The following is a 55,889-nucleotide window of genomic DNA, read 5'->3' as shown; positions in this document are numbered from 1 at the left end:
TCCGAGCGAAAAGTGGAATCCACTTTTGGGATTCATCCGATGCTCATTTCGAATGGTGCCTCGTTCCGAGGATCCGAGGGGCAGCACCATGCGCTGGAAAAGCGCCGCTCTACCCTGTTGCACGATCTTTCCTGCGTGCCTGTGAGAGCCGATGAAAGAGAAGAGCCCGGCAGGTGGAAATCCTGCCGGGCTCTCTTGCATCACTGTTTCTGAACGAAGGGGCGAGCGGCCTCAGTTCGGTGCCGTGGTCGTGTTGGCCGCGCCCTTGCGCACGCCGCGCAGCAGATCGTAGGCAGCAATCAGCTGCTTGTCCTTGGCCGGATCCGTCGGAATGTAGGCGGAGGAGCCGCCGCGCTCTTCCTTGTCGCCGCCATTGCTCAGGTGGCCGCGCAGGCCGGCCTCGCCCTTGGTCTCGTCCTTGCCCTTGAGTTCATCGGGGATGTCCTGCAGCACCTCGATATCCGGATCGATGCCCTTGGCCTGAATCGAGCGTCCGGACGGGGTGTAGTAGCGCGCCGTGGTCAGGCGTACGGCCCCGTTGCCGCCGAGCGGGATGATGGTCTGCACCGAGCCCTTGCCGAAGGACCGGGTGCCGAGAACCGTGGCGCGCTTGTGGTCCTGCAGGGCGCCGGCCACGATCTCGGAGGCCGAGGCCGAGCCGCCGTTGACGAGCACCACCAGCGGCTTGCCCTTGGTCAGATCGCCTGCCTTGGCGCTGAAGCGCTGGGTGTCCTCGGCATTCCGGCTGCGGGTCGAGACGATCTCGCCGCGGTCGAGGAAGGCGTCGGAGACCATGATTGCCTGATCGAGCAGGCCACCCGGGTTGTTGCGCAGATCGATGACGAAGCCCGCCAGCTTGTCGGCGCCGATGTCTTGGGTGAGCTTCTCGATGCCGCTGCGCAGGCCCTCATAGGTCTGCTCGTTGAACTGAGTCACGCGCAGAACGCCGATGTCGCCCTCGACGCGCGCCCGTACCGGACGCACCTTGATGGTCTCGCGGGTCAGCTTCACCACCACCGGATCCTTGGCTTCCTTGCGTTGGATCTTGAGGGTGACCGAGGAGTTGACCGGGCCGCGCATCTTGTCGACGGCCTGGTTCAGGTTGAGGCCCTGCACCGGCTCGTCGTTGATGTGGGTGATGATGTCGTTTGCCATGATGCCGGCGCGGGAGGCAGGCGTCTCGTCGATGGGAGTCACCACCTTGACGAGACCTTCCTCCATGGTGACCTCGATGCCGAGACCGCCGAACTCGCCGCGGGTCTGCACCTGCATGTCGCGGAAGCTCTTGGGATCCATGTAGCTCGAATGCGGATCGAGGGAGGTCAGCATGCCGTTGATGGCTGCCTCGACCAGCTTCGATTCCTCGGGCTTTTCGACGTAGTCCGTGCGGACCTTTTCGAAGACGTCTCCGAAAAGGCTCAGCTGCCGGTACGTGTCGGCCGAGGCGGCAATCGCGCTCATGCCCGACAGAAGGCTGGTCTGCGACACCATGGTCGCGCTGCCTGCGCCGATGGCCGCACCGAGAATCAAGAGGGATAGTTTGCGCATTATCCGCGAACCTTTTCGCTTTGCGATTTCGCCCACCAGGGACCTGGATCTATCGAACCGCCGTCTTTCCTGAACTCAACATAGAGGACGGGATTGTTCTTTTCTATGGCGGCGCCGATCAAACTCATGAGAGGGGCCTCCCCCATGGTTGCGACGGGCTCGCCTGCGAGCACGAACTGCCCGACATCGACGTTGATTTGGTCCATACCGGCCAGAAGAATATAGTATCCTCCACCGGCGTTGATGATCAAGAGTCGACCGTAGGAGCGGAAGGGGCCTGCGAAGGCCACCCACCCGTCCGCAGGGGATACCACAGGTGCCTTGGGCCGTGTTGTGATCGAAATGCCACGCGTCGTTCCGCCATAGCCGTCAGGAGCTCCGAATTCCAAGGCCACGTCGCCGCTGACAGGACGCGGCAGCAGGCCGCGGGCTTCCGCGAACGGGATCTTGGGCGCAAGCCGGGCCGGGTCACGGAACGCCAGCTGAGCGAACTTCTCCCGCGTTTCGCGTTCCTGCGCCTCCGCCGCCTTGCGAGCCGCGTCGGCCGCCTGCCTTGCGCCCGCGATTTCCGCCTCCATGCGGTCGATCAGCTCCTTCAGGCTTCCCGCCTGACGGGCCAGTTCCTCGGCCTTCTTCTGCTCGGCGCCCACATTGCGCTCGACCTCGGCGATGCGGCCCTGGCGGGCTTCCATGAGGGCGGCCAGGCGCTCCTGCTCCCGGGTAAGGGCCGTCAGCTCCTTGTTCAGGGTCGCCCGATCGGTGGCGATCGCCTCCTTCAGGCGCACGAGTTCGGCCAGGTCGGTGGCGAGGATCTCGGCCTCGGTCCGCAGCTCGGGCAGGACTGCGCCCAGCATGATCGACGCCCGCACCGCCTCCAGCATGTCCTCGGGCCGGACCAGCACGGCGGGCGGCGGACGGCGACCCATACGCTGCAGGGCCGCGAAAACCTCGATGATCACGGCTCGGCGGCTCTGGAGGGAGCGGCGGATGGCCGCCTCGCTGGCGTTCAGCGTCTGAAGCCTCTGCTCCAGCCCGCGAATCCGGTCCTCAGTGCCGCGCATCCGCTCGGCCGTGTCGATGAGGGCCGTGTTGAGCTTGGCCCGGTCTGCCTTGACGGATTCGATCTCGGCCTCCAGGCGCCGGCGCGCCTCGGCATTCGCCGCCAAGGCTTCCTCTAGAACCTTGAGGTCCTGCTCCCGGCGCGCCTTCTCCTCCGCCGTCTCAGCCGGAACGGAGGGCGGCGCAGCGGGTTGCTGCTGGGCCCAGGCGGGGCTCAGGCTGGCAGCAAACATCCAGGCGGCAAGGCCCAGGGCCTTGCGGGAAAAAGGCGAATCGAAGCGGATCATCCGTCAGGAATCATCGTGGCCGGCACGATGATAAGGGTGGCCGGCGATGATTGTCAGGGCCCTATAGATCTGCTCGGCCACGAGTGCACGCACGATCTGGTGCGGCATGGTGAGCGCTCCGAAGGAAACGACGAGGTCGGCGCGCTGGCGCAGGCGCGGATCGAGGCCGTCCGGCCCGCCGATCACGCAGGCGATCCCAGGCCGGCCCTCGTCCCGCCAGTGCCTGATCCGCTCGGCGAAAGCCTCGCTGGAAAGGCTCTTTCCGCGCTCGTCGAAAACGATCAGCACGGAGGAGCCCACCTTCTCCAGAAGGGCGGCGGCCTCTTCCGCGCGCCGGTCATCCTCCCGGCGCGCCCGGCTCTCGGGGATCTCGGCCATGTCGAAGCCGGCCAGGCCCAAGGCCCGACCTATGCCCTCGACCCGCTGCCTGTATCGCTCGACCAGCTCCCGTTCGGGGCCGCTCTTGAGACGGCCCACGGCCAGCAAGCTCAGTCGCACGATGGAAGCCTTGATCCTAGCTGGCGCGGTCCTGCGGGCGGTCGGCGCCCCACATCTTCTCGAGGTTGTAGAAGCCACGAACCTCGGGGCGGAAAACGTGGATCAGCACGTCGCCGGCATCGATGAGCACCCAATCGCAGGCCGGCAGGCCTTCGACGCGCGCGTTCCCGAACCCCTTGTCCTTGAGGTCCTTGATGACGCGCTCGGCGATCGCACCGACATGGCGGTCGGAGCGGCCCGAGGTCACGATCATGGTGTCGGCAAGCGAGGTCTTTCCGGCCAGGTCGATCTCGACCGTGTTTTCGGCCTTCATATCCTCGAGGGAGGCCAGGGCGACGGCCCGGATGTCCTCTGCTGCAGGAGCGTTCGCTCCGGAGAGAGGAGGAAGCGGGTTCATGTCCGCTTCGACAGACGATAGTCGGTTCAGGTTCAGACCCTTTCTCAACAGCGCTCGCGGGCGCCGACCCTTAAGATAATGCGGGAAGGCCCCATTTTTCAACGTCCTCCAGGAGGAGAAGTTCGTCGCAAGCGGCGCAATTGAGTGGATGAGAGATAGGATCGCGGCCCGTGCAGGAACACCCAGGCCGGAGGCTCCAGCCCCGGCAGGGCCGAGGCGTCCGCCTCCCCGATGCGGGCGGCGGAGAGGGCCGTGGCGCTGCGGGAGCGGGTGGCCTTCAGGGTCCAGCCGGGCCGGTCGATGACCGCCATCGGCATCATCCGGGCGATCCGGCGCCAGCCGCGCCAGCGGTGGAAACCGGCCAGGTTGTCCGCCCCCATGATCCAGACGAAGCGCACGCCCGGGTAGCGGCGCTTGAGGTAGGCCAGAGTGTCGACAGTGTAGCGGGCCTCGATCTCCTCCTCGAAGGAGGTCACGTCGATGCGGGGGTCGCGGGCCACAAGCCTGGCCTCCGCCACCCGGGCGGAGGTCGTGGCCAGCTCGCCCGTATCCTTCAGGGGATTGCCCGGCGTGACGATCCACCAGACCCGGTCGAGCCCGAGGCGCCGGAGGGCCATGCGGCTCACGTGGCGATGCCCGGCATGAGCCGGGTTGAAGGACCCGCCATAGAGGCCGATCCGCATGCCGGGAGCCGCCCGCGGCAGACGGGTGAGCCCAGAGGGCATGAGGCGGAAGCGAGACCTGGCAGGCTTCACGGACGCGTCTGGCCGGAGCCGCGGATGCGGTACTTGAAGGAGGTCAGCTGCTCCACGCCCACCGGCCCGCGGGCATGCATGCGGCCGGTGGCGATGCCGATCTCGGCCCCGAAGCCGAACTCGCCGCCGTCGGCGAACTGGGTCGAGGCGTTGTGGATGACGATGGCCGAGTCCACCTCGGCCAGGAAGCGCTCGGCCGCCGCGGCATCCTCCGCGACGATGGAGTCGGTGTGGTGGGAGCCGTAGGCTTCGATATGCCGGATCGCCTCGTCCAGGCCGTCGACGACCCGCACCGAGATGATGGCGTCCAGGTATTCCGTGCGCCAATCCTCCTCCGTTGCCGGGGCAACGCGCGGATCGGCCGCCTGCACGGCCTCGTCGCCGCGAACGGCGCACCCGGCCTCGAGGAGCATCGTTACGAGCGGCCTGAGGTGGGTTGCGGCGCAGGCCCGGTCCACCAGCAGGGTCTCGGCCGAGCCGCAGACGCCCGTGCGGCGCATCTTGGCGTTGAGCACGATTGTCTTTGCCATCTCCAAATCGGCCGATCCATGCACGAAGACGTGGCAGATGCCCTCCAGATGCGCGAAGACCGGCACCCGGGCCTCCTCCTGCACCCGCGCCACCAGGCTCTTGCCCCCGCGGGGAACGATCACGTCGATGTTGCCCTCGAGCCCCGACAGCATGGCGCCCACCGCCGCCCGATCCCGGGTCGGCACGAGGCGGATGGCATCGGCCGGCAGCCCTGCCTGCTCCAGACCCTCCCCCATGGCCTTGGCAAGGGCAAACGACGTGCGGAAACTCTCGGAGCCCGTGCGCAGGATGGCGGCATTGCCCGCCTTGAGGCAGAGCGCCCCCGCATCCGCCGTCACGTTGGGCCGGCTCTCAAAGATCACGCCGATCACGCCGAGCGGAGTCGCCACCCGCTCGATCTGCAGGCCGTTCGGCCGCTCGAACCGGGCGAGCACGCGCCCGACCGGGTCCGGCAGAGCGGCGATGCTCTCGACGGCGGCCGCAATGGCCTCGAGCCGCTCAGGGTTCAGCATGAGCCGGTCGATGAAGGAGGCCGGCTGCCCCTTGACCCGCGCCTCGGCCAGATCCTCCTCGTTGGCGGCAAGGATCACGCCGGCCTGCGCCCGGATGCAGGCCGCCATGGCGAGGAGAGCCGCGTTCTTCGTCTCCGAAGAGGCCAGCGCCACGCTCCTGGCAGCCAACCTGGCCCGACGGCCGAGTTCCTGCATGAGGGCCGGGACATCCGGATGTCCAACCGAAGCCGCACCTGGCGCGTTGAGATGGTCAGCAAGCACTTCTGCAATCAAGGCGCGAATATCGTCCATGTCCCGGTCCCAGCCCCTGACCGCTTCAGGGGAAATGCCTCGTCCCGAACCCATAGCACGGCAGATGGCTCCGAAGCCAAGCCGCTCTGTGGCGGCGCGGCCCGAGATCCGCATCGGCACCTCGGGCTGGCACTACAGGTCGTGGCACGGACCTTTCTATCCGCCGCGCTTAAAGATCAAGGACTTCCTGTCCTATTACGTCCATCGCTTCGACACGGCCGAGATCAACAACTCCTTCTACCGGCTCCCCACCGAGCAAGCGGTGCGGGCCTGGCATGAGGCCGCTCCGCAACGCTTCCTCTTCGCCTGGAAAGCCTCGCGCTTCATCACCCACATGAAGCGGCTGAAGGGGATCGAGGAGAGCATCGACCTCGTTTTCGGCCGCATGGATGGCCTTGGCGACAAGTTCGGCCCGGTGCTGTTCCAGCTTCCGCCCACCTTCAAGGCCGATGCGGAGACGCGGGAACGGGTGGCACGATGCCTGTCCCTGATCCCGCAAGAACGGCGCTGCGCCTTCGAGTTCCGCCACCCGAGCTGGTACGAAGAGACCGCCTTCCGCATCCTGCGCGATCACAACGCCGCGCTCTGCATCTCCGACCACGCCGATGCCCCGGCTCCCTGGGAGGCCACGGCGGATTTCGTCTATGTACGGGCCCACGGCACAAACGGGCGCTATGCCGGGAGCTACTCGGCGGAGACGCTGCAGGGCTGGTCCGGCCGCATCGCGGGATGGCGAGAGAGCGGGCGCAGCGTCTACGTCTATTTCGACAACGACATCAAAAGCGCCGCCCCCGGCGACGCCCAGACCCTGCTGCGGCTCCTGAACGAGGATCAGTCGCTGAGCGCCATGTCGTCCCGGTGAACCATCTCGGTGCGGCCGGGATAGCCGAGAATGCCCTCGATCTCGCGGCTTGGCCTGCCGATGATCCGCGCCGCATCCTCCGCGTCGTAGGCCACGAGGCCTCGGCCGAGCACACGGCTCTCGCTGCGGATCGTCACCGCATCGCCGCGATGGAAGGAGCCCTCGATCCGGCGCACCCCCACCGGCAGCAGGCTTGCCCCGCTCCGCAGGGCATGCGCGGCGCCCTCGTCGACATAGAGCGTGCCGCGCGGCTCGAGCGCGCCGGCGATCCAGGTCTTTCGCGCGGTGGCGGGGTTGGAGGGCGTGAGGAACCAGGTGCAGCGCCCGCCCTCGGCAATGCGCTTCAGCGGGTTCTTGGTGCGCCCGTCGGCAATGACCATGTGGGTGCCGCCGGCGGTGGCGATCTTGCCGGCCTCGACCTTGGTGCGCATGCCGCCGCGCGACAGTTCGGAGGCCGCCCCGCCCGCCATGGCCTCGATGGCGGGCGTGATGCGCTCGACCACCGGGATGTGCTCGGCATTGGGGTCGGAGGCCGGCGGAGCCGTGTAGAGGCCGTCGATGTCGGAGAACAGCACCAGGAGATCGGCGCCGATCATGGTAGCGACGCGCGCCGCGAGGCGATCATTGTCGCCATAGCGGATCTCGGAGGTCGCAACCGTATCGTTCTCGTTGACGACGGGCACCGCCCGCATCTCCAGAAGCTTCAGGGTGGTGGCGCGGGCATTGAGATAGCGACGCCGCTCCTCCGTGTCCGAGAGCGTCACCAGGATCTGGCCCGCCGTGATGCCATGATGGGCCAGCACCTCCGACCAGGTGCGGGCGAGCGCAATCTGGCCGACGGCGGCGGCCGCCTGGCTCTCTTCCAGGCGCAAGGGCCCGGATGGGAGCCCCAGCACCGTACGCCCCATGGCGATGGCCCCGGAGGAGACCACGAGCACATCCGCCCCCTTCGCATGAAGGTCGGCGATGTCCTCGGCAAGCGCCGCAAGCCAAGCGTGATTCAGCCTTCCGCGCGCCCGGTCGACAAGGAGCGCGGAGCCCACTTTTAGGACAACACGGCGGAATTGGCCGATTCGAGGGGTCACGGATGCCACTCCGCCTGAGGCTCGGCCGGCTCTTCCTCGGCCTTGGTCTGGTCAATGATCGTCAGCAGCGCCTGCAGGACCTCCTGCACCCCCTGGCCCGAGGCGGAGGAGACCACGAGAGGGGTGCGCTTGCAGGCCTTCTTCAGCCTCTTCAGCTGCTCTTTCAGGGTGTCCTCGTCAAGCGCATCCGCCTTGGACAGGGCCACGATTTCCGGCTTCTCGGTCAGTCCATGGCCATAAGCCTCGATCTCATGGCGAACGGTCCGGTAGGCTTCGCCCGCGTCCTCGCTCGTGCCCTCCACCAGGTGCAGCAGCACCCGGCAGCGCTCCACGTGGCTCAGGAATCGATCGCCGAGGCCCACACCCTCGGAGGCGCCCTCGATCAGGCCGGGAATGTCCGCCAGCACGAACTCGCGGCCATGGACCCGGACGACCCCGAGCCCGGGATAGAGCGTGGTGAAGGGATAATCGGCGATCTTCGGCTTGGCCGAGGTGACCGTGGCGAGGAAGGTGGACTTGCCCGCGTTGGGCAGGCCCACGAGGCCTGCATCGGCGATCAGCTTGAGGCGCAGGATGAGCGTGCGCTCCACACCTTCCTGCCCGGGGTTGGCCCGGCGCGGGGCGCGGTTGGTCGAGGTGGTGAAATAGGCATTGCCGAAGCCGCCATTCCCGCCCTTCGCCAGCAGCACCCGCTGGCCCACATGGGTCATGTCGGCGATGACGGTCTCCCCGTCCTCCTCCAGGATCTCGGTGCCGGCCGGCACTTTCAGCACCACGTCGGCCCCCTTGGCGCCGGCCCGGTTCTTGCCCATGCCGTGGCCGCCGGTCTTGGCCTTGAAATGCTGCTGGTAGCGATAGTCGATGAGGGTGTTCAGCCCCTCCACGCATTCCGCCCACACATCGCCGCCGCGGCCGCCGTCGCCGCCATCCGGCCCGCCGAACTCGATGAACTTTTCACGGCGGAACGACACGGCACCGGCGCCGCCATTGCCGGAGCGGATGTAGATCTTGGCTTGGTCGAGAAATTTCATAATCCGCATCCTTTACGGGACTGAAGCATTTTTCGCAAAAGCCGATCCGCTCTCGCGATCAAAAATGCAGCCATCCACGCTGTCGTGCGAAAGCAACGCGGATAAAAGGGAAGCGCTCCCGAAAGCCTTTCGGGAGCGCTGCACGTTCTCAGCTGGCGAGGGAGATCTCCCGCTCCACCTCGACATCGAGGCAGAAGGGTTCACGCACGAGACCGGTCTGGCCCCAGGCCTTCAGGCTCTCCCAGGTGCGGCGGTCGAGCCGGAAGTGATCCACCGGATAGAGGCCGCACCGGGCCGGCAGCTCGGAGAGCCCGGCGCCCTGGTAGGCGAAGCCGCACTTTTCCAGCACCCGCCGGGATCCCGGGTTGATCACCCGGGCGCAGGCCGTGATCTCGTCCTCCTCGCCATAGGCGAAGAAGGCGTCGATCAGCGCCCGGGCCGCCTCGGTGGCATAGCCCTTGCCCCAGTAGGGGGTGCCGAGCCAATAGCCCAGGTTCGGCTTGCCCGTTTCCGGATCCGGGCCGATGCCTACCATGCCGATGAGGCTGTTGGGCTTTCCCTTGGGCGTGATGGCGAGCTGCAGGCCCTGCCCGTCCGCGTTGGACCGCCGGGACTGGAAGATGAACCGCTCGGCATCGTCCGGATGATACGGATGCGGAATGCGCGCCGTCATCTCCGCGACCGCTTTCTCCCCGGCGAGGCGTACGATGGCTTGAGCATCCGCAAGACGGGCCCAGCGCAGCCACAGGCGGCGGGTCTCGAGGCGGAAAACATCGTCACGGGTGAGGTCGGGAAACATCGTCTTGCTCCGATCCGTGGGCCCTCCCTGGGCCCGGAAATGACGAAGGGGAGGTGGACATCCCACCTCCCCTGTCAGTTTCGGATCGGAGCTTGGCCTTTTGGGCCTGTTGGGGCTCTTCATCCGCCGGGTCGGTGCGATGCCGGCGGGAGCTCCTTCGTTTCGCTCTCGCCGTTTACTCTGCGGCCTCCTGGGCCGGTACGACCGATACAAAGGCTCGGCCTTGACGCGTCAGGAATCGGACTCGGCCATTGGCCGTGGCAAAGAGGGTGTGGTCTTTGCCCATGCCGACATTCGCGCCGGCATGCCATTTCGTGCCGCGCTGACGAATAATGATGTTGCCGGCGACAACCTGCTGATCGCCGAACTTCTTGACGCCCAGACGACGGCCTTCGGAGTCGCGACCGTTGCGAGACGAACCGCCTGCTTTCTTGTGAGCCATGGGTTACTCCCGTGTCCTGTGTGAAGCCGAACGCTTACTCAGCGGTGGCCGGCGCAGCCTCGTCAGCCGCAGCCTTGGTGGTCTTCTTGGCCGCAGCCTTCTTGGGCTTTTCGCCACCGGCGAGGATCTCGGTGATCCGCACCACGGTGTAGTCCTGGCGATGCCCGCGCTTGCGGCGCGAATTCTGGCGGCGGCGCTTTTTGAAGGAGATGACCTTCTCGCCGCGGGTGTGCTCCACCACCTCGCCTGCCACGGTCACGCCCTCGACGAGGGGGGCGCCCACCTGGGTCGTGCCGTCGTTCGTGACCATGAGAACCTGGTCGAAGGTAACGGCGGTGCCCGGCTCGCCTGCGAGCGTGGCAACGGTGATGACGTCGTTGGCGGCAACGCGATACTGCTTGCCGCCGGTCTTGATCACTGCGAACATCTTGATCCTCGTGTTCAAACCCAAATCTCAGCGGGGAAGCCCCACCGGACTGGCTTTTTGGCAGTTTCCGGCTTCGGTTCACGGCAAGCTCAAGCTGCCGCACGGGTATGCGCAGGCACGCGTGCCCGCTCATAGAGGATGCCTCTCTACGGGCAGGCCCCGCCCTTGTCAATCAAAATCCTTGCTTTTGGCGCTTGAAGAGCCGCCAAGCCCATGATATCCACCCGGCCTCAACCAGCGGGCCTAGCGGCCTTCGCACCCCGGAGAGGTGGCAGAGTGGTTGAATGCACCGCACTCGAAATGCGGCATACGGGCAACCGTATCGGGAGTTCGAATCTCCCCCTCTCCGCCAGCATCCCCTAGAAAGCCTTTGTTGATGCCAAGTTGAAGCCCAACTTGGGTTTGCGGCTGTCATCCTGGTACAAAAGGGTGGTACAAAGGTCGTGCGCGTGGTAAGCCCCCTGGAAGCATCCCGATACTGGCATCTACTACTTCCGCCGCGGAGTCCCCGAAGCACTCCGTCCGCTCGTCGGCAAGCGCGAGGAGAAAGTCAGCCTGGAGACCCGCGACTGGCGTGAGGCTGGGCCGCGGCACACCGCAGTCGCGGCCTAAGTCTCAGCCCGCTGGGAGCGTCTCAGACAAGCGGCTGCGCCAAAGCCGCTCGTCAGGCTCGCCCACAAGGAGGCTGTGGCTCTCGCAGGTGAGGTCTACCGCCGCCGGGTCGCGGCGCACGAGGCAGATCCCGGCAGTCCCGACCCCTGGCGGGACGATTTGCTCATGCGTTCGGCAAGGTCGGACGGAGCAAGCTCCTAGGAAAGAGCCGAGATCCGCTTCAGATCGCGCAACACATCTTCGAGTTCCACCGGTCCAGAGATGCCGCCGAAGCCGAAGTAGAGGGCTTTGAAGTGGCGGAAGAGCTGCTCGTAGACAGCATAGGCGGCTGGATCTGGCTCAAAGGTGCGGAAGGGCAGGCAGATGGCCGCCTGAGCACTTTCGAGGTCTGGATAGGAACCGGCCGCGAGACTTGCGAAGATACTTGAGCCAAGGCCTGTCGGTATGCCGTTCGGCACCAGAACGGGGCGGCCAAGCACATTGGCGTAGACCTGGTTCAGCGTCGCATTGTGCTGCGGGATTCCACCGGCATTGATCACCCGCTCGACCGGCACGCCACCCTGGGCCATCCGCTCGAGAATGATGCGAGTGTGGAAGGCCGTGCCTTCGATAGCTGCGAACAGTTCGTCCTGGGCGGTGTGCAGCAGGTTCCATCCCAGCGTGATGCCGCCGAGATCGGCCCTTACGAGAACGGTCCGGTCACCGTTGTCCCAGGTCAGGCGCAGAAGGCCCGTCTGGCCAGGCCGGTAGTGCTCCAACCCTTTCGACAACTCCTTGACGTTGGTGCCGGCCCTCCGGGCAATCGCCTCGAAGATGTCGCCGGTAGCTGAGAGCCCTGCCTCGATGCCTACGAGCCTCGGGTCGACGCTACCCGGCACGACGCCGCAGACGCCCTGGATCGGGCGTGTGTCCGGTGCCATGGCGATGATGCAGGTGGAGGTGCCGACCACGTTCACTACGTCGCCGACCCGGCAGCCCGCGCCGATGGCGTCCCAATGGGCATCGAACGCCCCAACGGGGATCGGAATGCCCGCTTTCAGGCCGAGCCGCTCGGCCCAGTAGGGCGTGAGTTGGCCTGCAATGACGTCGGAGGTCGCATATTCCCCCGCGAGCTTGTGGCGGATTCCGTCGAAGAGTGGGTCAACCTTAGAGAGGAAATCCTGCGGGGGGAGGCCGCCCCAGCGAGCGTTCCACATCCATTTGTGGCCCATAGCGCAGATGCTGCGTTTCAGCCGGCTCGGATCGGTCACCCCTGTGAGGGTTGCGGCCACCATATCGCAATGCTCCAGAGCCGTCACCAGTCGGTCGCGCTTCTCCGGGTTGTGACGCAGCCAGTGCAGCAGCTTTGAGAAGCCCCACTCATGCGAGTAGACGCCGCCGCACCAGTGAATGGCCTCGAGCCCTTCCTGATGGGCAAGCCGGGTGATCTCCTCAGCTTCCGACTTCGCCCGGTGGTCGCACCAGAGATAATACTCGTCGAGCGGCTCCATGCCCTCGCCGACCATAACGACGCTGGAGCCGGTGGTGTCGATCGCAAGCGCCGCCACATCCTCGCCCTTCAGGTCAGCGGACTCGAGGGCGCCACGCATGGCACGCGCCAGAGCATCCATATGGTCGGCATGGGCCTGGGTCGCATAGTCCGGATCTTCGCGCTTGCGATGAAGCGGATACTCCGCCGTGGCGAGGCCGAGCGGACCCTTGCGTTCATCGACGAGGGTGACGCGCACACTCAGAGTGCCAAAATCGACACCTGCTACAACGGCCATGGGTATCTCCGAACAAGGGCTTGCGGGATCGAGAATGACGCGGAGTGCTACTTCTTAACCTGGCCATAGGTCGCAGTCGCGCCATGCTTGCGGAAATAGTGTCGGTCGAGGAGCGCCTGCGACACGCCTCGCGCATTGGGCTGCAGCGCGAACGTATACATCGCCATGCGGGCCACAGCCTCGAGGACGACCGCATTGTGCACGGCATCCTCCGGTGTCCTGCCCCAGGCGAATGGACCGTGGCCAGCCACTAGGGCCGCCGGCACCTCCATGGGATCGCGGTTGCCGAAGGCATCCGTGATCGCGACGCCTGTCGCACGCACATAATCGTTCTTGATCTCGTCTTCCGTCAGCTCGCGGGTGATCGGAACCGGACCGTAGAAATAGTCGGCATGGGTAGTGCCTAAGGGAGGAAGCGGACGGCGGGCTTGCGCCCAAGCGGTGGCGTGTTCCGAATGCGTGTGCACCACGGCGCCGATCTCTGGGAAGGACTTGTAGAGGTGGAGGTGGGTGTCGAGATCGGATGAGGGGCGCAGCTCGCCCCAGACGATCACGCCGTCGAGATCCGTGATCACGAGATCGTCGGCTGTCATACGCTCGTAAGGCACGCCGCTCGGCTTGATGACGACGAGATTGTCCGCCCGGCTGATGCCGCTGACATTGCCGAAGGTGTAAAGCACGAGCCCGCGGCGCACCACTTCCAGATTGGCTTCCAGAACCTGCTCGCGCAGCTGCTTCAACATCGGGGCACTCCTGACGGCCCATGAATGGAAAACGGCGGCCACGGCTCATGCCATGGCCGCCTCAGGTTGGATCGGATCAGCGGGCGGCTGTCCAGCCCTTGTATTCATTCACGTTCTGGGACGTAATGAGCTTCGGCTCGAGCAAGATCACATTCTTCTCGGGCTTCTTGCCGTTGAGAATGCCTGCTGCAAGTTCGAGCGACTGACCCGCCATCACGTAAGGATCCTGAGAGGCAGACGCCTTGATCAGGGAAGTGCCGGATTTCAGCTCCTGCTCGATATCCGGCGCACCGTCGACGGCGGTGATGATAAACTCACTGCGGTTGAGCTGCTTGGCAGCCAGGCTCACACCGATAGCGGTCGGGTCGTTGATGGCGAAGATGGCATCGACCTTCGGGAAGCGGGTCAAAAGGCTCTGGGCCACGGCGAAGCCGCCCTCGCGCGAGCCCTTGGCGTCTTGGTTGTCGGACAGGATCTTGATGTCGGGATGCTTGGCAAAGACTTCCTTGCAGCCTTTGACCCGATCGGTGACCGACGACACCTGCGGACCATTGACGATCAGGACGTCGCCCTTACCCTTCAGGTGATCGACAAGGTACTGGCAGGCGATGGCGCCGGCCTTGACGTTGTCGGTCATGACCGTGACATCGGCGCCGGACGCCGCAACGTCAAAGGCCGCAACGACAATGCCGGCCGCTTGGGCACGCTTCACCGAGGGAGCGATCGCCACCGGATCGACCGCGTTCAGCATGATGACGTTGGTGCCGGAGGCGATGAAATTATCGATCTGCGTGAACTGCTTGTTCAGATCGTAATCCGAGGAAACCGCCGTGACCTTGACATTGGGGTTGATCTTCTTGGCCCGGTCTTCAATTCCCTTGATGGTGGCGACGAAGAACGGGTTACCAAGCGAGCCGACCGAGATGCCGACATTCTGAAGATCCTTCGCCGCGGCAGGTCCGGCAAGACCGGCAATGACAGCGAGACTGAGCGGGATTCGAGACAGTAGCATTGCTTCCTCCTGGTCGTTTTAGATCGCGATCTGCCGGACCCGACGGGTTCCGAGAGCCGCAATATACGAGCGTCCGTGCCGGGCGCTTGTATTCCATGTTAGGTGCGCGCGGATCCCTTGAGCCGATAGCGGTCAAGCGCAACGGCCCCGATGATCACGAGCCCCTTGATGATGAACTGCCAGATGTCGGACACGCCGACGAGAATGAGCCCGTTCGACAGAATGGCGATGATGAGCGCGCCGATGAGCGTGCCCCAGATCGAGCCGATGCCGCCGACGAAGCTGGTGCCTCCCAGGATCACGGCAGCAATGGCGTCGAGCTCGTAGGATTGCCCGAGCTGCAAGCCGTTGGCTGCGTAGAGACGAGCCGCCGACATGACGCCGCCGAGGCCGGACGCCAGGCCGGAAAAGGCGTAGACGAACAGCAGGATGGCCCAGACCTTGATGCCGGTGAGCCGTGCCGCGTCCGGGTTGCCGCCCACCGCATAGATATGAACGCCCAGCACGGTGCGCCGCAGAATGAACCAGGAGATCAGAACGACCGCAAAGGCGATCCAGACGAGCCACGGGATGCCGAACAAGGTGCCGTTGCCGATGAAGTCGAAGGGGAGCTGCGGGTTGAACTGGGTGGTATCTTCTCCGAGCAGACGCGCAAGCCCGCGTACCGCTGTCAGGGAGCCCAGGGTGACGATGAAGGGCGGCAGCTTCGCAAAGGCGATCAGCGCGCCGTTCACCAGGCCGAGGCCAAGGCCGATGAGAAGGGCAGCCGGAATGCCGAGCATGCCCCAGTCCGGGATCTTCGAGGCCAGAATCGCCACCATGGCGGCTGCCGCCAGGATCGAGCCCACCGAGAGGTCGATGCCGCCGGTGAGGATGACGAAGGTCATGCCTGCCGCCAGCACGGTATTGATCGAGGCTTGCTGCGCCACTATCGAGAGGTTCTGGAAGCTTAAGAAGCGCCCGGACATAAGCTCGAAGGCAATGCCGAGGATGATCAGCACCGGCAGCATGCCCACCGCCTGCAGGGTGGAGCGCCAGGCAAGGCGGCGCTGCATGCTCTGAGACGCCATGTCGGCGCCGGCCGCTCCGGTGTTCTGGACGGATGCGCTGGTCTCATTCGGGGGTGTCATTCGGCAGCTTCCCTTACGCCTGTCGCAATCGCTATGATTTCTTCCTGGGTGACGGGCGGATGTTCAGCTCCGCCGACCTCGCCTGCTATTCGTCCCTCACGCATCACGAGGACGCGGTCGCAGATGCCGACGACTTCCGGAAGTTCGCTGGAGATCACGATGACACCCACGCCGTTGCGGGCAAGATTGTCGATGAGGCGATAGATCTCCGACTTGGCGCCGATATCGACGCCGCGGGTCGGCTCGTCGAGGATGAGCACCTTCGGCTTGGTCTCGAGCAGGCGCGAGAGGAGAACCTTCTGCTGGTTGCCGCCCGAAAGGCTGCCGACCGGCACCACGTCCCCGGCCACACGGATGCCAAGCGCCCGGATGGCTGCGGCCGCCCTGTCCTTGGCGGCCTTCAGGTTGAGGACGCCTCCCATGCGCGCATCCCGGCCGAGCACGCTGACATTCACGTTCTCGCGGACGGTCAGGTCGAGGAAGAGGCCGAGATTCTTGCGATCCTCCGTCAGATAGACGATGCCGGAATCGATCGCGTCCTCGGGCCGGTGGATCGAGAGCCGCTTGCCCAGGAGAGAGACTTCGCCGCTGGTCCGTCGATCGGCCCCGTAGATGAGGCGCGCGAGTTCGGTTCGTCCCGCTCCTACAAGACCCGCGATGCCCAGAACCTCACCCTCGTGCAGCTCGAACGAGCAGTCGTGCACCCGCACGCCGTCGCCCATGTTGCGGACCGCGAACATGACCGGGCCGCGGCTCTGGTGAGCGTCGTGCTCCTTCTTGTAGAAGGAGGACAGATCGCGGCCGACCATCATCTGAACGAGCCGTTCGGCCGAAATCTCGTCGCCGACGAGGGTGCCGACATAGGAGCCGTCCCGGAGCACCGAGACCCGGTCGGCAAGTTCGTAGACTTCAGCCATGCGGTGGCTGATATATATGATGGCAAGGCCATCTTCGCGCAGCTGGCGCACAAGGGCGAACAGTGCTTCCGTCTCACGGGAGGAGAGGGAGGTCGTGGGCTCGTCCATGACCAGGATGCGCGAGTTCGCGATTAATGCACGGGCGATCTCCACGAGCTGCCGCTCGGCCATCGACAGTTCGCTGACTTTCGTCGACGCCCTGAAGTGGACGCCGAGGCGCTCAAGAACGTCCTGACAGGCCTTTTCCATCGAGCGCCGGTCGACCATGGGGCCGGATTTGTGCTCGCGCCCGAGCAGCATGTTCTCCGCCACTGACAGGTTCGGCGCGAGCGACAACTCCTGGTAGATAATCGAGATACCGCGATGGCGCGCCGTCATCGGTCCGTCGATAGCAACGGGCTGACCGTTGATGCGGATCTCGCCGCCTGGATCGGCTTGGTAGGCACCGGACAGGATCTTCATAAGGGTCGACTTGCCGGCGCCGTTCTCGCCCATTAGGGCATGGATTTCGCCAGGATAGACGGTGAGCGAAACGTTCGCGAGCGCTCTGACCCCAGGAAACGTCTTGGAAATGTCTCTCATTTCGAGGATCGGGGCAGATCCTGTCATGGGTGCTTCCCTAGAATCGGTCCGTTGTAGCGACCGTTATCAGCTCTGAATTCCAGCGCATCCAACGTGCCGAAAGATCTGCAGGATGAGCAAGGATTGTAATGGTCGTAAATGCTTCACTCCAATCCTGTTTCAATCCCTTCCTTTGAGCGCTGGGAAGAGACCCACAGCTTTTCGTGAGCAGTCGTTTGCATTTTACTTCTATTGATGTAATATAATCTCATTATATGTCTCGAAGAGTTCTCGTTTCATTCTATGAGGGTACGAATTCCGGTTTCAGCGCCTGATAGAGACTGCGGAACGCCTCGACCCTCGGGCGGTAGAGGTCGACGAGATGCACCTCCGGCTCGATTGTCTCAAGAATGTTCGGCGTGGTGCATACGGTCTCCGGTGCTTCTCCGGTCGTGGCAAGGCGCGCCAGCCGCGCTGCGCCGAAAGCAGGACCCTTGTCGCTGCCTTCATAGCGCACCATCGGGAGGTTCAGGACGCTGGCGAAGATCCGTGCCCAGAAGGCACTGCGTGAGCCTCCGCCGATCATGCCCGCATGGGTGAGAGATGTGCCGGCCTGCTCAAGAGCGCGTCTTGCATCGGCGAAACTGAAGGCGACGCCCTCGAGAACGGCCTGCACCAGATCCGTCTGATCCGTCTCTGGCGAGAGCCCGAAGATGACGCCGCGCGCATACGGATCGTTATGCGGCGTCCGCTCGCCGGCGAGATAGGGTAGGAAGAGAATCGTGGACGGCCTGCGGTATGCAGCTTCCGCCTTGCACAGCAGCTCGCCGATATCCTGTTTCAGAAGATGGGCCGCCCAGGCAAGACAGCTGGCACCGTTCAGCATGGCGGCCATCTGGAACCAGCGGCCGGGCACCGCATGACAGAAGGAATGCACAAGAGCCTCGGGCGCAGGGCTGAAGTGTTCGGTGGTCACGAAGAGCTGGCCCGACGTACCAAGTGATATGAAGGCCGATCCATCCTCGATGGCCCCAAGTCCGACGGCGCCTGCTGCCGCATCGCCCCCGCCGCCGGCGACCACCACGTCGTTCCGCAGGCCCCATTGCTCGGCGATCTCCGGTCGCAGGGTGCCCGAGACTTGCGAACCTTCAGTGAGGCTCGCCATATGGTCGCGGGTCAGGCCTGTCGCAGCTAACGCTGCATCCGACCAGTCGCGCTTGGCTTGGTCTAACCACCAGGTACCCGCGGCGTCCGACATCTCCGTGACCACGTCGCCTGTCAGTTTCAACCGGATATAGTCCTTCGGCAGAATCACCTTGCGCACGGCGCGGAAGGTTTCCGGTTCGTGCCGCGCGAGCCAAGCCAGCTTCGGCGCCGTAAAGCCCGGCATCGGGATCACGCCCATAGCCCGGGAGAGTTCGGGATGCTGGGCGCGGAGCTCCTCCGCCTCGCGGAAGGAACGGCCGTCGTTCCACAGGATCGCGGGGCGAAGCGGCCGGTTATCGCGATCGAGCAGTACCGCCCCATGCATCTGCCCCGAGAGGCCAATGCCGCACACGTCGCCGAAGGCTGCCCCTGCCGTCGCGCGGATTTGCTTTAGAGCGGCCTGCACGGCCCACCACCAGGTTTCTGGGTCTTGCTCCGACCAGAGATCCTGAGGACGGGAGACCTGCAGGGGCACCTCCGCTTCCGCGACCGCGGCCTGCCGCTCGTCTACAAGGATCGCTTTTACCGCTGAGGTCCCGACATCGATCCCAAGATAGTGGGGCACGACTCATCCTCCTTGAAGGTTAGCGCTGACCCTAGCTTGGCGGTTGTTGACCCACTATATAGTTCAGTTCCGTCGGTTGTGGGTACCGGCAAGAGAATCAATGCGTTAGATTTGAAAGGGTAGCTCACGTTCTGGCTGCGTACATTGTTACAGTATCATTGGCTTGCCCCCGATCTTCGGAAATATTGATAAGGTCAGCTTGGTTGGCATGCCGGTGATGCGGAGCATTCTCAAGCGCGATATGCGTTGTGCAGCGTGTTAAATGTCGAGCCCTTTGGAAGAGAGCTACGAGTAGAACTGATACAAGCCCATGCTTTTCAAGCGGGGCCTCAGTGGTACCAAGCATCGCAACATGGGAACGAAGACACTTTGGTTTGGGTATCATCCCAGGAAATCGCAGGCGCCGTGGGAAGATCTACTTCCCCACACTTGAGCGGAATTTCGACGTACTTCCGAGAAGTGCCAGTTCCGGATCTGAAGCTCGACGCCGAAACTCGCGAGAGGGAGCGGGCGCATTCACCTAGCGGTGATGATTGAGGCTGGTGAGAACCGGCCTCGGTCACTCTCTCGACCTTCGAGGATATTCTATGGGCAACTATTATCCAGTTACACGGCCCCCGCGTCCGTAGACGAGCAGCATGGATATGATGACGCAGCCATAGATGATCTGACGACCGGCCTCGGGCATCTGCATAATGGAGAGCACCGAGTTCAAAAGCACTATCAGGATGACGCCGACCAAGGTACCGAGGTACCGCCCGCGTCCGCCGAGGATATTGGTGCCGCCGATTACCACAGCGGCAATGGCAGGGAGAAGATAGGCATCGCCCATGCCCTGATAGGCCTTGGTGGAGTACCCGGCGAGCAGCACGCCAGCAAGGCCGGCCGCTGCGCCCGAAAGCGCGAAGGCAATGAGGATCACGCGGTTGGTGTCAATGCCCGAGAGATAGGCTGCCCGCTCGCGATTGCCGATGGCATAGATGCCGCGACCGAGGGTCGTGCGCGTGAGTATCGCCACGACGGTCACGGAAACAGCGAGCCAGACGAGGAGCGCAACCGGAATCATGCCGCCGATGCGGGCGACTGCGAGGTACTGCATCAGATCCGTAGCTGCCGTCTGCGGCGCGAAACCGCCCGTATGAGCTACCATGAGGCCGCGCATCACTGCGTTCATGCCGAGCGTGAAGATCATGGACGGCACGCGCAAATACGCGACGCCGAGCCCGTTGAAAATGCCGACGAGAAGACCAACCCCGATACCTGCGGGAATAGCCCAGGGACCGCCGACTGCCGTTGCCATCATGGCCGCGGCCGTCAGGGTCCAGGGCACCGAAAGGTCGATGTGGCCGAGCAGGATGACGACCATGAGCCCAGCCGCCACGATCCCAAGAAAGGATCCGACCTGAAGCTGCTGCAGGAGATATTGCGGCTGCAGGAGCGGTGCGCTCCCTTGCGTGTAGAGCGTGTAGCCCGTTCCGATGAGGAGAATGAGCAGGACGAACCCGGCCGCGAAGGCAACGGGCTTGTCGTCGGATCCAAGGCGCAGGATCCTTGGCGCGATACTCGTGTCGGCCGTTCTGCTCACCGGAACACCTCGAGCTTGTTCTTGAGACGCAGCAGCTTCAGTCCGCCCAAGCTTACTGCGGCGAGAAGCACGAGCCCCTCGAAAAGAGGTTGTAGCAGCGGCGCCACGTCGAAGATGCGGAAGTTGAAGGAGATTGTGCGCAGCACCATCGCACCGATCATGGACCCAATAGCGCTGCCGGTGCCCCCAAGAAGCGAGGTGCCGCCGATGACCACGGCCGCAATGGAATTCAGCGTATAGGCGCCTGCCTGGGGAATGTCAGCATTGCCGGACGAAGTCTGGAGCGCCAAGAACAGGCCGCCGAGACCGGCGAAGAGGCCAGCCAATGTGAAGGCCGCGAGCTTTGCCCTGTTGATCGGCAGCCCCGACATGTAGGCCGCGCTCTCGGACGACCCAATCGCATAAACCGTGCGCCCCGTGACAGAACGGGTGAACGGCACCCACACCAGTAGAATGATCAGCGCAAGCAGCACGAGCGGCACCGGGATCCATGCGAAGGGCTGCAGCCAGGCAGCCTCGCCATTGTCGAAGAGGCCGAAGGTTGCCGCGAACTCGCGCAGGTCGCTCGTGACGGCCCAGGACAAATCTTCGTGCACCTTTCCGCCGGGCGTCGGCCGCAGGATGAGGGCGAGCCCCACATAGATCGCGCTCGTGGCGAGCGTCGCGATGATCGGCTGAATGCGCCCGTAGACGACCACGCAACCATTAGCGAAACCACACGCCGCGCCGGCGGCGATGCAGGCTGCGATGCCGGCCGCGATCTCGCCCGGGCTCCCGTCGACGAGGTGGCTCGCGATACAGCCCACAAGGGTCATCACGGCGCCGACCGAGAGATCGAGGCCCGCCATGAGCACAGGCATCGTCTGCGCCATGGACACGAGCGCCAGGGCGAAGACCTCGTTGGCGTTCTGGATTAGGATCTGCCCTGAGAATCCTCGGGGATGGCTCAGCTGGTAGAACAGGTAGAGCACGACGAAGAGGGCAAGCGCGCCGAGGATGCCGGCGTGCTGCAGCCAGCGCAGGCTCAAGCCCTCGCCCCAGCGGCGGGTCTTCTCCTGCGGCTCTGCGGCAGCGGGAGGGAGCACCGTGTCAGACATGAGCGGGCTCCCGCCGTTCGGCGATGTTGAGCGCGCTGGCGATGAGGTTGCGTTCCGTGATAGCATCACCCTCCAGCTCCCGGACGATGCGGCCGTCATACATGACGGCAACGCGGTCGCAGCAACCAATCAGCTCCTCGTAATCCGTCGAGTAGAACAGGATGCAGGCGCCCTCCTCCGCGAGCTTGCGCATGAGCCGATAGATCTCCTGCTTCGTTCCGACATCGATGCCCCGGGTCGGATCGTTGAGTAGGATCACGTCGGGATTCGTCGCAAGCCACTTGGCGAGCACCACCTTCTGCTGGTTGCCCCCGGACAGGGTTGAGACCGGGTCGCTCACATTGCCGATCTTGATCCGCAGCTGCTCGATGGCCCGTTCCACGGCCCGACGGGTGCGGCCCGGATCGATGAACATCCCGTGCGAAAGACGGTCTAGCGAGGCCATGGAGATGTTGTCGGCAATCGACATGGAGAGGATTAGCCCTTCGCTCTTGCGGTCCTCTGGTACGAGCGCCATCCGGGCTCGCCCGCTCTTGGCAGCCTTCGGCGAATTCGCCGCCGTGGGGTGGCCCTCTAGACTCACCGTGCCGCGAACGCCCCGCAGCACACCGAAGAGCGCAAGCAGCAACTCCTTCTGTCCCTGCCCGTCGAGACCGCCCAGCCCTACGATCTCGCCGCGTCCCGCCTCAAGCCCGACACCGTTGAGGCGGTTCTCCCAGGAAAGATCCCGGATCGTGATGAGAGGCGCCGGGCGTGGCCGCCTGGGCTTTGGCGGAAACTGCCCCTCAATCTCGCGGCCGATCATAAGGCCGATGATCTCGTCGTTGCTTCGCGCTCCCTTGGCGAAGGTTTCGATATGCCGCCCATTCCGAAACACGGAGCAGCGATCCGCCAGCGCCTCGATTTCGTGCATGCGATGCGAAATGTAGAGGATGCTCAAGTTCTGCGCCTTCAGCTCGAACAGCATGCGATAGACGCGGTCCACGTCGGCAGCGGTCAGGGCGGAGGTGGCCTCATCGAGAATGAGGAGCTTCGGATCGCGGCCGAGCGCCTTCGCGATCTCGACCATCTGCCGGCGGGAAAGCGGCAGATCCGACACGCGGCTCAGAGGGTTGATGTCCTCGCAGCCGATGCGGGCGAGCAGCTCCTCCGAACGCCGGCGCTGAGCGCGACCGTCAATAAACCCGAAGCGGCGCGGCGGGCTCGACAAGGTGATGTTGTCGGCAACCGTGAGCTCCGGCATGAGTGAGAGTTCCTGAAAGACACACACGATCCCGGCCCGGTTCGCGGCCGAAGGGTTTGGGAACGTGACGGGCGCGCCTTCGAGGACCATGCGACCCTCCTCTGGCTGCACGACGCCTGCCATGATCTTCATGAGGGTCGATTTCCCAGCGCCGTTCTCTCCCAAGACAGCGTGGATCGACCCGCGGCTGCATGCGAAATCCACATCGCGCAAGGCATGGACGCCGCCATAGCGCTTCGATACGTTCTCGAGGGCGAAGAAGAGCGCAGGTTCGAGCATGGAACCCCTTCGGTACTCGGAAAGGGCTCCTGTCCCGGCGGAGGGTCAGGACAGGAGCCGAGGTGCTTTGACTGCGTGGTTCTTACTGCGTGTTCTTGGCGTCCTTCGCCATGATCTCAGGCGCCGTCACGTTCACGCCGCAGGCCGGGAATTCGTTGGCCGCAAAGAAGTTATCGGAGAGGTTCGACCAGTAGTTCACATTGTCCTTGAGGGTCGTGTAATCGACGACAGGAATGGGCACAGAGATGAGCTGTGGCATCGGGTTACCTTCGAGCGCCGAGACGGCGGCCTTCATGGAAATTGCCACAAGTCCAGGCGACTGGCTGTAGGACAGGCCCTTGAGCCCCTCGCCCGCATGCTTGGCTATGAGCTTGCGATAGCCATTCTCGCCCTCGCCCGCCATGGGCACGAAGGGGTGCTTCGCGTCCATCATGGCACGCACGGATCCTGTCGATCCTCCCTGCGTGAACACAGCCTCGAACTTGCCGTGCACGGCGAGCGCGTCGGCCGTCGCCTTCTGGGCCGTGCCGTCGTCCCAGTTACCCACCACCTCGACGATCTGGAACTTGCCTTCCTTCTCCATCACCTCGCGGAAGCCGAGATGACGATCACGGTCCACAGAGTTTCCGGGCAAGCCTCGCACTTCGAGAATCTTGCCGTCGCGTTTCTGCCCCAACTCCTTCAGGAGATGCCGCGCCGAGAGGCGACCGATTTCGAGCTGGTCCTCGTTGACCTGCATAACCTTGTCGGTGTCGAGGACGTTGTCAAAGGGTACGATCACCACGTTGTTACGGTCAGCCAGACGGATCACGCGGTCGAAGCCCTCGGGCGCCACTGCGATGGTGATGATGGCGTCGTAACCCTGGTTAATGAAGTCCTCGATGGCGCCGAGTTGTGCCGCGACATCGGTTCCGGTCGAGACGACCTTCAACTCCTTAATCTTGTCCTTCATGCCAGGTTGCTCAGCATAGGCCTTCGCGGTCTGGATCATCTGGATGCGCCAGGTATTGCCCACAAAGCCGTTCACCACGGCGACGCGATAGGGTCCGGGCTTCTTATCCCATTGCATGTACTTGGTTTGAGCATTCCACGGCTTGAAGCAGTTCGGATCCGGTCCTGGACCCGAGACGGTCTTAGGAGCGGCGAGAGAGACAACGGAAGAGAGCAGAAGTCCGGCGAAAGCAAGTGCGAACAGACGAGCAGGGCATGCCATACGATCCTCCTAAGGCAGCGTTCTTCCCAGATCTGGCCCGTCTAGCGCGAACCTTGATCCATTAACATGTTAGTTCTAACCGTAGGGTAATACAAGTAATTCCGCCAACTTGGTTGGGTAAGAAGCGGTGCCTTCTAAGTATCGGGTTCGGCGGGGCAATCATAGATTTGTCTCACAGACTGGATCCGAAGAGGAGGCCTCCAAGAGCCAATAAAGAGCGTTCGATTAGAGTCAGGCTGTGAAATTCGTCGATCCCAAACCGAGAGGTGGCGCCATTGGGATTGCTGCCTCCGGTTATGTCTTAGGGCGTCACGAGCAGCCCTAGGCGCCTACTGTGACCTGTGTGAATTGGAAGCTCCTCCGTTGGGGACACTTGCCCCAGCGCATTAGGAATGAGGCTGAAGGCGTAAGATCGGACGGGGTGGCCTGCTCTTGCTATAGAAGAGCGAGGCTTTAGGATGGGCCCAGCGCCCCTCACAGGCGCAGGAAACGTTCAATTCTCATGCCTATCTCACCGAGTGCCTCAGCCGTTTCGCTCCACCGTGTTGCCATCACCTTCGGGTCAAAGGTGGGCGGTTACACGGCTGTCCAGAACATTCATCTGGAAGTATTGCCAGGGGAGTTTATTGCAATCGTCGGGCCGACTGGTTGTGGTAAATCTACCCTGCTCAATGCATCCGCAGGACTGCTCAAGCCATCAGATGGCAAGGTCGAAATCTTCGGCGTGCCTCTGCACGGCCTCAACGGCCGGGCGGGATATCTCTTTCAGCAGGATGCCTTGATGCCCTGGAAGACGGCCCTTCAGAACGTGGCCGTCGCCTTGGAGCCCAAGGGCATTTCCCGCAAGGAGGCGGAGGTGAAGGCCCGCGACTGGCTGCGGCGGGTAGGGCTCGGCGCCTTTGTTGACCGCTACCCGCATATGCTCTCGGGCGGTCAGCGGAAGCGGGTTGCTTTGGCTCAGATGTTAATCCGCGATCCTGAGATCCTTTTGATGGACGAGCCGTTCGGCCCGCTTGATGCCCAGACCCGTCAGATCATGGGCAACCTGCTGCTGGACCTCTGGGCCGCCAATCGCAAGGCCGTTCTCTTCGTCACGCACGATCTGGAGGAGGCGATTGCCCTAGCCGACAGGGTGGTGGTTATGTCAGCAGGTCCTGCGGCCGGTATCATCGGCGAGTTTCCCGTACCTCTCCCACGCCCGCGCGACATCGCCGAGGTACGGCTTGAGCCTGCCTTCCATTATATCCACAAGGAGATCTGGGCAAGCCTTCGCACCGAGGTGCAAAAGGCGTATGCGCAGGGGGAGGAAGCCTCGCCATGAGCCGCTTGAAGCTCATCCTGCTCCAGGTTGCCGTGGGCCTTGGATTCCTGTTGCTCTGGCACGTCCTGACGACCTACCCAATTCTCGCCCCCACGCGGCAGACGCAGTTCTTCTTCTCGACCCCTCTCGACGTGCTGGCAAGGATCTGGAAGGAGTTTGCTTCCGGGGAGATATGGCGGCATCTGTGGATCACGCTTTTGGAGACCATCCTGGCATTCGCTTTCGGTGCCGGCGGGGGGATCCTGTTCGGCTTCCTGTTCGCTCGCCGCGAATTTCTCGCCGCCGTGTTTGATCCCTATATCAAGGCGGCGAATGCGCTGCCACGGGTGGTGCTCGCGCCGATCTTTGCCCTGTGGTTCGGCCTGGGGATCTGGTCCAAAGTAGCTCTCGGCTTTACGTTGGTCTTCTTCATCGTCTTCTTCAATGTTTATCAGGGCGTGCGCGAGGTGAGCCCGGTCGTGCTGGCCAACGCGAGGATGCTCGGCATGAACGAGCGTCATCTGCTGAGGCACGTTTATTGGCCGGCGGCGCTGACCTGGATGTTCTCGTCCCTTCATACCTCTGTGGGGTTCGCTCTTGTCGGTGCGGTTGTGGGTGAGTATCTTGGCTCGTCTGCGGGGCTCGGCTATAAAATCCATGAGGCGGAGAGCGTATTCGACGTCACCGGTGTCTTTGCGGGCATGGCGATCCTGTCGATCTTCGTTATTCTCCTCGATTTTCTGGTCACCCTTATCGAGAGGCGCCTCCTGGTCTGGCGGCCTGCCCCATCGACAAACGATTAAGGTTAGGCAATCCTGCCATCCACGATCTGCAACCAAGCAGGGAGAACGAGGATGGAACGCCGTACATTTCTCATTGGGACGGGCGTCGTTGCTCTGTCCGCCGGGCTCAGCCGGGGCGCTTTCGCGCAATCGAAGCCGGAAAAGAGCAAGGTCGCTCTGGGCGTAGGCGGCAAGCCGCTACTTTATTACCTGCCGCTCACTATTGCTGAACGGAAAGGATTCTTCAAGGACGAAGGGCTTGAGGTCGAAATCAACGACTTCGGTGGCGGCGCCAAATCGCTCCAAGCCCTCATTGGCGGCTCCGTCGACATCGTCACGGGAGCGTATGAACATACTATCCGCATGCAAGCCAAAGGTCAGGATATTCGCGCCATAACCGAGCTCGGGCGCTTTCCCGCCATTGTGATTGCGGCGAAGAAAGACAAGGCAGGGCAGATCAAATCTGCGGCTGATTTCAAGGGTCTGAAGATCGGCGTGACGGCACCGGGCTCCTCCACAGCACTCACTGCTCAATATGCGATGGTGAAAGCGGGACTAAAGCCAACCGACGCAGCATTCATCGGCGTCGGATCAGGCGCGAGCGCCGTTGCCGCCATGCAGAAGGGTGAGATCGACGTGATCTCACACCTCGATCCAGTCATTTCCAAGCTAGAGTCGGATGGGGACATCTCAATCCTGATCGATACGCGCACTGAGGCCGGAACGCGGGCGCTCTTCGGCGGCTCGAACCCAGCGGCGACCCTCTATACCAAGAAGGACTTCATCGACGCTAACCCGGTAACGACCCAGCGCCTCGTGAATGCCCTCATGAAATCACTCAAATGGCTCCAAACAGCGAAGCCCGAGGATGTCGCTGCAACAGTGCCGCCAGAATACCATCTCGGTGACCGCCCATTGTACCTCAAGGCTGTACAGAATTCTCTTGAGAGCTATTCCCGTGACGGCATTGTCCCGCCCGACGGCATGAAGAGTGTCATGGATATGCTGAAGCAACTCGACCCTGAGTTGAAAGATGCCAAGGTTGACCTCTCCGCAACTTTTGACGGTCGCTTTGTGAAGCAGGCCGCTAGCTAGTTTTTGAGATAGGTAGATCGAAAACATTGATAGGGTCGCTTCTGAGAAGGCTTACTGCCCCGCAGGGTTTCGTGAAAGCCGCAACCCTGCGGGGAGTTTATTGCATCCTCGAGTTTCTCACGAGGTTCCAAGGCGATATCGATGGCAACATCCGATATGGCAGCCCAGCTAGCAAGAGCACCATTGTTCGTTACTTATCAGAGCGGATTCGATTTAGGTGAACTCGTATCCGCAGTTGCTGAAGTGGTTCTGGCACTCCTCGGCTGGGAAGCTGTCGAACAGTTCTCCGATGTTGGTCCAGAGCGCCTCCTGGGTGCGAGCCGCCGCCTTGCGTAGCAGTGCCTTGAACTTGGCACATACCTGCTCGGTCGGGTTCAGGTCAGGCGAGTACGGCGGCAAGTACAGCAGGCTCGCACCCGCGGCTTGGATCTTCTCTCAGACACCCGCTGTCAAGCACCACCACGTTGCCCGGGAGAGCCCCGGTACCAAAACCTGCTCGATACTGGGCTCGGCTCTGGCTCTGCCCATTGGAGTGATTGCCTTCCAAGCCATTACCGGCAGTTGCGTCCCGCACCTGCGGGGTTGGGCGCTGGTCCAGGTGGGGATCTATGTCGCTCAGGTTGTCCTGATCATCGCCGGCCAGAATACCGGCTCTGGCGTCCTTCAGACCCTTCACGCCTTCAATGGCGGGCTGTTGCTTCTGGTCTCATTCGTTGTTGCACAGAAGATTGGTTCAAAATTGAAGAGGTTATCGAACCAATAAAGCTCTGCCTCCAGTTAAAGTGTAACATTAGCGAACAAGATTAAGGTTCGCTTGTCGCGGCTTTTCAGAAACCCCACCTATTTCTAGAACATGCCAGCAGCAGATCTCCTGACACAGCAGTGCAACCCTGCGTTCGGGGTTCTCATGTTACTCATGCTGATTGATAGTAATAGGTTTGATATGCCCGCTGCTGCCGATCTCCAACCTCAACTCAGCGACAGAACAACGCCTGCAATGCTGATCCCCGCACCTGCCCAGCGGTAGATCGTCTGACGGTGGCTAAGGGCGATGCCTATTGCGAGACCCGCCCCATGCAGTAGAATGGTCGCCGAGAAAAAACCGAGACAATAAGGGGCTGCTGCGGCTTCCATCGGCATCTCGGCCCCATGGGCGTAGCCGTGGAAGACAGCAAACATTCCGGTCAGCATCATGGCTACGGAGATGCGGCAGCGGATCTTGGCAGCCAGAACTGCGCCGAAGATGACCACGGACAGGGCAATGCCCGCCTCCACAGCAGGAATATGAATGCCCATGAAGCCCATGATGCCGCCTACGAGCATCACGGAGGCGAAGGTCGTCGGAACGGCCCAGAGAGCCTGCCCACCGAGCACGGCGGCGAAAAGACCGACAGCTACCATGGCCAGGGTGTGGTCAAGACCACCAAAGGGGTGCGCAAAACCGTCGCCCAAACCTGAAGCGGGGTGGATGCCCGTATGCGCAAGGGCCGGCATGGCCGTTACTATCATGGAAGCGACAAGAAAGGAATGCTTCAATCTCATGGGATGCTCCTGTCAGGCGGCCGCGGAGAGGCCGCCGGCTCGTTCGATGAATTGCGCGATGGCATCGACGCCGACACCTCCACGGATGTTGCTGAAGACATAGGGGCGCTGGCCACGCATGCGCTTCGTGTCCTCCTCCATGATAGCGAGATCCGCGCCCACGTAGGGCGCAAGGTCAATTTTGTTCACCACCAGAAGGTCCGACCGGGTGATGCCTGGACCGCCCTTGCGGGGGATCTTCTCGCCTCCTGCCACGTCGATGACGTAGATCGTTAGATCCGCGAGTTCGGGCGAGAAGGTTGCAGCCAGGTTGTCGCCGCCGGACTCCACCAGCACAATGTCGAGCACTGGAAAGCGTTTGCGCATGGTCGCGATGGCCGCGAGATTGATCGAAGCGTCCTCCCGAATGGCTGTGTGTGGGCAACCACCAGTCTCCACGCCCATGATGCGCTCCACCGGAAGAGCACCCGCGACTGTCAGGAGACGGGCATCCTCCTTGGTATAGATGTCGTTGGTGATGGCGCAGATGTCGTAGCGCTCGCGGAAGATCTTGCAGAGCGCCTCCATGAGGGCGGTTTTGCCCGAGCCGACCGGCCCGCCGATACCGACGCGAAGGGGTCCTGTCTGGGATTTCATGAGCGGAAAAGCCTCGTATACTGGGTTTCGTGATGGAAGGAGCCGAGATCGGCCCGGAACGTCGCGCCGCCGATATCATCGAGAGAGAAGCCGATAGCCTGCCCGGCGACCTCCTGCACCGTCGGTGCTAAGGTGCTGCAAACCCGGATGCCGGCCGTCTGCCCGATCGGCGCGAGCCGGATCGCTGCCGAGACGAGCGTTTGCACGAGCCCAAAGAGGTATGCGTTCAGGGTGAGCGGCAGGGGAATGCGATGCGACGCAGCAGCCATTCCAATGGCAATGGGGAATGCCACCTCGCCGTCCAAGTCGAGCAATCCCGGAGCGGGCCAAGCGACCAGTGTCGCGTCGAGGAAGCTGCGCCCCTGCTGGCTCGTCTCGAGGTACAACTCGGCAGAGGGGGAGAGAGCCAGGGCCAATTCGTTGACATTCACGAGAGCGGCTTCATGGCCTGCCTCCACGGCCCGATAGGCGTGGCTCAGCAGTATCGCGTCGTTGCGGCCGAAGCCAAGCGTCATCTGATCCATCAACCATGCAACCAGCGCCTCCTCGTCCGCCACGTCCCCTGCTTCGACCGCCCACTCCAGCGTGTGGGAATAGGCATAGCAGCCGACCGGATAGGAGGGGGACAACCAGGCGAACAGCGGCAGGATGCTTTGGCCTTTCTCCATGGTCTGGAGCAGGAGCGCATCATCCATGGCCGTGTCCGTGATGATGCCCGGAATGCCCGCCGTGCTCGTGCTGATGGTAAGCGCCCCGCACCGGACGGAACGGGCGCTCGACGATTTCCGTCCTGGCGCCGAGCCCATGCAGCATCTCGAGCAGCACATGATCGTAGGCGATGTAGATCGCCTCCCTGCTGATTTCCGCCGGCACGTGCCGGTTGCCGATGTGCCAAGCAAGGTTGAGGAGATCGAGCGGATTCTCGGTCGAGACCTCGATGAGCCTCTCGGCAGCTGCCTTCACCTCCACGAGCCAGCCGCTGTCGAGGCGAATGGCGTCACCGTCCTCCAGCACGTCGGCCCTGTCGAGGTCGAGCAGGAAGGCCGTGCCGCCATCGGCATTCAGCAGGATGCGACGTCTGTGTCGGTCGCCGTGGTCGAGGGTGATGATGTCGACGATGCGGTCAGAATCGACGGCGTCGCGGCGGATGATGGATGTGGCGCGGATCATGATCAGAACAGGAAGTATCGTTGTGCCATGGGGAGGATTGTGGCCGGCTCGCAGACCAGAAGCTCGCCATCGGCGCGGACATCATAGGTCTCCGGGTCGACCTCGATGAAAGGCGTGGCACCGTTCAGCACCATGTCCTTCTTGCCGATGCCGCCGCGAACGTTCTCGACGGCAACAAGCTGCTTTTTGACTCCGAGTCTGCCCGCAAGCCCATTCTCGACGGCCGCCTTGGACACGAAGGTGAGCGATGTCGTCGCCAACGCCCGACCATAGGCTCCGAACATCGGACGGTAATGCACCGGCTGCGGAGTCGGGATCGAGGCGTTCGGGTCACCCATGAGCGCCGCCGCGATGGCCCCGCCCTTGACAACCAGATCGGGCTTCACGCCGAAGAAGGCCGGCGTCCAGACCACGAGGTCTGCGAGCTTTCCAGCCTCGACGGAACCGATATGCCGCGACACACCGTGAGCAATCGCGGGATTGATCGTGTACTTCGCCACATAGCGCCGGGCGCGCAGATTGTCGTTATCGCCGGTCTCGCCAGGCAGCGGACCGCGCTGCACCTTCATCTTGTGCGCGGTCTGCCACGTACGGATGATGACTTCGCCGACGCGGCCCATGGCTTGGCTGTCGGACGACATCATCGAGAGTGCGCCGATGTCGTGGAGGATGTCCTCGGCAGCGATGGTCTCTTTGCGGATGCGGCTCTCCGCGAAGGCGAGGTCCTCAGGGATCGATGGATCGAGATGGTGGCAGACCATGAGCATGTCGAGATGCTCGTCGATGGTGTTGACCGTATACGGCCGTGTGGGATTCGTGGAGGATGGCAGCACGTTGGGAAGCCCGGCCACCTTGATGATGTCCGGCGCGTGACCGCCGCCCGCCCCTTCCGTGTGGAAGGCATGGATGGTCCGACCCTTGAAGGCGGCAATCGTATCCTCGACGAAGCCGGACTCGTTGAGCGTATCGGTGTGGATCATCACCTGCACGTCATAGGCATCGGCCACCGACAGGCAGCAATCGATGGCCGCGGGGGTGGTGCCCCAGTCTTCATGGAGTTTGAGGGCGCAGGCGCCTGCCTCGATCATCTCCTCCAATGCACCGGGCTGTGAGGCATTGCCTTTTCCGGTAAAGGCAAGGTTCATGGGAAAGGCGTCCGCCGCCTCTATCATGCGAGCGATATGCCAAGGCCCCGGCGTGCAGGTGGTCGCAAAGGTGCCAGTGGCCGGTCCCGTGCCGCCGCCGAGCATCGTGGTGATACCCGACATCAGCGCTTCTTCGATCTGCTGCGGGCAGATGAAGTGGATATGGGAATCGAAGCCACCCGCCGTGACGATCTTTCCCTCACCGGCTACGATCTCCGTGCCCGGGCCGATGATGATGTCGACATTGGGCTGCACATCCGGATTGCCGGCTTTGCCGATCCCGGTGATCCGTCCGTCCTTAATGCCGATGTCACCCTTCACAATGCCCCAGTGATCGAGAATAACCGCATTGGTGATGACGGTGTCGACCGCGCCCTGAGCCCGGGTCGCCTGCCCCTGCCCCATTCCGTCACGAATCACCTTGCCACCCCCGAACTTCACTTCCTCGCCATAGGTCGTGAAATCCTTCTCGACCTCGATGACAAGCGAGGTATCGGCGAGTCTGATCCTGTCGCCTTTGGTGGGGCCGAACATGTCGGCATAGGCTGCGCGCGGGAGCGAGGCAGGCTTTCTTCCAATCGTCATCACAGTGCCCCCATCACGCCCTGGCGGAAACCATACACCTCGCGCTTGCCGGAGAGCGGCACCAGCGTGACCTCGCGTGTGGAGCCTGGCTCGAACCGCACCGCCGTGCCGGGCGCAATATCGAGACGCATGCCGCGTGCCTTCCCCCGCTCGAAGGACAAGGCCGGATTAGTCTCGAAGAAATGGTAGTGGCTCCCCACCTGGATGGGGCGGTCGCCCGTGTTTGCCACCGTCAGCACGGTTCGCTCCACGCCCTCATTGAACACGATCTCGCCATCCTGGGTCATGACCTCACCGGGCACATCCGTGGAGGCTGCGCCCCGGATCGGATGGTGCACCGTGACGAGCTTGGTGCCGTCCGGGAAAGTGGCCTCGACCTGTACGTCGTGAATCATCTCGGCCACCCCCTCCATCACCTGATCGGCAGTGACGACATGCGCGCCTGCCTCCATCAACTCGGCGACTGAGCGCCCATCGCGCGCACCCTCCACCACCGTGTCGGTGATAAGAGCAATCGCCTCCGGGTGATTGAGCTTAACGCCGCGTTCCAGGCGGCGGCGTGCCACCATGGCCGCCATGGCGATCAGGAGCTTGTCTTTTTCACGAGGTGTGAGCTGCATTCAAAAAATCCTAGCTGAGCCAGACACGAGGCAGGGGCTCGCCACGAAAGGTGAGGAGGAATGGGCAGATGGCGGTCCGTAGCGCCCCGATGGTGACAGCGCAGAAGCGCACGGCGAGAAGGCCGTTCCAGGCGCTCGCCGCGGCATCGCACCCCTGCCCGGGGGATAGCTGTTCGCGCACCCGCTCCAGACGAGCCTCCGCATCCGGCGCCACGTGAATCAAGGTCGCGAAGGCGCGGGCATCGTTGCCCACGCTCGGCCTTCGCAGCAGGTCTGCAATGGGCCCACCGAGCCGCAATGTATCGGCGTAAACGAGGCGTGATCCTCTGCGGACGCGCCAACGGTCGATGAAGAGTCCATTCGCAATATGCTCCGCTCTGGCCTCACGTCCGAAGACGACGGCCTCCAGCAAGGTGAGGCGCGCATCTTCGGCGATGGTTGCCTCGAGCTGCCGATCGAGTCTCGCCTCATCGAACAGGATCGTCTCCTGCGGGAGCCAATCGAGCCGCCCCCTCGCTCCTGCGGTGAGCTTCACCGTCAGATTGGAGACCGGTCCGTCGGAGCGATAGACCTTTTCCGCGGCAGGCGTCGCCACCGTCACGAAGGCATCCGCCTGCGCCTCAACCTCTACGGAGAAACGGTCCCCGCAGGCTATACCGCCCGCCGTGTTGACGAGAACGGCGTCGAGCCCCGCACCCTCTCCCTTCGGGAGACGGATGCGCATGGAACCGCTTTCCTCGATGCGCATCGGCCGGGTCCGCCCGTTGAAGGCGGTTGCCGCGAACGATACACGACCGACAGCCCGCTGGCGCTGCGCGGGAGCGCCATCAAATGGCAAGTCGCTGACGAACATCGTTCCCCTCTAGCGCTGCACGGTCGCCATGCTGAACGATCTCGCCACGCTCAATGACCACGAAGCGGTCCGCCAGATCACGGGCAAAGTCGAAATACTGCTCGACGAGCAGGATCGCCATGTCCTTGCGTCCACGGAGGTAAGAGATGGCGCGACCGATATCCTTGATGATCGAAGGCTGGATGCCTTCCGTCGGCTCGTCGAGCACAAGGAGGCGCGGGCGCATCACCAGCGCCCGGCCGATGGCAAGCTGCTGCTGCTGCCCACCTGACAGATCGCCGCCCCGCCGCCCCAGCATGGACTTGAGCACGGGGAAGAGCTCGAACACCTCCTCCGGGATCTGCCGAGAGCCGCGCTTCAAGGGGGCAAAGCCCGTTTCGAGGTTCTCCTTCACGGTCAGGAGCGGAAAGATCTCCCGCCCTTGAGGCACATAGGCGATGCCGCGGGCCGCGCGCTCGAAAGGTTTCAGGCGCGCGATGTTGTGCCCCTCGAAATGAATACTGCCGCCGGAGATCGGCCTATGGCCCGCTATGGCGCGGAGCAGTGACGTCTTGCCCACGCCGTTTCGCCCGAGCACACATGTAACCTCCCCTACGGCAGCCGTGACAGAAATGCCGCGCAGGGCTTGGGCGGCGCCGTAATGGAGAGACAGGTTTTCGACTGCGAGCATTGTCATCGACCCAAATACACTTCCACCACGCGCTCGTTTGCGCTCACCGCATCAAGCGACCCCTCGGCCAGCACGGACCCCTCATGCAGGCACGTGACCTTGACGCCGAGATCGCGCACGAAGGTCATGTCGTGCTCGACCACGATTACGGCCTTGCTCCTGGCGATGTCACGGAGAAGGTCGGCGGTGTCGGCGGTTTCCTGGTCGGTCATGCCGGCGGCCGGCTCGTCGATGAGCAGGAGCTTCGGCTCCTGCGCCAACAGCATCCCGATCTCGAGCCATTGCTTCTGCCCGTGGGACAGCTCGCCTGCTCTGCGATGGCGCTGGGCTGTGAGGCGCACCCGCTCCAGGAGAGCGTCGATCCTCACCATGTCCTGGTTGACGCCGCGTGAGAGCAGGGTCGCGAGAGGCCCACGCCTATTCTTCAAAGCGAGAAGCAGGTTGTCCTCGACCGTATGCATCTCGAAAATGGTCGGGGTCTGGAACTTGCGACCGATGCCGAGTTCGGCGATGGCCGTCTCATCGAGAGCGGTGAGATCGTGGGTGCCCTCGAACAGGGCCGTGCCCTCGTTGGGCTGCGTCTTTCCGGTGATCACGTCCATCATGGTCGTCTTGCCGGCCCCGTTTGGGCCGATGATGGCGCGCATCTCCGCGTGGTCGATCGCGAGCGACAGAGCGTTCAACGCACGGAAGCCGTCGAAGGAAACTGTGATGTTATCGAGATAAAGCAGGGTCGGCGTAACCGGTACAGTCATGGCTCACTCCGCCGCATGGGTGGCAGGCTGGGGCGAGCGGCGCGCTCGCAGCTTCTGGCTGGAACGCTCCCACAGATCCCCAGCGGCCCCGAGGATCCCGCGAGGCATGAACAGCGTGACGAAGACAAAGAGGCCGCCCAGAGCGAACAACCAGAACTCCGGCAGCGCCGCCGTGAACCAGGTCTTGCCCGCATTGACCAGCAGCGCCCCGAAAATGGCGCCGGCAAGAGTCCCGCGTCCGCCGACCGCCACCCAGATCACCACCTCGATAGAGTTGGCGGGAGCGAACTCACTCGGGTTGATGATACCGACCTGGGGCACGTAAAGTGCACCCGCGACGCCCGCCAGCAGGGCGGACAGGGTGAAAACGGTGAGCTTGTAGTGCTCGACGCGGTACCCCAGAAAGCGCGTGCGGCTCTCTGCATCGCGCACAGCCACGAGCACTTTGCCGAACGTGGATCCCACGACCCACCGACACAGCAGATAACCGCTTGCAAGGGCCAGAACCGAGAGCACAAACAGAGCTATTCGCGTCGAGCCATTCTGAACGGGAAAGCCAAGGATTTCCTTGAAGTCCGTCAACCCGTTGTTACCACCGAGCCCCATGTCATTCCGGAAAAAAGCCAGCATCAGCGCAAAGGTCATAGCCTGGGTTATGATAGAGAAATACACGCCCGTAACCCGCGAGCGGAAGGCGAACCAGCCGAAGACCAGGGCAAGTGCGCCCGGCACCAGCAGCACCATCAGCGCCGCGAAAGGAAACCAGTCGAAGCCGTGCCAGAACCAGGGCAGCTCCTTCCAGTTCAGGAATATCATGAAGTCGGGCAGAATTGGGTCGCCGTAGACACCACGGGGCCCGATCTGGCGCATGAGGTACATGCCCATGGCATAGCCGCCCAACGCAAAGAACGCCCCGTGCCCTAGGGAGAGAATGCCGGAGAAGCCCCAGATCAGATCGACCGAGAGCGCCAACAGGGCAAAGCAGACATACTTGCCGAGCAGAGGCACCAGGTGATCCGAGAGATGCAGCGCCGATCCGGGCGGGGGCAGCTCGTTCATGGTCGGCACCAGGATGGCAGCGGCAGCCAGGAGCGACAGAACGAGAATGGTCTGCCGATCAAAGAGGGAGTGGGTTCTCATGTTTCGACCGCTCTGCCCTTGAGTGCGAAAAGCCCGCGCGGACGCCTTTGAATGAAGACGATGATGGCGATGAGCAGGGCAATCTTGCCCAGCACCGCGCCCGCATAGGGCTCGAGCAGCTTGTTCGCGATGCCGAGGGTCATCGCGCCCACCAGGGTGCCCCACAGGTTCCCGACCCCGCCGAACACGACCACCATGAAGCTGTCGATGATGTAGCCCTGCCCCAGGTTGGGGCTGACATTGTCGATCTGGGAGAGCGCGACGCCGGCGATGCCGGCCACACCTGATCCCAGCCCGAATGCCAGCGCGTCGACGCGGCTGGTCCGGATGCCCATGGAGCCCGCCATGCGCCGGTTCTGCGTGACGGCCCGCACGTAAAGTCCCAGCGAGGTGTATCGCAGAACGAGGAGCAGGATCGCGAAGACCGAGAAGGCGAAGACCACGATGGCGATACGATTGTAGGTCAGGCTCATCGCCCCAATGTCCAGTGCTCCGCTCATCCAGGCCGGCGTCCCAACCTCACGATTGGTGGGACCAAAGATCGTCCGCACGCCCTGCTGCAAGATGAGGGAGATTCCCCAGGTGGCGAGCAGGGTTTCCAGGGGACGCCCATACAGGAACCGGATGACCGTTCTCTCAATGAGAATGCCGACCGAACTCGCAACCAGAAACGCAAGCGGCAGCGCGATGAGGAGCGAGGCTTCGAACAGGCCAGGGAAATTGGAGCGGATGAGTTCCTGTACCATGAATGTGGTGTAGGCCCCCAGCATCACCATCTCGCCATGAGCCATGTTGATGACCCCAATGGTGCCGAATGTGATGGCAAGGCCGATGGCGGCAAGCAGCAGGACGGACCCAAGGGAGATGCCGTACCAGACGTTCTGAACTGCTTCCCAGAACGCGAGGCGGGTCCGGATGCCGTCGGCTGCATTTCCTGCGGCCGCGATGACTTCGGGCGGTGCCTGGGACGGCAGGTTGGACAGGAGAGCGAGAGCTTCCTGATCACCCCGATTCCGAAGAGTTTGAACGGCGGCGAGCCTCTGAATCGGCAGGGCATCCTGCTTGCTCAGGAGGATAGCGGCTCGGGCGCTCTCAAGAACGTTCCGAACATGCGGCTGGCCCTCCTGCGCAATGGCTTTCTCGAGCGTCGGCAGTGTTGCCTCATCACGGGAGCGGAACACGGCGCGCGCAGCCTCAAGGCGCTTCGCCGCATCGGAGCTGAGTAATGTAAGGCTGCCGAGTGCAGCCTCGATAGCGCGGCGCACCCGGTTATTGACGCGAACCGGCTTCAGTTCGCCAGTCTGATTGCCCCATGCCTGACCCGTAGCCGCATTGACGAGTTCTCCGGAAGTTCGACGAAAAAAGACTTGGCCGGACCCGACGAGAAGCCGACCGTCGCGCAGGGACTCAACGACGTCGATGGACAGGGGGTTTCCGCTACCCGCAATGGCACCGATTGCGGCATCCGTGTCCACATAGCTGTCATTGGCGAATTTGGGCAGCGCCTCCTCGTAAGCTCCCGCCAAGGCAGCGGAGGCCATGCCAAGCAGCAGAACGGTAGCCTGCAGAATATTGCGCAAGAAAACCATGAAATGCACTTTGAATGGAGAGGGAGTGAGGGCAGCAAGGATTGCCGCCCTCATCTTTGATCGGTTAGGAGCCGCACTTCTTCGTCACAGTGTTGTAGTTGCCGCACTTGAGGGTCTGCCAATCGGCGACCAGATCCTTCGAGCCGTCCAGGTGCTTCGACCAGGCATCGCCCGCCACCAGATCATCGGTTTGCCAGACGGTATCGAACTGGCCATCCTCCTTGATCTCGCCGATAAGCACCGGCTTGGTGATGTGGTGGTTCGGGAGCATCTCCGAGACGCCACCGGTAAGGTTCGGGACCTTGATGCCGACGATGGCATCGATCACCTTGTCCGGATCGGTTGTGCCGGCTTTCTCGACGGCCTTCACCCACATATTGAAACCGATCACATGGGCCTCCATCGGATCGTTGGAAACCCGCTTCGGATTTTTGGTGTAAGACTTCCACTTCTCGATGAAAGCCTTGTTCTCGGGCGTCTCGACCGACTGGAAGTAATTCCAGGCCGCGAGATGTCCGACAAGTGGTTTCGTGTCGATGCCTGCGAGTTCCTCTTCACCAACTGAGAAGGCTACAACGGGAATGTCCGTCGCCTTCACACCCTGGTTGGCGAGTTCCTTGTAGAACGGCACGTTGGCATCGCCGTTGATCGTGGAGACGACGGCCGTCTTCTTGCCCGATGAGCCGAACTTCTTGATATCGGCGACAATGGTCTGCCAGTCAGAATGTCCGAACGGCGTATAGCTGACCATGATGTCCTCGGCCTTCACGCCCTTGGACTTCAGATACGCCTCCAGGATCTTGTTGGTCGTACGCGGATAGACGTAGTCCGTTCCGGCCAGAACCCACCGCTCCACTTTCTCCTCCTTAGCGAGGTAATCGACGGCTGGGATCGCCTGCTGGTTCGGAGCAGCGCCCGTATAGAATACGTTTCGCTCGCTCTCCTCACCCTCGTATTGGACCGGGTAGAACAAGATGCTGTTGAGTTCCTTGAAAACCGGCAGCACCGATTTGCGCGATACTGAGGTCCAAGCGCCAAAGACGGCGGAAACCTTGTGCTGGCTGATGAGTTCACGGGACTTCTCGGCGAAGAGCGGCCAGTTGGAGGCTGGATCGACGACGACCGCCTCAAGCTTCTTGCCGATCAGTCCGCCTTTCTTGTTCTGCTCCTCGACAAGCATCAGCATGACGTCCTTCAGGGTCGTCTCGCTAATGGCCATCGTACCTGACAATGAGTGGAGAACCCCTACCTTGATCGTTTCCTCTGCTTTCGCGGCTCCCGCCGTAGCGCCTGAAACCAGAGCCGCTGTTGCCAGCGCCATCAGGCTCCTCCGCATCATGTTGAATATCGACATAGGTCCTTCTCCCTTGCCTGCCCTGTTTCAGATGCAACGAGGGACTACTATGCAAGAAGCATGCCATGTTTGCCCGAGAGATAACCGGCTGCGAGGGCGATAGCTGGGGAGTTCGGAAAACAACAATTGCTGCTCAGAAAAGCGGCGAAAGCTCAAATGCAAGGCTTGTGAAACAACGCTACAAGACGGAACGAAATGTCAGCTTCGGGTCAAACTGAGCCGTTGGACGTGGCCTTATGAAGGTCGGCATACTCAATGACTGCAGAAGTTCGGCTTTCGTCTGCCTCGTGCCATGAACCGACCTTCCTGCCATCGCATGATGAAGGAAGTTAGCAGCCTGGATCCTCTCAAGCCCGTCATCTCGCACCTTCCCTCCTGAGGACCGGAGCTTCGACGTCCTCAGCGTGCTTCTTCGGAGCCGATTCCGGTGCAATCCCTCCCCTCTTCCTTAGCCGCGTACAGGGCCCGGTCAGCTCGACGGAGGATCGAGCTGCGGTCGTCATCCGGCAGGGCCTCGATCACACCCGCACTGAAGGTGCAAGGCAGCTCAAGCCCATTGTACGTCAACACCGCTGGAGGGAAACCATCCCGAATGCGATCGATGATGCGCACAGCCTCGTCTAACCGAACCTGCGGCAGTACCAGCAAGAACTCCTCTCCGACGGTTCGGCCCAGGTGATCCTGTGTTCGCACCTTCTCCCGGCCGGATCGCGCGAAATGCTCTAGAACCGCGTCGCCCGCTTCGAGCTCATGACGGCCGGGACGGACTGGCTGAGTGCTGGCTGGATGCGCAGGGTGACGGCCGCTGTCCCAAGCACGTTCAAGGTCTTCGACGGCCTCTCTGCTTGGCTTGTTCGTCTTAACGGCTATTCCGCGGCTCTCACGTGGAATTGAGATCCAAGAAAGTGAGATCTGTGAAAAACTCAATCCCTCTCATACAGAAATTCTCCAGCACGATTGAGCAAATTGCCGTTGCAGCCAGGCACGCCTAGTGGCGATCTCCGGTCAGGTTGCGCTTGATGCATCTGGCGCGCTGGTGGGCGGAACAGAGTATATCGCTCAAGCCTGCCAGTGCTTTGCCAACATCTGTGAGGCACTCGCAGCTCTCAATGCCCAACCACGAGATTGTCTTCAGATAAGGATCTACGTAGTCGGGCAAAGACAGGATCTTGTTTCGGCCATCTTTGATGCTGGAAACCAAGCTTTTGGAGGTGACTGGCCGACCTGAGCCAGCACGTGAATCGGTGTAGAAGCTCTCGCGTTAGCCGAGTGGCTAGGCGATGTAGATGCCCAGGTTGCAGTTCGGCCGGCATACACCGACGCTTGGGGCTGAGACTGGTCCAGGCAAGCGGCCAGTCGCCAATATTCTCTTCAACATGCGGGAACCGGAGCGGCGCGGAACCGCCAATGTCCGTGCCCCTCCGGGACGGCGGCAGAGGGAGAAATGAAAAGGTTAGCATCTCCTAGGCATGTTGAGATTGCTCCGTTGCATTAACTTGGAACGGGCACCGCAAGCCTGGCCCAACCAGTTGCTCAGGTGGCGAGATTGAACAAATGGTTCACGAGGCGGATTTCGCCTGCCGCACCGGGTTGCGCCAGTACGCAGTGTCCGCGACGGATCATCCGCATGACTTCAAATCCTTCAGAGTCGCGGAAGCGGTTTTCATCCTTTGGAAGCTGCAAGTTGGCCGGATCACGCGCTTGAGTGCACTATGATCCAGACCGATGATAATGCTGAGGTAATTTGAGGTTCGATGCTCAACTTCCTTCTACAAGAGCCATTCGCGCTGTAAGTGCTAGATCGCCTTCGGGTAAGAGGCCAGCTTGTCGGACGTGATCGAATACAGCGGATAGGCGCTCATCGGGTGAAGGGCATCGAGTGCATCTGCGTCCAGGATCACGGCGGTTTCGCCCTCCAGCCCTTTAAGCAGCAAGTTGCTGCCGACAGCACGCTGGGGCAGCGCACGACCGGGAGCCGACTCTGCTCCCGGACGTGAACGGCCACATCGGCCTGCGGCAGATCGGGGCCGACGATCTCCCGTCCAGCCATCTCCATGTCAGTGACGGATTTGAAACACCTTGCCTTCTTGCTTTTGGCGGCCTTGCCGAGGACGATCCTCAGATCGTGCGGATCGTCGTGGAAATAGATCGCGACGCTCAAGGCGGTGAAGTTTGTCTATCAGCATGTCCCGTCGGAGCGCATCGGCTATGGGATGGAAACCGTTCAGGCTCCCTGCTTGAACGAGTATGACGATGCAGCTCGTACCGACTTTGGAAAAAGTGAGTACAAACTAGAGAGCCGCTTCGGAGCAGCAACAACCGTCGCCGCTCGTCAACCAGGACCTTGCGATCGGCATCTCTCGCTTCAAGCATTTGACTCTTCCTGTCATGATAACACCCTCCCCGACCCGTGTGGAGCATGCAACCGGCCACAGAAGCGCACTTCCGGTCAGGTAGTGGCCACTCAGCCTTAGCTGAATTGTTCGATCCTGAATCAAGGCACTTTCGGGTGTCGCACCCGTTTGAGCCCATTCTACTTCAGTTCGGTTGACAGCGCCGAACTCGCCCGCACTCAGCATCCCTGCATCGCATGCTCACTAAGGGCATGATGCTGCGGATTTTCAGCCCCGGATGAAAGCCAGCAGATCAGCGTTGATGATGTCGGGATGGGTCGTGCACATACCGTGTGACAAGCCGCTATAAGTCTTGAGCGTGCCCTTGGAGAGGAACTCCATGGACAGTGGAGCCGAGGTCGCATACGGAACGATCTGATCGTCGTCGCCATGCATCACTAAAGTCGGGACCTCGATCCTCCTCAGATCCTCAGTGAAATCCGTTTCCGAGAACGCTTTGATGCAGTCATACTGCGCTTTGATGCCTCCCATCATGCCTTGCCGCCACCAGTTGTTGATAACGCCCTGCGAGACCTTCGCGCCCGGACGGTTGAAGCCGTAAAAAGGACCGGTAGGAACGTCGATATAGAATTGCGCACGGTTCGCTGCAACTGCGGCGCGAAAGCCGTCGAAGACCTCCAAGGGCAAGCCGCCGGGGTTCTTGCCCGACTTTATCATTATTGGAGTCACAGCCCCGATCAGTACCGCCTTGGCCACGCGTCCTTGCTCCGCCCGGGCAACATAGCGCGCCACCTCGCCACCCCCAGTGGAATGGCCGATATGGATCGCGTTCCTTAAATTCAATTGCGACACGAGGGCGGCCACATCTGCGGCATAGGTGTCCATCTCATTACCTATGTCCGTCTGTGTCGAACGACCGTGCCCGCGGCGGTCGTGAGCGATGACGCGATAACCTTGGCTGAGGAAGAACATCATCTGGGCGTCCCAGTCATCGGCCGATAATGGCCAGCCGTGATGAAATACTATGGGTTGGCCACTGCCCCAGTCCTTATAGAAGATCTGTGTGCCGTCGCGGGTGGTGATTGTGCCACTGCTCATGTCTGTTGCTCCTTGGTACTGCTGCCCTGCGGGTTGTGCACTCAATCGGTTCGAGAGGGTGACGGCGGTCACTAGCGCGAGCCACTCACTACGACGTTCCGTCGTGTTGATGTTGCTGCGATTTCGATCATTGCCTCATGTTCCATTGTCTAGCCGAACAGTGGTCCTACACGCGCGGGTCCCATCCTGCGCCGCTGCCCAGCTGAACAACGTTGGTCACGAACGTCATCCACAACGGAGGTTCGTCGCGAACCGGACTGAATGGCTGCCTTGGCCCAGCTCCATGAGATACTGAGAAGCATTTCAAAGTTTTCTTCATGGCTAGGACCGGAGCTGACGATCCGCGCACGTGACACCCGTGACTGAAACGCAAACAGCATCGGGTATGACGGCCTCAGTTTCTTGCCCGTGCTGACGTTGACTTTGCCCAGATTGCTCTTTCTTTGGCTGAGGTTTTCCGAGATCGGACCTGACCTGTTAAATCGTGACGGGGAGTCCAATTCCTGTAGTCCCGAATGGCAGACGACACCAAGTCTGCCCCACGAGCGGCGCCATTAATCGGCCCCACAAGGCCAATCCGACAAGCCCACAGTCACGAGACCGCACCGTCGATCGGTACAGTTCCAGTATAAGAGCCAGTCGCTATAAGAGGCAGTAGCGCCAAAGTGCAGCACGATGGAGCAAGCACAGTCCGGTTGTGCAGGCTACCATAGTGGCATTCTCGCGTTTGGACGAGCTATTTAGAGCGCCGCTTGTGCCCGCAGGGCCTCGGCACACGTTCAACGTCCGTCCAGACGGTTGGCGCAGGATTGCCTGCCTGAAAAGGAGTTCCATGGATCCTGATGGTTCATCCGAGTTGGCGGCCTCCGGACTGCAGCGCATCATTGCGGATACCTTTGTCCTGCGGTTTCGGACGGAATTCTTGCTGTGGAACGCGGTAGGAGACACGCCTGACCGCACGCATCTGCTACGCTCCCTCATATCGCTGCTGAACTACTTGCTCGAAATTGCGGCCGTGAGGCTGAAGATTGTCGGAGGGAGCCCGCCCGAAGGACTCGAGCGCTTGCGAAAGCTCGCGTCGTTCGGCGACACGGCCGGTGTTGGCGACCTCCGCGATTTGGCCCTTGGATACGCTGTTGCCGCCACCGATTTCCAGCGCCTAGCGACCATTGTCAGGGCTAACGGTGACGAAGTGACCGCTCACATGCTGTTGTCCCAGGTCGGACGTTTGGAGGAAGCGGCTTACCGAGTCGCCCGCGCCGTTGAGTGAGGCGGGCCGCTGTGGAGCGATTTCGGCTGCACCCATCTATCCTCGCCTACGGCACTCGCGCTTGGCCTTGTCCGCAGGCCCCGGGCGCGTTGCGCCCTATGCCTTTCGGAAGCGTCGCCATGCAGCTGGGCTCTCGCCCACGAGACGCCGGAACACCTTACAGAGCGCAGTTTGGTCTGACAGCCCACAATGCAGAGCAATCGCTGCCAACGATTCGTCAGTTTCCAGCATAAGCCATTGTGCTCTGGCGATGCGCCGCTGCTGGACGTAAGTCTGAGGAGTGACGTCGCAGGTTTCTTTGAACGCTCTGCAGAAGTGGCTGCAGCTCACGCCTGCGATCTTGGCGAGATCAGCAATCGAGATCGACGTCTCGAGATTTTCATCGATGTATTCGTTGACGCGTTTGAGTTGCCGTGGTGTTAGCCCGCCGCGGGCTACGATAGGCCACTGACTGTCGCTAAGTTTTCGCACCAAGAAAACGATGATGCTCTCTGCCTCGCGATAATCACCTTGCCGCATGAGTTCCGAAGCCTGCATCAGACGGTCAAGAATCCTAGGGACCCTGGGATTCCCGTTGGGCTGGATGCAGGCGGCCGCACGATCAGGGGCTCGGGCTTCGAGGGTATCGGCGGCTGACTGCTGTGGGCATTCCAGTGGGACGGTCATCCACGAGCGCCATGCTTATTGTCTAGATGGATAATCCCCCTTCTCCCGAAGCCGGAACAAGTTAACGTATGTGAATTTTCGTGAACGCGACGCTCGCCCGAGATAGCGTCGATGGCTACGCAAGGCGCTCAAGGAGGGCTTGCGCTTCGTGAAGATCAGCCTGCGGTCTCGTAGCCCGCACCTCCTGCAGGCTCTGCTCCAGCAATCCCCGCGCTGCGCGGTGGTCGCCAGTCTCCTCCCACAGTCCGGCCAAGCTGACCGCCGCCCGCAGCTTCCAGGCTCGGGCGCCTTGCTCCTCGGCGACCCTGATGGCACGCCTGAACCAGGACTCGGCTTGGGTCGGGCCCTGAAGCTGTGATCTGAAGTGCTCGCCCTGTGCCCGGAAAACCTCGGCTGTGGACCAGATCGGCGGGCCGGTCTCGGCTGCCGCTAAACAGTCTGCCCGTAGCAGCCGCCAATCGAAGGTCACCAAGCTTTGCGCCAAGTACGGCGTAATCGATGGATCGCTCACTAAGGCCGAACGAGCAGCGGTAGCCCGCCCCGCGTCGAGTAGGCGACTATCGAGCACGCGTTGATAGACTTGAGCGTTCATCTTCCAAACGTTGAACGCTGTCCCGGAAGTGACCTCCTCGACCTTCTCCACCAACTCCGCCGCCAATGGCCAATCCCCGCTCCACAAAGCTACGGGGCAGGCTCCGAAAACCAGAAAATAACCCATCGCAAAGGGCTGGTCGATGCTAGACGCTCTCGACAAGGTTTCATGCACGAGGTCGACAGCCTCGTCCCAATATCCCTGGACCCATAGTGTTCGCGCCTTGTGCGAATTCGTGGCCGTGCGGTGGTCGTAAACGAAGCTGCCGTCCTTCGAGCTATTCCGGGCAGTGGCGGTGCGAGACAGTGCGCGTTCGGCGTGCTCAGCTGCCTCGGCTTGACGCCCGAGCAGGTGCTCTCCTAAGGCAGAGACGCGATGGAAAAGTGGCTCGACAAGATCATCATGTCCCCGTCCGCGCAAAGCCGCAACCGCTTCAATGGGCTCTGTCATCGCAACGAGATCACCCTTGGTGGAGTCGGCCCCGAAGATGGCCCAAAGAATGCTGAGCTCCGATTGCAGATCTCCTAACTGTCTCGCGAGGTCCAGAGCCCGAAGAAGATGATGCCGGACATCGTCGATGGGGCCTAGGGTATGAAACAGGGCATGGGCCATCGCGACGTGGAGCGCAAGAAGCACGCTCTGGTCAGTGTCGGGAGCAGCGGCGTTCAGCGCACGATCAAGGTGTTCTCTGAGTTCGGGAACGAGCAACAGCTTGAACCAATAGGAGGCGGACGCGGCTGTCAGCCGAATCCCGAGGTCCAGGTCGCCCTGATCCGCGAAGCACCAAGCGAGCGCGGCCCTGAGGTCTGCCGCGTACCTGCCACGTGACCCGGACCAACCCTTTGTGCCCGGCTCGATCAGACTCGTGCGCTTCTCTCGACACAAATGCAGGAAGTACGAAGCATGGGCGCGCCGCGAGGCCGACCATTCACCCGCCTCCTTGAGGCGCTCTAGAGCGTAAAGGCGCACTGTCTCCAGCATCCGATAACCGACGTGGTTCTCCTCGATTTCCAACGATAGCAGGGATTTTTCGAACAGCCGGTCGAGCAGGTCTGCCACAAGCAGATCCGTGGTTGCCATGTCCTGCATGACAGCAGCGGCCGCATCCGCTCCGAAGCGACCGGAAAATACAGCCAGACGGCGCAACGCGGTTTTCTCTTCAGGGGGGAGATCGCCATAGCTCCAGTCGATGAGCGCCGTGAGGCTTTGGTGCCGTGGCGCGGCCGAGCGCCGTCCCCTGGTGAGTATGCTGAACGGCTCGTCCAACCGGCTCAGCATAGCCTGTAGGCCTATTGTCGGAATGCGGGTGGCCGCCAACTCGATGGCCAGCGGCAAGCCATCGAGGCGCACGCACAGTGAAGCGATGTCTCCCGCCTTGTCGTCGGTCAGTTCAAACGCTCCCAAGCAGGCCCGCAAACGCTCGACAAGGAGTTGGACAGCAGGGTAGGCTAACGCCTCCGCCGCTGTTAGACCCTTACGGGGAGGCGGTGCTGGCAGTGGCCCAAGCCTCTCGACCCACTCACCCCTGCCCCGCAGTACCTCGCGGCTGGTCGCCAGCACGCGGGCACGTGCGGACGCCTGGAGTACCGCCTCAGCGAAATCGTTCGCAGCAGAGACGAGGTGCTCACAATTATCTAATACGAGGAGGAACTCGCGGCCTTGAACGTGAGCCAAGAGATCGCCAAGCGGTAGCGCCTCGTGAGCGGGGATCCCCATCAGCGCCGCGACCTGCGCGACGACAAGCTTGGCGCTGTCAAGTGGCCCCAAATCGACGAAGAGCACTCCGTCCGCGAAGCTGTCGGCAATCGCGCCGACCACCGCAAGGGCCAGAACCGTTTTTCCTATACCTCCCGGGCCGGTGATTGTGACGAACCGCCGCTCATTGAGCTTGGCAGTGACCTGCTCGATCTCCTGGTCGCGGCCAAGGAGCGGAGTCAGCAGGTTCGGAGCCTCGTGGGTCAACCCAGGCTTGGTCGGCGCCGACAGGTCGCCTGCTGGGACACGGACATGTTCGACCGGAGCAACGAATGCGTAACCGCGCCCGGGCAGACTTGCAATGTAGCGAGATCCAGATCGACTGTCTCCGAGAGAGCGGCGCAGGGCGGCGATGTGCACGCGCAGGTTGCTCTCCTCGACGGCTAGGTTTGGCCAAACCAGATCAAACAGGTCCTGCTTGCTTACAACCGAGCCGGCCCGTGCTACCAGAACCGACAGTAGCTCAACCGTCCGTGCGCCAAGGCGGACCGACGCTCCGTTGGAAAACAGCTTCCGCGACGACGGGATCAAGGTAAAGGCGCCGAACCGGACGGCCTCTATTGCCTCCGTAGGTTCTGTCCGCACCCTCGCATTCCCCCGCGCCGTCGCTACTGTCGGCAGCTCACGTTTCACGGCATTCTCTCCTCCAGGAAATTTCATAGCAAAGCGTTTGTTTGTCAAAGGAGACCGGAATGCGGCTATTTCGGCACAGGCGATGACAGCATGGGTCTCAATATTGCGCTCAGAATATATACCTATCAAGGACGATGCGCCTAGTGGTTCCGTTCCTGCCGAGGAACTCAAACTCTTCCGCTGTCAAATTTGTATAGGTCTAAGGGTAGTGAACCAACGCTCGTGCTACCCGGACGAACCGTCCCCGCGCTAGCTGTCTCGAAAGAGGCCACCGCCACTCGCCTAAGCACGCAGGATCCTGCCATCCACCCAGCGGGCAGCGCTCTTCCCCCGTTTGCATGTCTGCGACACCGGTCCACCCGAAGGGAGAGGAGTTCTGAGGGCAGCGGATGGCAATCCCGGACAAAACACCGCTTTATCGGGCAAGAATATTGGCGCGCAGCATTCGAGACTGCTGTCCATCTCGAAGCGCGCATGGACGCCGCGAGGCCTTAGTACCAGGTCCACCAATCCAAGAAGGAAGCACCGATGGCCCAAGCGACAACAACTCCAGGGTCCAAGCTAATCAAGCCTGACGACCATCTTCTGATCATGATCGACTTCCAATCACAGATGGCGTTTGCGACGAAATCGATTGATGGGGTGAACCTGCGCAACAATGCTGCCCTTGTCGCCCATGCAGCTGCCGGCTTCGGTGTCTCGACGATCCTGACGACCGTCGCCGAAAAGAGTTTCTCCGGGCCGATGTTCAGCGAGATCGCGGATGCCTTCCCAGGTGAGAGGATGCTCGACCGCACGTCCATGAACACGTGGGAGGATAAGGCGGTCGTCGAACTCGTCAATGAAATCGGCAAGAAGCGGATCGTGCTCGCTGGTCTTTGGACCTCCGTCTGCATCGTTGGTCCTGCCCTCTCTGCACTGGACCAGGGCTTCGAAGTGTATGTGATCGGCGATGCGTGCGGCGATGTATCGACAGAGGCACACGAACGGGCGATGGATCGAATGGTGCAGGCTGGAGCCCAGCCGATGACATCCCTGCAGTACCTGCTGGAACTCCAGCGCGACTGGGCTCGGGCCGGGACCTATTACCTGACCACCGGGATCGCAAAAAAGTTCGGCGGCGCCTATGGCCTCGGCATCATCTACGCCAAGACCATGTTCGGTGCGAGCGAGGGCGACCATAGGGCCGCACCCGCCGCCGCCGCTGAGTAGCCTTCCACGCGGATAGGGCACCAATCGGGTACGCCTCACCCCTTTTGCGAAAAATTGAATGAACGCCGGAGCTTTTTGACTGGCGACAGGATTGAGGACCACTATGGCCATTTTCCCCAGTCGCCGGAGCGTCGTCACTGGGCTTGGCGCTCTGGCTGCCGGACTGTCGTCGCCTGAACACATCGAGGCGCAACCTATGAGCACATCCGCTGACCTGATTCTGTTCAACGGCCGAATCACGACCTTCGACCGTCAGAGGCCTGAAGCTTCGGCGGTCCTCATCCGGGACGGGCACTTCCTGGCTATCGGTGACGAGAGCGAAGTGATGCCTCTTGCCGGACCCACCACGCAGCGGATCGACCTCAAGGGACGGCGCGTCATCCCAGGCCTGATCGACAGCCACATGCACATCATCCGCGGCGGGCTCAACTACAACATGGAGCTGCGCTGGGATGGTGTGCGCTCCCTGGCCGATGCTATGCGAATGCTGAAAGAGCAGGTCGACCGCACACCGGCGCCCCAATGGGTGCGCGTGGTCGGCGGCTTCACCGAGCACCAGTTCGCCGAGAGGCGCCTGCCGACCCTCGACGAGGTCAACGCCGTCTCGCCCGACACGCCGGTCTTCATCCTGCATCTTTACGACCGCGCCCTGCTCAACGGCGCTGCCCTGCGGGCGGTCGGCTACACCAAGGACACACCCAACCCGCCCGGCGGCGAGATCCAGCGTGATGCGAGCGGCAACCCCACAGGTCTGCTGATCGCCAAGCCCAATGCCACCATCCTGTACGCCACCCTGGCGAAGGGTCCGAAACTCCCGCCCGAGTACCAGAAGAACTCGTCGCGTCACTTCATGCGCGAGGTCAACCGCCTCGGCGTCACCGGCGTCATTGATGCCGGCGGCGGCTTCCAGAACTATCCGGACGACTACCGGATCATCGAAGAGCTGCACCGGGAAGGCCTGCTCACGGTGCGCTTGGCCTACAACCTGTTCACTCAGAAGCCGAAGGAAGAGCTAAAAGACTTCGACAGCTGGTCGAAGCAGGTCAAGCCGGGCCAGGGTGACGACCTCTACCGCCACAACGGTGCCGGCGAGATGCTGGTCTATTCCGCGGCCGACTTCGAGGACTTCAAGGTCGAGCGCCCCGAGATGCCGCCGAACATGGAGGGGGACCTTGAGCCGGTCGTCCGTCTGCTGGTAGAGAACCGTTGGCCGTGGCGGCTGCACGCCACCTACAACGAGACGATCACCCGGGCACTCGACGTATTCGAGAAGGTGAACCGGGACATTCCCTTCGACGGCCTGCACTGGTTCTTCGATCACGCCGAGACCATTGACGAGCGCAACATCGACCGGATCGCGGCGCTTGGCGGCGGCATTGCGGTCCAGCACCGGATGGCGTTCCAGGGCGAGGACTTCGTCGAGCGCTACGGCACCAAGGCGGCGGAGGGCACACCGCCGATCAAGCGTATGCTGGAGGCCGGTGTGCCGGTGGGCGCGGGCACGGACGCCACCCGTGTTGCCTCCTACAATCCCTGGGTTTCGCTGTCCTGGCTTGTCACCGGCAAGACCCTGGGAGGTCTGACGCTCTATCCGAGCGCCAATCGCCTTGATCGTGAGAGCGCCCTACGGCTGTGGAACGAGGCCAACACCTGGTTCTCCAACGAGGTGGCCAAGAAGGGTCAGATCAAAGAAGGGCAATTGGCCGATCTGGCAGTGCTGTCCGACGACTACTTTGCCGTGCCGGAGGACACGATCCAGGACATCACGTCGGTTCTGACGCTTTTGGGCGGCAAGGCCGTGCATGGCGACGCCGAGTTCAAGGATCTTGCGCCTTCCCTGCCCCCACCCATGCCGGACTGGTCGCCGGTGCGAAGCTATGGCGGCTACCAGAAGCGGGTCGGCAATGACGAGGCCCGCAAGTATGCCTTTGCGGCGGCCTGCGCCTGTGCCAGTTCCTGCGGCGTACATGGCCATTCCCATGCCAGCGCTTGGGGGGCCAACACGCCCACGTCCGATGCGCGCTCGTTCTGGGGCGTGCTCGGCTGCTCCTGTTGGGCATTCTGAAGGAAGGCGCCATGACTGACATCGCAGTTCCGCGCCCGATTGATCGCATGCTGGCCCTCCCTGGACTCGACACCCTGGCACGCCTGGCGCTCGCGTCTCCCTTCCTCATCAGCGGCGCCGTGAAGCTCACCGATTTCGGCGGAGCCATGAACGAGGTCGCCGGTCTGGGTCTCCAGCCCGCGGGGCTGATCGCAGCCGCTGTCATCCTGACGCAGTTCGGCGGCTCCATCCTCTTCCTCACCCGGCGCCATTGCTGGCTCGGTGCCGGCATCCTGGCCGTGTTCACGGTCATCGCCACCCTGCTCGCGCACCCGTTCTGGATGTTCGAGGGTCCGGATTGGAGTCGCCAGACCGCAACCTTCTTCGAGCATGCCGCCATCGTGGGCGGGCTCGCACTCGCAGCCCTGTTCGTCAACGGTCGGAGCACGCAGCCATGACCGGAGCCCAGAGCACGGTCACCGAAGGGGCGGCGCCTCCCCCACCCGGCACCTTTGCGCCCCTCCATCATCGTCTCTTCGCGATGATCTGGGCCGCGACGGTGCTGGGCAACATCGGCACCTTTATGCGCGATGTCGCCTCCGCCTGGCTCGTCACCGAGATCTCCGCCTCTCCGGCCGCGGTCGCCATGATCCAGGCAGCCGGCACCCTCCCGGTCTTCCTTTTGGCTGTTCCGGCAGGCGTCCTCTCCGACATCCTCGACCGCCGCCGCTTTCTTATCGTAATCCAGATCGCGCTCGCGGTGGTGAGCTCCCTCCTGGCCACTTTGGCCTGGACCGGCAACGCCTCGGTGGAAAGCCTCGTCGCTCTCACGTTCCTCGGCGGAGTTGGCGCGGCGCTCGCGACGCCAGCCTGGCAGGCGATTACCCCAGAACTCGTTCCAAGAACCGACTTGAAGGGTGCTGTGGCGCTAAACTCACTGGGTATCAACATCGCTCGCTCTATTGGCCCCGCACTCGGCGGCTTCCTCCTCGCAGGATTCGGCGCAGCGACAGTCTACGGACTTGATGTCCTGACCTATGTTGTTGTCGCAGGAGCGCTCCTCTGGTGGCGGCGTACCTCTGACACGAACGATGGTCTGCGCGAGCACTTTGGAGGAGCGTTGCGTGCAGGCCTGCGATATGCCCGCGCCAGCCATGACCTCCATCGCATCCTGTGGCGAGCGGTGCTGTTCTTCGCCTTCGCTAGCGCCGTCTGGGCTCTCCTTCCCATCGTAGCACGACAGGAGATCGGCGGAGGACCCAGCTTCTATGGCCTTGTGCTCGGCAGCGTCGGAGCTGGCGCGATTGCTGGCGCCATCCTGCTGCCACGGCTTCGCGCCCAGCTGGGACAGGACCGGCTGGTGCTCGCGATGACCCTTGTGACGGCTGGCTCAACCGCCATGCTCGCTCTGACGAATTCCGAGATCGTGGCAGTCATCGCGACCTTCATGCTCGGCATCGCCTGGATCGCGATGCTCACCACGCTCAACAGCACCATGCAGGCGATCCTGCCGAATTGGATCCGGGGCCGCGGCCTGGCGATCTACCTCACCGCCTTCAACGGCGCCATGGCCGCGGGCAGTTTGGGCTGGGGTTTCCTGGCTCAGGAGATCGGCACGGATTCCACCCTGATCGCTGCAGGCGTCAGCCTCGCTGTAACTGCAGCACTGGCCCACAGGGCTCCCCTGCCCAGCGGAGAGGACGACCTGACGCCGTCATTGCACTGGCCCGAGCCGGCCATGGCCGAACCGGTCCCGCATGACCGCGGACCGGTGATGATCATGGTGACCTATCGCGTTCGGCAGGCAGATCGCGCCGCCTTTCTCGACATTCTGGAGCGCCTGTCCGAGGAGCGGCGGCGTGACGGCGCCTATGCCTGGGGCATCTCCGAGGATGCGGCCGACCCCGAGCACATTGTCGAGTGGTTCTTCGTGGAATCCTGGGCTGAGCACCTGCGTCAGCACAAGCGGGTCTCGAAAGCCGATGCCGACATACAGGCGGAGGCGCGCCGCTTCCACCAAGGGTCCCAGCCACCCCTGGTCCAGCACCTCCTGGGCCTTGAGCCAGGCAGCCGCCAAGGACCGTCTCAAACACACAATGGAGACATACCGTCGTGAAGGTCATACTCGGACTGCTTCTGGCGTTTGGCGTTGGCGTCGTGTGCCAACTCGCCAGCCTCCCACTCCCAGCTCCGCTGGCGCTGACAGGTGCTGCACTCGTCCTGGCGATGTCTGCGGGCTACGAGACTGTCGACCGGCTGGTGCCTCATCGCACCGCCCGAAACCGCGAGAACTGCGGCGGCTCCAACGGGGGCGCCCGGACAGCCCATGGCGTGCCCAATCAGATGGCGGGATGAGCGATGATCCAGACCAGCATCGGGATCGTCATGGCGTTCGGAATCGGGGTGTTCTGCCGATGGTTCGACGTTCCAGCTCCGGCCCCACCCAAATTGGTCGGAGCCCTCCTCGTGGCGGCCATGACCACTGGGTTTCTCCTGACAGGGCAGATCCTAGGATCGGGTTAACCCTAAACCTATGGCTTTAGTGTGCCAGGTGGATGGGCGTGGGGGCGTTGTACAGAGGGGAGACGAGACAATGCTGAGATTCCCGATTTACGGCTTTGCGCGGTACGTGGACGACACGGTCGCTCGTGCCATGGCTATCCTCCGTGAGAGACCGGACTACACCCTGCTTCCGTTGAACCGCAGCCCTCCGGAAAAAAGCTCGGATGGGAAACGAATCACGCGGAGCAGCATGGAAGCCGAGCTAACGCCAACTGCGAACATCGTCCGTGAACCCGCACGACCAATGCCGATCAGGGCGGATCTTCTTGCGAAGCGCCGAGCCACACGATCCTTGCCGCAATCGACCGGTCGACGAGCGGAATGGCATGTCTCCCCCTCACCATAGGAGGTTCCGATGAGTTACCTGACAGCATTCACGATATTCCATACGGTCATCAGTCTCATCGCCATCGGGGCCGGAGCCTTCGCCATCATTGGCCTTTTCCGGGGTGGATCGTTCCGGTCCGGGACGAATGTCTTCCTGGTCACGGCCGTCGCGACGAACGTGACCGGGTTCCTCTTTCCGTTCCGCGGCGTCACGCCGGCCATGATCGTCGGTGTGATCGCCCTGGTCGTTCTGGCCGTGGTTCTCGTGGCCTTCTATCGTTACCGCGTCGCCCAGTCCTGGCGCTGGATCTACGCAGCGGGAATGGTGGCGAGCCTCTATCTTCTGGTATTCGTCGGCGTGGTTCAGGCCTTTCAGAAGATCGCCTTCCTGAACGGCCTTGCGCCGACGCAATCCGAGCCGCCCTTTGTCATCGCCCAGGGGGTGACGCTGGTCTTCTTTGCGATCGTCGGATGGACGGCGGCCCGTAGCTACCGGCCTGAGGCCGTACTGGCACGGTTCTGAACATGGCAGTGACCGAGTCCCACAGGGTCGACCCGGCAAGAAGCGTTCCGGAAACATGGTGCTAGTGCGATCCAGAACGCGATTCGACCAAAAACCTTGAAGTGTCCCCTCTTTGATTTCAAAAGCAGCAACAGACGGAGATTGACCGATGGCTAAAGTGCTTGTGCTCTACTACTCATCCTACGGTCACATGGAGCAAATGGCCTATGCCGCCGCAGAGGGCGTACGCCAGGCGGGCGGCGAGGCGGTGGTCAAGCGCGTTCCCGAGTTGGTGCCTGAGGAAATCGCGCGAACTGCACATTTTAAATTGGACCAGCCGGCGCCTGTCGCCACGGTCAGCGAACTCCCGGATTACGATGCGATCATCCTGGGTGTGCCGACACGCTACGGGCGCATGGCCTCGCAGATGTCGAACTTCTGGGATCAGGCTGGCGGGGTATGGGCGAAGGGCCAGCTCACCGGCAAGGTCGGCAGCGTGATGTCGTCCACGGCCACACAGCATGGTGGCCAAGAGACGACCTTGTTCTCCGGCATCACCAACCTCTTGCATTTCGGCATGATCATCGTGGGATTGCCTTATGCGTATCAGGGCCAGATGACCCTCGATGAGATCGTCGGTGGCTCACCTTATGGGGCAACCACCATCGCCGGAGGCCAGGGGCAGCGCCAGCCGTCGCGGAATGAACTCGAGGCGGCCCGCTTCCAGGGCAAGCTCGTGGCCGAAACGGCCGCCAAGCAAATGGCGGACACAATAGCGCTCTGAAGCAGAACGGATTCAACGTGGCCAGCGCCGTCGAAGGTTCGGCACTGCTTGCGGTGAGTACCAAGCAGTAAGTGCAGCCTCACTTACACATTAGCCAGTGCGCCTTTTCTCAGGCAACAAACTCGTCCGGCGGTTTGAGAGAGCTTCGGCCCTCCACATGATCAAGAACGACGAAACGGGAGTACTGGGTTTGTGGAACGTAGGACGAACAACGGGCTGGTTCGACGAGATTAGCGCTCCTGCACCCCCTCAAGGGGATGCTGCACGCATACTGATCTACAGCCACGACACGTTTGGGCTTGGGCACCTGCGCCGGTCGCGGGCGATCGCGAATGCCATCGTCGAGCAGCTGCCGGGCGCCTCGGTGGTCATCCTGTCGGGCTCTCCCGTCATCGGCAATT

The 55,889-nt window shown here is 62.4% G+C and carries 53 protein-coding genes, 1 tRNA gene and 2 pseudogenes; 17 read left to right on the top strand and 39 right to left on the bottom strand.

Features of this window, described 5'->3' with window-relative positions; genetic code table 11:
* Positions 1 to 231: 231 nt before the first annotated feature.
* The 6 genes from GR303_RS11385 to GR303_RS11360 form a co-directional block, all read right to left on the bottom strand.
* Positions 232 to 1,548, bottom strand: a complete 1,317-nt coding sequence (locus tag GR303_RS11385) for a S41 family peptidase (protein ID WP_161723346.1) — start codon at positions 1,546 to 1,548, stop codon at positions 232 to 234.
* Positions 1,548 to 2,840 (bottom strand): murein hydrolase activator EnvC family protein, encoded by a 1,293-nt coding sequence (locus tag GR303_RS11380; RefSeq protein ID WP_425487111.1) that lies wholly within the window; start codon positions 2,838 to 2,840, stop codon positions 1,548 to 1,550. The genes GR303_RS11385 and GR303_RS11380 overlap by 1 nt, the downstream gene beginning before the upstream one ends.
* 57 nt (positions 2,841 to 2,897) lie before the next feature.
* Complete coding sequence (gene rlmH / locus GR303_RS11375; protein WP_161723344.1) at positions 2,898 to 3,392, bottom strand: 23S rRNA (pseudouridine(1915)-N(3))-methyltransferase RlmH; 495 nt, start codon at positions 3,390 to 3,392, stop codon at positions 2,898 to 2,900.
* A 16-nt stretch (positions 3,393 to 3,408) separates the two neighbouring features.
* Positions 3,409 to 3,789, bottom strand: a complete 381-nt coding sequence (rsfS, locus tag GR303_RS11370; RefSeq protein WP_161723343.1) for a ribosome silencing factor — start codon at positions 3,787 to 3,789, stop codon at positions 3,409 to 3,411.
* 98 nt (positions 3,790 to 3,887) lie between these two features.
* A complete protein-coding gene (locus GR303_RS11365) occupies positions 3,888 to 4,514 on the bottom strand; it encodes a nicotinate-nucleotide adenylyltransferase (RefSeq protein ID WP_161723342.1) in 627 nt (208 codons plus the stop codon).
* Between the two features lie 26 nt (positions 4,515 to 4,540).
* Positions 4,541 to 5,782 (bottom strand): glutamate-5-semialdehyde dehydrogenase, encoded by a 1,242-nt coding sequence (locus GR303_RS11360; protein WP_246205619.1) that lies wholly within the window; start codon positions 5,780 to 5,782, stop codon positions 4,541 to 4,543.
* A 160-nt stretch (positions 5,783 to 5,942) separates the two neighbouring features.
* Here GR303_RS11360 and GR303_RS11355 point away from each other — a divergent pair, with 160 nt between their 5' ends.
* Positions 5,943 to 6,740, top strand: coding sequence for a DUF72 domain-containing protein (locus GR303_RS11355; RefSeq protein ID WP_246205610.1), 798 nt, complete (start codon positions 5,943 to 5,945; stop codon positions 6,738 to 6,740).
* Here GR303_RS11355 and proB read toward each other — a convergent pair.
* The 5 genes from proB to rplU all read right to left on the bottom strand — a co-directional run bounded on the left by proB (position 6,710) and on the right by rplU (position 10,524).
* The gene (gene proB / locus GR303_RS11350) at positions 6,710 to 7,825 is read right to left on the bottom strand and encodes a glutamate 5-kinase (RefSeq protein WP_161723339.1); all 1,116 of its coding nucleotides are present in this window, start codon (positions 7,823 to 7,825) and stop codon (positions 6,710 to 6,712) included. The genes GR303_RS11355 and proB overlap by 31 nt on opposite strands.
* Positions 7,822 to 8,856, bottom strand: a complete 1,035-nt coding sequence (gene obgE / locus GR303_RS11345; RefSeq protein WP_161723338.1) for a GTPase ObgE — start codon at positions 8,854 to 8,856, stop codon at positions 7,822 to 7,824. The genes proB and obgE overlap by 4 nt, the downstream gene beginning before the upstream one ends.
* A 148-nt stretch (positions 8,857 to 9,004) precedes the next feature.
* A complete protein-coding gene (locus GR303_RS11340) occupies positions 9,005 to 9,655 on the bottom strand; it encodes a GNAT family N-acetyltransferase (RefSeq protein ID WP_161723337.1) in 651 nt (216 codons plus the stop codon).
* Between the two features lie 175 nt (positions 9,656 to 9,830).
* On the bottom strand, positions 9,831 to 10,097 hold the full coding sequence (gene rpmA, locus GR303_RS11335) for a 50S ribosomal protein L27 (protein ID WP_009763277.1): 267 nt from the start codon (positions 10,095 to 10,097) through the stop codon (positions 9,831 to 9,833).
* A 34-nt stretch (positions 10,098 to 10,131) separates the two neighbouring features.
* Positions 10,132 to 10,524, bottom strand: coding sequence for a 50S ribosomal protein L21 (gene rplU, locus GR303_RS11330; RefSeq protein WP_161723336.1), 393 nt, complete (start codon positions 10,522 to 10,524; stop codon positions 10,132 to 10,134).
* A 262-nt stretch (positions 10,525 to 10,786) separates the two neighbouring features.
* On the opposite strand from rplU, the gene GR303_RS11325 reads away from it, so the two are divergent.
* Positions 10,787 to 10,876: transfer RNA gene (locus GR303_RS11325), tRNA-Ser, on the top strand.
* Between the two features lie 131 nt (positions 10,877 to 11,007).
* A complete protein-coding gene (locus GR303_RS25315) occupies positions 11,008 to 11,136 on the top strand; it encodes a DUF6538 domain-containing protein (RefSeq protein WP_343038455.1) in 129 nt (42 codons plus the stop codon).
* A 197-nt stretch (positions 11,137 to 11,333) separates the two neighbouring features.
* Here the strand turns inward: GR303_RS25315 and GR303_RS11320 are convergent, their stop codons facing one another.
* The 10 genes from GR303_RS11320 to GR303_RS11275 form a co-directional block, all read right to left on the bottom strand.
* Positions 11,334 to 12,902 (bottom strand): ribulokinase, encoded by a 1,569-nt coding sequence (locus GR303_RS11320; protein ID WP_161723335.1) that lies wholly within the window; start codon positions 12,900 to 12,902, stop codon positions 11,334 to 11,336.
* A gap of 47 nt (positions 12,903 to 12,949) precedes the next feature.
* Entirely contained in the window at positions 12,950 to 13,645 is a 696-nt protein-coding gene (gene araD, locus GR303_RS11315) for an L-ribulose-5-phosphate 4-epimerase AraD (RefSeq protein ID WP_161723334.1), read from the bottom strand.
* Between the two features lie 76 nt (positions 13,646 to 13,721).
* On the bottom strand, positions 13,722 to 14,657 hold the full coding sequence (locus tag GR303_RS11310; RefSeq protein WP_161723333.1) for an ABC transporter substrate-binding protein: 936 nt from the start codon (positions 14,655 to 14,657) through the stop codon (positions 13,722 to 13,724).
* 98 nt (positions 14,658 to 14,755) lie between these two features.
* Positions 14,756 to 15,727 (bottom strand): ABC transporter permease subunit, encoded by a 972-nt coding sequence (locus GR303_RS11305; protein WP_161723494.1) that lies wholly within the window; start codon positions 15,725 to 15,727, stop codon positions 14,756 to 14,758.
* Positions 15,728 to 15,783: 56 nt separating this feature from the next.
* Entirely contained in the window at positions 15,784 to 17,313 is a 1,530-nt protein-coding gene (locus tag GR303_RS11300; protein WP_161723332.1) for a sugar ABC transporter ATP-binding protein, read from the bottom strand.
* A 253-nt stretch (positions 17,314 to 17,566) separates the two neighbouring features.
* Positions 17,567 to 19,036 carry a xylulokinase gene (gene xylB, locus GR303_RS11295; RefSeq protein ID WP_161723331.1) on the bottom strand — a complete coding sequence of 490 codons (1,470 nt, stop codon included), beginning with the start codon at positions 19,034 to 19,036 and terminating at the stop codon, positions 17,567 to 17,569.
* A 598-nt stretch (positions 19,037 to 19,634) separates the two neighbouring features.
* A complete protein-coding gene (locus tag GR303_RS11290) occupies positions 19,635 to 20,621 on the bottom strand; it encodes an ABC transporter permease (RefSeq protein WP_343038450.1) in 987 nt (328 codons plus the stop codon).
* Entirely contained in the window at positions 20,618 to 21,718 is a 1,101-nt protein-coding gene (locus GR303_RS11285) for an ABC transporter permease (RefSeq protein ID WP_161723330.1), read from the bottom strand. The genes GR303_RS11290 and GR303_RS11285 overlap by 4 nt, the downstream gene beginning before the upstream one ends.
* Positions 21,711 to 23,240 carry a sugar ABC transporter ATP-binding protein gene (locus GR303_RS11280; RefSeq protein WP_161723329.1) on the bottom strand — a complete coding sequence of 510 codons (1,530 nt, stop codon included), beginning with the start codon at positions 23,238 to 23,240 and terminating at the stop codon, positions 21,711 to 21,713. Before GR303_RS11280 ends, GR303_RS11285 begins: the two co-directional genes overlap by 8 nt.
* Before the next feature lie 82 nt (positions 23,241 to 23,322).
* Positions 23,323 to 24,453 carry a sugar ABC transporter substrate-binding protein gene (locus tag GR303_RS11275; RefSeq protein ID WP_161723328.1) on the bottom strand — a complete coding sequence of 377 codons (1,131 nt, stop codon included), beginning with the start codon at positions 24,451 to 24,453 and terminating at the stop codon, positions 23,323 to 23,325.
* A gap of 502 nt (positions 24,454 to 24,955) precedes the next feature.
* Between GR303_RS11275 and GR303_RS11270 the strand changes: the two genes are divergently transcribed.
* The 3 genes from GR303_RS11270 to GR303_RS11260 are packed head-to-tail and all read left to right on the top strand — an operon-like array spanning position 24,956 to position 27,630.
* The gene (locus GR303_RS11270) at positions 24,956 to 25,774 is read left to right on the top strand and encodes an ABC transporter ATP-binding protein (RefSeq protein WP_161723327.1); all 819 of its coding nucleotides are present in this window, start codon (positions 24,956 to 24,958) and stop codon (positions 25,772 to 25,774) included.
* Complete coding sequence (locus GR303_RS11265; RefSeq protein WP_161723326.1) at positions 25,771 to 26,556, top strand: ABC transporter permease; 786 nt, start codon at positions 25,771 to 25,773, stop codon at positions 26,554 to 26,556. Before GR303_RS11270 ends, GR303_RS11265 begins: the two co-directional genes overlap by 4 nt.
* Positions 26,557 to 26,607: 51 nt before the next feature.
* The gene (locus GR303_RS11260) at positions 26,608 to 27,630 is read left to right on the top strand and encodes an ABC transporter substrate-binding protein (protein WP_161723325.1); all 1,023 of its coding nucleotides are present in this window, start codon (positions 26,608 to 26,610) and stop codon (positions 27,628 to 27,630) included.
* A gap of 213 nt (positions 27,631 to 27,843) precedes the next feature.
* On the opposite strand, the pseudogene GR303_RS11255 reads toward GR303_RS11260, so the two are convergent.
* The 14 genes and pseudogenes from GR303_RS11255 to GR303_RS25465 all read right to left on the bottom strand — a co-directional run.
* A pseudogene (locus GR303_RS11255) lies at positions 27,844 to 28,059 on the bottom strand (transposase); the annotation flags it as partial.
* 540 nt (positions 28,060 to 28,599) lie between these two features.
* Positions 28,600 to 29,172: a HupE/UreJ family protein gene (locus GR303_RS11250; RefSeq protein WP_161723323.1), complete on the bottom strand. Its 573-nt coding sequence runs from the start codon at positions 29,170 to 29,172 to the stop codon at positions 28,600 to 28,602.
* 12 nt (positions 29,173 to 29,184) lie between these two features.
* The gene (ureG, locus tag GR303_RS11245) at positions 29,185 to 29,808 is read right to left on the bottom strand and encodes an urease accessory protein UreG (RefSeq protein ID WP_161723322.1); all 624 of its coding nucleotides are present in this window, start codon (positions 29,806 to 29,808) and stop codon (positions 29,185 to 29,187) included.
* Positions 29,805 to 30,503: an urease accessory protein UreF gene (locus tag GR303_RS11240; RefSeq protein ID WP_161723321.1), complete on the bottom strand. Its 699-nt coding sequence runs from the start codon at positions 30,501 to 30,503 to the stop codon at positions 29,805 to 29,807. The genes ureG and GR303_RS11240 overlap by 4 nt, the downstream gene beginning before the upstream one ends.
* Positions 30,496 to 30,978, bottom strand: a complete 483-nt coding sequence (locus tag GR303_RS11235) for an urease accessory protein UreE (protein ID WP_161723320.1) — start codon at positions 30,976 to 30,978, stop codon at positions 30,496 to 30,498. Before GR303_RS11235 ends, GR303_RS11240 begins: the two co-directional genes overlap by 8 nt.
* A gap of 2 nt (positions 30,979 to 30,980) precedes the next feature.
* Complete coding sequence (gene ureC / locus GR303_RS11230) at positions 30,981 to 32,708, bottom strand: urease subunit alpha (RefSeq protein ID WP_161723319.1); 1,728 nt, start codon at positions 32,706 to 32,708, stop codon at positions 30,981 to 30,983.
* Entirely contained in the window at positions 32,708 to 33,328 is a 621-nt protein-coding gene (locus GR303_RS11225; RefSeq protein ID WP_161723318.1) for an urease subunit gamma, read from the bottom strand. Before GR303_RS11225 ends, ureC begins: the two co-directional genes overlap by 1 nt.
* A gap of 10 nt (positions 33,329 to 33,338) precedes the next feature.
* Positions 33,339 to 34,052, bottom strand: coding sequence for an urease accessory protein UreD (locus tag GR303_RS11220; protein ID WP_246205608.1), 714 nt, complete (start codon positions 34,050 to 34,052; stop codon positions 33,339 to 33,341).
* A gap of 103 nt (positions 34,053 to 34,155) precedes the next feature.
* Positions 34,156 to 34,851, bottom strand: a complete 696-nt coding sequence (urtE, locus tag GR303_RS11215) for an urea ABC transporter ATP-binding subunit UrtE (RefSeq protein WP_161723316.1) — start codon at positions 34,849 to 34,851, stop codon at positions 34,156 to 34,158.
* A 2-nt stretch (positions 34,852 to 34,853) separates the two neighbouring features.
* On the bottom strand, positions 34,854 to 35,606 hold the full coding sequence (urtD, locus tag GR303_RS11210; RefSeq protein ID WP_161723315.1) for an urea ABC transporter ATP-binding protein UrtD: 753 nt from the start codon (positions 35,604 to 35,606) through the stop codon (positions 34,854 to 34,856).
* 3 nt (positions 35,607 to 35,609) lie between these two features.
* A complete protein-coding gene (gene urtC / locus GR303_RS11205; RefSeq protein WP_161723314.1) occupies positions 35,610 to 36,746 on the bottom strand; it encodes an urea ABC transporter permease subunit UrtC in 1,137 nt (378 codons plus the stop codon).
* Positions 36,743 to 38,335, bottom strand: a complete 1,593-nt coding sequence (gene urtB / locus GR303_RS11200; protein ID WP_161723313.1) for an urea ABC transporter permease subunit UrtB — start codon at positions 38,333 to 38,335, stop codon at positions 36,743 to 36,745. The genes urtC and urtB overlap by 4 nt, the downstream gene beginning before the upstream one ends.
* Before the next feature lie 64 nt (positions 38,336 to 38,399).
* Positions 38,400 to 39,674 carry an urea ABC transporter substrate-binding protein gene (gene urtA, locus GR303_RS11195; RefSeq protein ID WP_425487110.1) on the bottom strand — a complete coding sequence of 425 codons (1,275 nt, stop codon included), beginning with the start codon at positions 39,672 to 39,674 and terminating at the stop codon, positions 38,400 to 38,402.
* Positions 39,675 to 40,088: 414 nt separating this feature from the next.
* Positions 40,089 to 40,616, bottom strand: a complete 528-nt coding sequence (locus GR303_RS25465; protein WP_161723311.1) for a GGDEF domain-containing protein — start codon at positions 40,614 to 40,616, stop codon at positions 40,089 to 40,091.
* A gap of 64 nt (positions 40,617 to 40,680) precedes the next feature.
* Between GR303_RS25465 and GR303_RS25460 the strand changes: the two genes are divergently transcribed.
* Positions 40,681 to 40,917 carry a RidA family protein gene (locus GR303_RS25460; protein ID WP_161723310.1) on the top strand — a complete coding sequence of 79 codons (237 nt, stop codon included), beginning with the start codon at positions 40,681 to 40,683 and terminating at the stop codon, positions 40,915 to 40,917.
* 669 nt (positions 40,918 to 41,586) lie between these two features.
* Here the strand turns inward: GR303_RS25460 and GR303_RS11180 are convergent.
* Both GR303_RS11180 and GR303_RS11175 read right to left on the bottom strand, forming a co-directional pair.
* On the bottom strand, positions 41,587 to 41,850 hold the full coding sequence (locus GR303_RS11180) for a hypothetical protein (protein WP_161723309.1): 264 nt from the start codon (positions 41,848 to 41,850) through the stop codon (positions 41,587 to 41,589).
* Between the two features lie 460 nt (positions 41,851 to 42,310).
* Positions 42,311 to 43,141: an alpha/beta fold hydrolase gene (locus GR303_RS11175; RefSeq protein WP_161723308.1), complete on the bottom strand. Its 831-nt coding sequence runs from the start codon at positions 43,139 to 43,141 to the stop codon at positions 42,311 to 42,313.
* An 832-nt stretch (positions 43,142 to 43,973) separates the two neighbouring features.
* Here GR303_RS11175 and GR303_RS11170 point away from each other — a divergent pair.
* A complete protein-coding gene (locus GR303_RS11170; protein ID WP_161723307.1) occupies positions 43,974 to 44,411 on the top strand; it encodes a hypothetical protein in 438 nt (145 codons plus the stop codon).
* 96 nt (positions 44,412 to 44,507) lie between these two features.
* Here GR303_RS11170 and GR303_RS11165 read toward each other — a convergent pair whose 3' ends face one another.
* Both GR303_RS11165 and GR303_RS11160 read right to left on the bottom strand, forming a co-directional pair.
* Positions 44,508 to 44,948: a helix-turn-helix domain-containing protein gene (locus GR303_RS11165; RefSeq protein ID WP_161723306.1), complete on the bottom strand. Its 441-nt coding sequence runs from the start codon at positions 44,946 to 44,948 to the stop codon at positions 44,508 to 44,510.
* A 244-nt stretch (positions 44,949 to 45,192) separates the two neighbouring features.
* Positions 45,193 to 48,057, bottom strand: coding sequence for a winged helix-turn-helix domain-containing protein (locus GR303_RS11160; RefSeq protein ID WP_161723305.1), 2,865 nt, complete (start codon positions 48,055 to 48,057; stop codon positions 45,193 to 45,195).
* A gap of 528 nt (positions 48,058 to 48,585) precedes the next feature.
* Here GR303_RS11160 and GR303_RS11155 point away from each other — a divergent pair.
* From GR303_RS11155 to GR303_RS11115, 9 genes and pseudogenes are all read left to right on the top strand, one after another.
* Entirely contained in the window at positions 48,586 to 49,269 is a 684-nt protein-coding gene (locus GR303_RS11155; protein WP_161723304.1) for a hydrolase, read from the top strand.
* A gap of 103 nt (positions 49,270 to 49,372) precedes the next feature.
* Positions 49,373 to 51,334, top strand: coding sequence for an amidohydrolase (locus GR303_RS11150; protein ID WP_201752020.1), 1,962 nt, complete (start codon positions 49,373 to 49,375; stop codon positions 51,332 to 51,334).
* A gap of 11 nt (positions 51,335 to 51,345) precedes the next feature.
* Positions 51,346 to 51,771, top strand: coding sequence for a DoxX family protein (locus tag GR303_RS11145; RefSeq protein WP_161723302.1), 426 nt, complete (start codon positions 51,346 to 51,348; stop codon positions 51,769 to 51,771).
* Entirely contained in the window at positions 51,768 to 53,429 is a 1,662-nt protein-coding gene (locus tag GR303_RS11140) for an MFS transporter (RefSeq protein WP_161723301.1), read from the top strand. Before GR303_RS11145 ends, GR303_RS11140 begins: the two co-directional genes overlap by 4 nt.
* A complete protein-coding gene (locus GR303_RS25455; RefSeq protein ID WP_161723300.1) occupies positions 53,426 to 53,668 on the top strand; it encodes a DUF1427 family protein in 243 nt (80 codons plus the stop codon). Before GR303_RS11140 ends, GR303_RS25455 begins: the two co-directional genes overlap by 4 nt.
* A gap of 3 nt (positions 53,669 to 53,671) precedes the next feature.
* Positions 53,672 to 53,836, top strand: coding sequence for a DUF1427 family protein (locus tag GR303_RS25450; RefSeq protein ID WP_161723299.1), 165 nt, complete (start codon positions 53,672 to 53,674; stop codon positions 53,834 to 53,836).
* A 394-nt stretch (positions 53,837 to 54,230) separates the two neighbouring features.
* Positions 54,231 to 54,725, top strand: a complete 495-nt coding sequence (locus tag GR303_RS11125; protein ID WP_161723298.1) for a hypothetical protein — start codon at positions 54,231 to 54,233, stop codon at positions 54,723 to 54,725.
* A 148-nt stretch (positions 54,726 to 54,873) separates the two neighbouring features.
* Positions 54,874 to 55,488, top strand: coding sequence for an NAD(P)H:quinone oxidoreductase (wrbA, locus tag GR303_RS11120; protein WP_161723297.1), 615 nt, complete (start codon positions 54,874 to 54,876; stop codon positions 55,486 to 55,488).
* A gap of 160 nt (positions 55,489 to 55,648) precedes the next feature.
* A pseudogene (locus GR303_RS11115) lies at positions 55,649 to 55,889 on the top strand (hypothetical protein); the annotation flags it as partial.

This window comes from Microvirga arsenatis (genome assembly GCF_009910705.1).
Lineage (GTDB): Bacteria > Pseudomonadota > Alphaproteobacteria > Rhizobiales > Beijerinckiaceae > Microvirga > Microvirga arsenatis.
The sequence above is the reverse complement of the archived record's forward strand: the minus strand, read 5'-3'. Positions and strand labels throughout refer to the sequence as shown.

What these genes read in the sequence shown, in the direction of transcription:
- GR303_RS11145 (WP_161723302.1), top strand. Translation starts at nt 51,346, where the DNA reads ATGACTGACATCGCAGTTCCGCGCCCGATTGATCGCATGCTGGCCCTC.
- GR303_RS11150 (WP_201752020.1), top strand. Translation starts at nt 49,373, where the DNA reads ATGGCCATTTTCCCCAGTCGCCGGAGCGTCGTCACTGGGCTTGGCGCT.
- GR303_RS11170 (WP_161723307.1), top strand. Translation starts at nt 43,974, where the DNA reads ATGGATCCTGATGGTTCATCCGAGTTGGCGGCCTCCGGACTGCAGCGC.
- GR303_RS11155 (WP_161723304.1), top strand. Translation starts at nt 48,586, where the DNA reads ATGGCCCAAGCGACAACAACTCCAGGGTCCAAGCTAATCAAGCCTGAC.
- GR303_RS11140 (WP_161723301.1), top strand. Translation starts at nt 51,768, where the DNA reads ATGACCGGAGCCCAGAGCACGGTCACCGAAGGGGCGGCGCCTCCCCCA.
- GR303_RS11385 (WP_161723346.1), bottom strand. Translation starts at nt 1,548, where the DNA reads ATGCGCAAACTATCCCTCTTGATTCTCGGTGCGGCCATCGGCGCAGGC.
- GR303_RS11275 (WP_161723328.1), bottom strand. Translation starts at nt 24,453, where the DNA reads ATGGCATGCCCTGCTCGTCTGTTCGCACTTGCTTTCGCCGGACTTCTG.
- GR303_RS11365 (WP_161723342.1), bottom strand. Translation starts at nt 4,514, where the DNA reads ATGCCCTCTGGGCTCACCCGTCTGCCGCGGGCGGCTCCCGGCATGCGG.
- rplU (WP_161723336.1), bottom strand. Translation starts at nt 10,524, where the DNA reads ATGTTCGCAGTGATCAAGACCGGCGGCAAGCAGTATCGCGTTGCCGCC.
- rsfS (WP_161723343.1), bottom strand. Translation starts at nt 3,789, where the DNA reads ATGAACCCGCTTCCTCCTCTCTCCGGAGCGAACGCTCCTGCAGCAGAG.
- obgE (WP_161723338.1), bottom strand. Translation starts at nt 8,856, where the DNA reads ATGAAATTTCTCGACCAAGCCAAGATCTACATCCGCTCCGGCAATGGC.
- GR303_RS11380 (WP_425487111.1), bottom strand. Translation starts at nt 2,840, where the DNA reads ATGTTTGCTGCCAGCCTGAGCCCCGCCTGGGCCCAGCAGCAACCCGCT.
- urtC (WP_161723314.1), bottom strand. Translation starts at nt 36,746, where the DNA reads ATGAGAACCCACTCCCTCTTTGATCGGCAGACCATTCTCGTTCTGTCG.
- ureC (WP_161723319.1), bottom strand. Translation starts at nt 32,708, where the DNA reads ATGACGATTGGAAGAAAGCCTGCCTCGCTCCCGCGCGCAGCCTATGCC.
- wrbA (WP_161723297.1), top strand. Translation starts at nt 54,874, where the DNA reads ATGGCTAAAGTGCTTGTGCTCTACTACTCATCCTACGGTCACATGGAG.
- urtD (WP_161723315.1), bottom strand. Translation starts at nt 35,606, where the DNA reads ATGACTGTACCGGTTACGCCGACCCTGCTTTATCTCGATAACATCACA.
- GR303_RS11225 (WP_161723318.1), bottom strand. Translation starts at nt 33,328, where the DNA reads ATGCAGCTCACACCTCGTGAAAAAGACAAGCTCCTGATCGCCATGGCG.
- GR303_RS11270 (WP_161723327.1), top strand. Translation starts at nt 24,956, where the DNA reads ATGCCTATCTCACCGAGTGCCTCAGCCGTTTCGCTCCACCGTGTTGCC.
- GR303_RS25450 (WP_161723299.1), top strand. Translation starts at nt 53,672, where the DNA reads ATGATCCAGACCAGCATCGGGATCGTCATGGCGTTCGGAATCGGGGTG.
- GR303_RS11305 (WP_161723494.1), bottom strand. Translation starts at nt 15,727, where the DNA reads ATGGCGTCTCAGAGCATGCAGCGCCGCCTTGCCTGGCGCTCCACCCTG.
- GR303_RS11175 (WP_161723308.1), bottom strand. Translation starts at nt 43,141, where the DNA reads ATGAGCAGTGGCACAATCACCACCCGCGACGGCACACAGATCTTCTAT.
- GR303_RS11240 (WP_161723321.1), bottom strand. Translation starts at nt 30,503, where the DNA reads ATGGATGATGCGCTCCTGCTCCAGACCATGGAGAAAGGCCAAAGCATC.
- rpmA (WP_009763277.1), bottom strand. Translation starts at nt 10,097, where the DNA reads ATGGCTCACAAGAAAGCAGGCGGTTCGTCTCGCAACGGTCGCGACTCC.
- GR303_RS11125 (WP_161723298.1), top strand. Translation starts at nt 54,231, where the DNA reads ATGAGTTACCTGACAGCATTCACGATATTCCATACGGTCATCAGTCTC.
- GR303_RS11320 (WP_161723335.1), bottom strand. Translation starts at nt 12,902, where the DNA reads ATGGCCGTTGTAGCAGGTGTCGATTTTGGCACTCTGAGTGTGCGCGTC.
- araD (WP_161723334.1), bottom strand. Translation starts at nt 13,645, where the DNA reads ATGTTGAAGCAGCTGCGCGAGCAGGTTCTGGAAGCCAATCTGGAAGTG.
- GR303_RS11220 (WP_246205608.1), bottom strand. Translation starts at nt 34,052, where the DNA reads ATGCGCATCCGTCTCCCGAAGGGAGAGGGTGCGGGGCTCGACGCCGTT.
- GR303_RS11300 (WP_161723332.1), bottom strand. Translation starts at nt 17,313, where the DNA reads ATGACAGGATCTGCCCCGATCCTCGAAATGAGAGACATTTCCAAGACG.
- GR303_RS11235 (WP_161723320.1), bottom strand. Translation starts at nt 30,978, where the DNA reads ATGATCCGCGCCACATCCATCATCCGCCGCGACGCCGTCGATTCTGAC.
- GR303_RS11285 (WP_161723330.1), bottom strand. Translation starts at nt 21,718, where the DNA reads ATGTCTGACACGGTGCTCCCTCCCGCTGCCGCAGAGCCGCAGGAGAAG.
- GR303_RS11310 (WP_161723333.1), bottom strand. Translation starts at nt 14,657, where the DNA reads ATGCTACTGTCTCGAATCCCGCTCAGTCTCGCTGTCATTGCCGGTCTT.
- ureG (WP_161723322.1), bottom strand. Translation starts at nt 29,808, where the DNA reads ATGAAATCCCAGACAGGACCCCTTCGCGTCGGTATCGGCGGGCCGGTC.
- GR303_RS11260 (WP_161723325.1), top strand. Translation starts at nt 26,608, where the DNA reads ATGGAACGCCGTACATTTCTCATTGGGACGGGCGTCGTTGCTCTGTCC.
- GR303_RS11355 (WP_246205610.1), top strand. Translation starts at nt 5,943, where the DNA reads ATGGCTCCGAAGCCAAGCCGCTCTGTGGCGGCGCGGCCCGAGATCCGC.
- GR303_RS11360 (WP_246205619.1), bottom strand. Translation starts at nt 5,782, where the DNA reads ATGCAGGAACTCGGCCGTCGGGCCAGGTTGGCTGCCAGGAGCGTGGCG.
- urtA (WP_425487110.1), bottom strand. Translation starts at nt 39,674, where the DNA reads ATGATGCGGAGGAGCCTGATGGCGCTGGCAACAGCGGCTCTGGTTTCA.
- GR303_RS11165 (WP_161723306.1), bottom strand. Translation starts at nt 44,948, where the DNA reads ATGCAGGCTTCGGAACTCATGCGGCAAGGTGATTATCGCGAGGCAGAG.
- urtB (WP_161723313.1), bottom strand. Translation starts at nt 38,335, where the DNA reads ATGGTTTTCTTGCGCAATATTCTGCAGGCTACCGTTCTGCTGCTTGGC.
- GR303_RS11265 (WP_161723326.1), top strand. Translation starts at nt 25,771, where the DNA reads ATGAGCCGCTTGAAGCTCATCCTGCTCCAGGTTGCCGTGGGCCTTGGA.
- GR303_RS11250 (WP_161723323.1), bottom strand. Translation starts at nt 29,172, where the DNA reads ATGAGATTGAAGCATTCCTTTCTTGTCGCTTCCATGATAGTAACGGCC.
- GR303_RS11280 (WP_161723329.1), bottom strand. Translation starts at nt 23,240, where the DNA reads ATGCTCGAACCTGCGCTCTTCTTCGCCCTCGAGAACGTATCGAAGCGC.
- urtE (WP_161723316.1), bottom strand. Translation starts at nt 34,851, where the DNA reads ATGCTCGCAGTCGAAAACCTGTCTCTCCATTACGGCGCCGCCCAAGCC.
- GR303_RS11340 (WP_161723337.1), bottom strand. Translation starts at nt 9,655, where the DNA reads ATGTTTCCCGACCTCACCCGTGACGATGTTTTCCGCCTCGAGACCCGC.